Annotated in this window: 48 protein-coding genes and 1 pseudogene (2 of these 49 running past the window's edge); 26 read left to right on the top strand and 23 right to left on the bottom strand. The window is 72.5% G+C overall.

Annotated features, from left to right (window positions below):
• On the top strand, positions 1-114 hold the 3' portion of the coding sequence (locus tag EV385_RS14210; RefSeq protein ID WP_130509905.1) for a type II toxin-antitoxin system HicB family antitoxin. The gene continues 99 nt to the left of window position 1, outside the view; the window shows 114 of its 213 coding nt (coding positions 100-213); its start codon lies beyond the left edge, outside the window; the stop codon is at positions 112-114.
• A 91-nt stretch (positions 115-205) separates the two neighbouring features.
• Positions 206-340 (top strand): type II toxin-antitoxin system HicA family toxin, encoded by a 135-nt coding sequence (locus EV385_RS34305; protein ID WP_207229828.1) that lies wholly within the window; start codon positions 206-208, stop codon positions 338-340.
• On the opposite strand, the gene ddaH is transcribed toward EV385_RS34305, so the two are convergent.
• The gene (gene ddaH, locus EV385_RS14200) at positions 341-1,168 is read right to left on the bottom strand and encodes a dimethylargininase (RefSeq protein WP_130509904.1); all 828 of its coding nucleotides are present in this window, start codon (positions 1,166-1,168) and stop codon (positions 341-343) included.
• A 67-nt stretch (positions 1,169-1,235) separates the two neighbouring features.
• Between ddaH and EV385_RS14195 the strand changes: the two genes are divergently transcribed.
• Both EV385_RS14195 and EV385_RS14190 read left to right on the top strand, forming a co-directional pair.
• Positions 1,236-1,694, top strand: a complete 459-nt coding sequence (locus EV385_RS14195) for an Lrp/AsnC family transcriptional regulator (protein ID WP_130513300.1) — start codon at positions 1,236-1,238, stop codon at positions 1,692-1,694.
• A 52-nt stretch (positions 1,695-1,746) separates the two neighbouring features.
• Positions 1,747-3,630: a beta-propeller domain-containing protein gene (locus EV385_RS14190; protein WP_130509903.1), complete on the top strand. Its 1,884-nt coding sequence runs from the start codon at positions 1,747-1,749 to the stop codon at positions 3,628-3,630.
• 18 nt (positions 3,631-3,648) lie between these two features.
• Here EV385_RS14190 and EV385_RS14185 read toward each other — a convergent pair whose 3' ends face one another.
• On the bottom strand, positions 3,649-4,293 hold the full coding sequence (locus tag EV385_RS14185; RefSeq protein ID WP_130509902.1) for a hypothetical protein: 645 nt from the start codon (positions 4,291-4,293) through the stop codon (positions 3,649-3,651).
• Positions 4,294-4,570: 277 nt separating this feature from the next.
• Here EV385_RS14185 and EV385_RS14180 point away from each other — a divergent pair, with 277 nt between their 5' ends.
• Positions 4,571-7,906, top strand: a complete 3,336-nt coding sequence (locus tag EV385_RS14180; protein ID WP_165449474.1) for a polymorphic toxin type 44 domain-containing protein — start codon at positions 4,571-4,573, stop codon at positions 7,904-7,906.
• 54 nt (positions 7,907-7,960) lie between these two features.
• Positions 7,961-8,437: a hypothetical protein gene (locus EV385_RS14175; RefSeq protein ID WP_130509900.1), complete on the top strand. Its 477-nt coding sequence runs from the start codon at positions 7,961-7,963 to the stop codon at positions 8,435-8,437.
• Between the two features lie 56 nt (positions 8,438-8,493).
• Here the strand turns inward: EV385_RS14175 and EV385_RS14170 are convergent, their stop codons facing one another.
• The 3 genes from EV385_RS14170 to mobA form a co-directional block, all read right to left on the bottom strand.
• Positions 8,494-9,570, bottom strand: a complete 1,077-nt coding sequence (locus tag EV385_RS14170) for a T3SS (YopN, CesT) and YbjN peptide-binding chaperone 1 (RefSeq protein WP_130509899.1) — start codon at positions 9,568-9,570, stop codon at positions 8,494-8,496.
• Between the two features lie 49 nt (positions 9,571-9,619).
• Positions 9,620-9,892 (bottom strand): DUF6457 domain-containing protein, encoded by a 273-nt coding sequence (locus EV385_RS14165; protein ID WP_130509898.1) that lies wholly within the window; start codon positions 9,890-9,892, stop codon positions 9,620-9,622.
• Between the two features lie 77 nt (positions 9,893-9,969).
• Positions 9,970-10,551 carry a molybdenum cofactor guanylyltransferase gene (gene mobA / locus EV385_RS14160; RefSeq protein ID WP_130513299.1) on the bottom strand — a complete coding sequence of 194 codons (582 nt, stop codon included), beginning with the start codon at positions 10,549-10,551 and terminating at the stop codon, positions 9,970-9,972.
• A 95-nt stretch (positions 10,552-10,646) separates the two neighbouring features.
• On the opposite strand from mobA, the gene fdhD reads away from it, so the two are divergent.
• The gene (fdhD, locus tag EV385_RS14155; protein WP_130509897.1) at positions 10,647-11,474 is read left to right on the top strand and encodes a formate dehydrogenase accessory sulfurtransferase FdhD; all 828 of its coding nucleotides are present in this window, start codon (positions 10,647-10,649) and stop codon (positions 11,472-11,474) included.
• On the opposite strand, the pseudogene EV385_RS14150 reads toward fdhD, so the two are convergent.
• Both EV385_RS14150 and EV385_RS14145 read right to left on the bottom strand, forming a co-directional pair.
• Positions 11,444-12,504, bottom strand: a pseudogene (locus EV385_RS14150) (DUF4192 domain-containing protein). The gene fdhD and the pseudogene EV385_RS14150 overlap by 31 nt on opposite strands.
• Positions 12,505-12,749: 245 nt before the next feature.
• On the bottom strand, positions 12,750-13,262 hold the full coding sequence (locus EV385_RS14145; protein WP_130509895.1) for a GNAT family N-acetyltransferase: 513 nt from the start codon (positions 13,260-13,262) through the stop codon (positions 12,750-12,752).
• 56 nt (positions 13,263-13,318) lie between these two features.
• Between EV385_RS14145 and EV385_RS14140 the strand changes: the two genes are divergently transcribed.
• From EV385_RS14140 to EV385_RS14120, 5 genes are all read left to right on the top strand, one after another.
• On the top strand, positions 13,319-14,200 hold the full coding sequence (locus EV385_RS14140; RefSeq protein ID WP_130509894.1) for a fructosamine kinase family protein: 882 nt from the start codon (positions 13,319-13,321) through the stop codon (positions 14,198-14,200).
• Between the two features lie 330 nt (positions 14,201-14,530).
• Positions 14,531-15,556 carry a GTP 3',8-cyclase MoaA gene (moaA, locus tag EV385_RS14135; protein WP_130513298.1) on the top strand — a complete coding sequence of 342 codons (1,026 nt, stop codon included), beginning with the start codon at positions 14,531-14,533 and terminating at the stop codon, positions 15,554-15,556.
• A gap of 3 nt (positions 15,557-15,559) precedes the next feature.
• Positions 15,560-15,799 carry a MoaD/ThiS family protein gene (locus EV385_RS14130; RefSeq protein ID WP_130509893.1) on the top strand — a complete coding sequence of 80 codons (240 nt, stop codon included), beginning with the start codon at positions 15,560-15,562 and terminating at the stop codon, positions 15,797-15,799.
• Positions 15,796-17,145, top strand: coding sequence for a metallophosphoesterase (locus EV385_RS14125; protein ID WP_130509892.1), 1,350 nt, complete (start codon positions 15,796-15,798; stop codon positions 17,143-17,145). The genes EV385_RS14130 and EV385_RS14125 overlap by 4 nt, the downstream gene beginning before the upstream one ends.
• Positions 17,146-17,326: 181 nt before the next feature.
• On the top strand, positions 17,327-20,500 hold the full coding sequence (locus EV385_RS14120; protein WP_130509891.1) for a UvrD-helicase domain-containing protein: 3,174 nt from the start codon (positions 17,327-17,329) through the stop codon (positions 20,498-20,500).
• A gap of 70 nt (positions 20,501-20,570) precedes the next feature.
• Here EV385_RS14120 and EV385_RS14115 read toward each other — a convergent pair whose 3' ends face one another.
• Positions 20,571-21,311: a prepilin peptidase gene (locus tag EV385_RS14115; RefSeq protein WP_242624873.1), complete on the bottom strand. Its 741-nt coding sequence runs from the start codon at positions 21,309-21,311 to the stop codon at positions 20,571-20,573.
• Between the two features lie 172 nt (positions 21,312-21,483).
• Between EV385_RS14115 and EV385_RS14110 the strand changes: the two genes are divergently transcribed.
• The 4 genes from EV385_RS14110 to EV385_RS14095 all read left to right on the top strand — a co-directional run bounded on the left by EV385_RS14110 (position 21,484) and on the right by EV385_RS14095 (position 25,601).
• Positions 21,484-22,158, top strand: a complete 675-nt coding sequence (locus EV385_RS14110) for an LppU/SCO3897 family protein (RefSeq protein WP_130509890.1) — start codon at positions 21,484-21,486, stop codon at positions 22,156-22,158.
• Between the two features lie 100 nt (positions 22,159-22,258).
• A complete protein-coding gene (locus EV385_RS14105; RefSeq protein ID WP_130509889.1) occupies positions 22,259-23,464 on the top strand; it encodes an ATP-binding protein in 1,206 nt (401 codons plus the stop codon).
• A gap of 27 nt (positions 23,465-23,491) precedes the next feature.
• Positions 23,492-24,046, top strand: coding sequence for a DoxX family protein (locus tag EV385_RS14100; protein WP_130509888.1), 555 nt, complete (start codon positions 23,492-23,494; stop codon positions 24,044-24,046).
• A 154-nt stretch (positions 24,047-24,200) separates the two neighbouring features.
• Positions 24,201-25,601 carry a glycosyltransferase 87 family protein gene (locus EV385_RS14095; RefSeq protein WP_130509887.1) on the top strand — a complete coding sequence of 467 codons (1,401 nt, stop codon included), beginning with the start codon at positions 24,201-24,203 and terminating at the stop codon, positions 25,599-25,601.
• Between the two features lie 6 nt (positions 25,602-25,607).
• Here the strand turns inward: EV385_RS14095 and EV385_RS14090 are convergent, their stop codons facing one another.
• The 4 genes from EV385_RS14090 to moaC form a co-directional block, all read right to left on the bottom strand.
• The gene (locus EV385_RS14090) at positions 25,608-26,042 is read right to left on the bottom strand and encodes a molybdenum cofactor biosynthesis protein MoaE (RefSeq protein ID WP_130509886.1); all 435 of its coding nucleotides are present in this window, start codon (positions 26,040-26,042) and stop codon (positions 25,608-25,610) included.
• Positions 26,043-26,137: 95 nt separating this feature from the next.
• Entirely contained in the window at positions 26,138-27,364 is a 1,227-nt protein-coding gene (locus tag EV385_RS14085) for a molybdopterin molybdotransferase MoeA (RefSeq protein WP_130509885.1), read from the bottom strand.
• A gap of 26 nt (positions 27,365-27,390) precedes the next feature.
• Complete coding sequence (locus tag EV385_RS14080; RefSeq protein WP_130509884.1) at positions 27,391-27,909, bottom strand: MogA/MoaB family molybdenum cofactor biosynthesis protein; 519 nt, start codon at positions 27,907-27,909, stop codon at positions 27,391-27,393.
• Positions 27,882-28,373 (bottom strand): cyclic pyranopterin monophosphate synthase MoaC, encoded by a 492-nt coding sequence (gene moaC, locus EV385_RS14075; protein ID WP_130509883.1) that lies wholly within the window; start codon positions 28,371-28,373, stop codon positions 27,882-27,884. The genes EV385_RS14080 and moaC overlap by 28 nt, the downstream gene beginning before the upstream one ends.
• Positions 28,374-28,899: 526 nt before the next feature.
• On the opposite strand from moaC, the gene EV385_RS14070 reads away from it, so the two are divergent.
• The 3 genes from EV385_RS14070 to EV385_RS14060 are packed head-to-tail and all read left to right on the top strand — an operon-like array spanning position 28,900 to position 33,135.
• The gene (locus EV385_RS14070; protein ID WP_130509882.1) at positions 28,900-31,425 is read left to right on the top strand and encodes a putative bifunctional diguanylate cyclase/phosphodiesterase; all 2,526 of its coding nucleotides are present in this window, start codon (positions 28,900-28,902) and stop codon (positions 31,423-31,425) included.
• Entirely contained in the window at positions 31,422-32,693 is a 1,272-nt protein-coding gene (locus EV385_RS14065; protein ID WP_130509881.1) for a glycosyltransferase 87 family protein, read from the top strand. The genes EV385_RS14070 and EV385_RS14065 overlap by 4 nt, the downstream gene beginning before the upstream one ends.
• A gap of 1 nt (position 32,694) precedes the next feature.
• Positions 32,695-33,135, top strand: coding sequence for a TFIIB-type zinc ribbon-containing protein (locus EV385_RS14060; protein ID WP_130509880.1), 441 nt, complete (start codon positions 32,695-32,697; stop codon positions 33,133-33,135).
• A gap of 145 nt (positions 33,136-33,280) precedes the next feature.
• On the opposite strand, the gene EV385_RS14055 is transcribed toward EV385_RS14060, so the two are convergent.
• Positions 33,281-36,010 (bottom strand): replicative DNA helicase, encoded by a 2,730-nt coding sequence (locus tag EV385_RS14055; RefSeq protein WP_207229826.1) that lies wholly within the window; start codon positions 36,008-36,010, stop codon positions 33,281-33,283.
• A gap of 625 nt (positions 36,011-36,635) precedes the next feature.
• Here EV385_RS14055 and EV385_RS14050 point away from each other — a divergent pair.
• Positions 36,636-39,581, top strand: a complete 2,946-nt coding sequence (locus EV385_RS14050; RefSeq protein ID WP_130509879.1) for a hypothetical protein — start codon at positions 36,636-36,638, stop codon at positions 39,579-39,581.
• Between the two features lie 68 nt (positions 39,582-39,649).
• Here EV385_RS14050 and rplI read toward each other — a convergent pair whose 3' ends face one another.
• The 5 genes from rplI to EV385_RS14025 form a co-directional block, all read right to left on the bottom strand.
• Positions 39,650-40,099, bottom strand: coding sequence for a 50S ribosomal protein L9 (gene rplI, locus EV385_RS14045; RefSeq protein WP_130509878.1), 450 nt, complete (start codon positions 40,097-40,099; stop codon positions 39,650-39,652).
• A 14-nt stretch (positions 40,100-40,113) separates the two neighbouring features.
• Positions 40,114-40,353, bottom strand: coding sequence for a 30S ribosomal protein S18 (gene rpsR, locus EV385_RS14040; RefSeq protein ID WP_130509877.1), 240 nt, complete (start codon positions 40,351-40,353; stop codon positions 40,114-40,116).
• Between the two features lie 54 nt (positions 40,354-40,407).
• Positions 40,408-40,953 (bottom strand): single-stranded DNA-binding protein, encoded by a 546-nt coding sequence (locus EV385_RS14035; protein WP_130509876.1) that lies wholly within the window; start codon positions 40,951-40,953, stop codon positions 40,408-40,410.
• 77 nt (positions 40,954-41,030) lie between these two features.
• Positions 41,031-41,321: a 30S ribosomal protein S6 gene (gene rpsF, locus EV385_RS14030; RefSeq protein ID WP_106128737.1), complete on the bottom strand. Its 291-nt coding sequence runs from the start codon at positions 41,319-41,321 to the stop codon at positions 41,031-41,033.
• Between the two features lie 338 nt (positions 41,322-41,659).
• Positions 41,660-42,625, bottom strand: a complete 966-nt coding sequence (locus tag EV385_RS14025) for a hypothetical protein (RefSeq protein ID WP_130509875.1) — start codon at positions 42,623-42,625, stop codon at positions 41,660-41,662.
• A gap of 149 nt (positions 42,626-42,774) precedes the next feature.
• Here EV385_RS14025 and EV385_RS14020 point away from each other — a divergent pair, with 149 nt between their 5' ends.
• The gene (locus tag EV385_RS14020) at positions 42,775-43,551 is read left to right on the top strand and encodes a deoxyribonuclease IV (RefSeq protein ID WP_130509874.1); all 777 of its coding nucleotides are present in this window, start codon (positions 42,775-42,777) and stop codon (positions 43,549-43,551) included.
• 22 nt (positions 43,552-43,573) lie between these two features.
• Positions 43,574-45,829 carry a hypothetical protein gene (locus EV385_RS14015; protein WP_242624871.1) on the top strand — a complete coding sequence of 752 codons (2,256 nt, stop codon included), beginning with the start codon at positions 43,574-43,576 and terminating at the stop codon, positions 45,827-45,829.
• Positions 45,830-45,920: 91 nt separating this feature from the next.
• Here the strand turns inward: EV385_RS14015 and EV385_RS14010 are convergent, their stop codons facing one another.
• The 3 genes from EV385_RS14010 to EV385_RS14000 all read right to left on the bottom strand — a co-directional run bounded on the left by EV385_RS14010 (position 45,921) and on the right by EV385_RS14000 (position 50,912).
• Entirely contained in the window at positions 45,921-47,423 is a 1,503-nt protein-coding gene (locus tag EV385_RS14010; protein ID WP_130509873.1) for a glycosyltransferase family 87 protein, read from the bottom strand.
• A gap of 97 nt (positions 47,424-47,520) precedes the next feature.
• Entirely contained in the window at positions 47,521-50,256 is a 2,736-nt protein-coding gene (locus EV385_RS14005; RefSeq protein ID WP_130509872.1) for a transglycosylase domain-containing protein, read from the bottom strand.
• A gap of 188 nt (positions 50,257-50,444) precedes the next feature.
• Entirely contained in the window at positions 50,445-50,912 is a 468-nt protein-coding gene (locus tag EV385_RS14000) for a DUF5318 domain-containing protein (RefSeq protein ID WP_130509871.1), read from the bottom strand.
• Positions 50,913-51,089: 177 nt separating this feature from the next.
• Here EV385_RS14000 and EV385_RS13995 point away from each other — a divergent pair, with 177 nt between their 5' ends.
• Together EV385_RS13995 and EV385_RS13990 are read left to right on the top strand one after the other, a co-directional pair.
• Positions 51,090-51,692, top strand: coding sequence for a PadR family transcriptional regulator (locus EV385_RS13995; protein ID WP_130509870.1), 603 nt, complete (start codon positions 51,090-51,092; stop codon positions 51,690-51,692).
• A gap of 20 nt (positions 51,693-51,712) precedes the next feature.
• The gene (locus EV385_RS13990) at positions 51,713-52,792 is read left to right on the top strand and encodes an inositol-3-phosphate synthase (protein ID WP_130513294.1); all 1,080 of its coding nucleotides are present in this window, start codon (positions 51,713-51,715) and stop codon (positions 52,790-52,792) included.
• Positions 52,793-52,931: 139 nt separating this feature from the next.
• On the opposite strand, the gene EV385_RS13985 is transcribed toward EV385_RS13990, so the two are convergent.
• The gene (locus tag EV385_RS13985; RefSeq protein ID WP_130509869.1) at positions 52,932-53,390 is read right to left on the bottom strand and encodes a methylated-DNA--[protein]-cysteine S-methyltransferase; all 459 of its coding nucleotides are present in this window, start codon (positions 53,388-53,390) and stop codon (positions 52,932-52,934) included.
• A gap of 32 nt (positions 53,391-53,422) precedes the next feature.
• Positions 53,423-54,862: a CCA tRNA nucleotidyltransferase gene (locus tag EV385_RS13980; RefSeq protein ID WP_130509868.1), complete on the bottom strand. Its 1,440-nt coding sequence runs from the start codon at positions 54,860-54,862 to the stop codon at positions 53,423-53,425.
• A gap of 49 nt (positions 54,863-54,911) precedes the next feature.
• Here EV385_RS13980 and EV385_RS13975 point away from each other — a divergent pair, with 49 nt between their 5' ends.
• Both EV385_RS13975 and murJ read left to right on the top strand, forming a co-directional pair.
• Positions 54,912-55,886 carry a hypothetical protein gene (locus EV385_RS13975; RefSeq protein ID WP_130509867.1) on the top strand — a complete coding sequence of 325 codons (975 nt, stop codon included), beginning with the start codon at positions 54,912-54,914 and terminating at the stop codon, positions 55,884-55,886.
• Between the two features lie 9 nt (positions 55,887-55,895).
• A protein-coding gene (murJ, locus tag EV385_RS13970) for a murein biosynthesis integral membrane protein MurJ (RefSeq protein ID WP_130509866.1) crosses the window boundary here: on the top strand, positions 55,896-57,393 show its 5' portion. Its footprint extends 278 nt past the window's final position; the window shows 1,498 of its 1,776 coding nt (coding positions 1-1,498); it begins with the start codon at positions 55,896-55,898; its stop codon lies beyond the right edge, outside the window.

Genomic DNA, 57,393 nt, shown 5'->3' with positions numbered 1-57,393 from the left:
GCGGCGCTCGCCAACCTGCGGGAGGCCGTCGAGGTCTTCCTCGACGAGGTGGCAGCCCCCGCCATCGAGGCCACGCCGCTGGTGACCTCGTTTCAGGTGGAGCGGGCTGCGTGAGTCCTGCGCTGGCAGACCTCCCGCTCCGTAAGGTCATCCAAGCGCTCACCAAAGCGGCTTCGTTCACGTACGGACCAAAGGCAGCCACAGCGTGTATCGCCACGCCCAGGGCAACGTTGTGGTCGTACCTCAGCACGCGACGATCAAGCGCGGAACCCTCGCCTCGATCCTGCGGCAGGCTGGATTAACCGCCGCCGAGTTCCTGGCCCTGCTCGACGGGAAGTGATCAGGGGCGGAGTTCGGCGACGGCGCACTTGACGCTGCCACCGCCGCGCTTGAGTTCGGAGAGGTCGACCGTCACCGGGGTGTATCCGGCCGCCCGCACCTTGTCGGCCATGCCGGCCGCCTCGGTATTCAGCACGACGTTGCGGCCGTCGCTGACCAGGTTGAGGCCGAACGCCTCCGCGTCGGCCCGGTCGGCGAGCACCGCGTCCGGGAACAGCTGGCTGAGGACCCGCTGGGAGGCGGGGGAGAAGGCGTCCGGGAAGTACGTGACGTTCCGGTCGTCGAGCGCCGCCAGCGCGGTGTCCAGGTGGTAGTAGGCCGGGTCGACCAGCTTGAGCGAGACCACCGGGCGGCCCAGGATCTCCTGCGCCTCGGCGTGCGCGGCCGGGTCGGTGCGGAAGCCGTACCCGGCGAGGATCAGCCCGCCGTAGGCGTTCGGCAGGTACGCGAAGTCGCCCTCGCCCTCGTTGACGAACGCCGGGTCGGCGAACCGCCACGCGCCCTGGGCGTAGAAGAGCTGGTGGAAGGCGGCCTCGGCGGCGCGCTGCGGGTGCTTGAAGCGGGCGCCGTACACGGTGCCGTCGACGGAGAAGGCACCGTTGGCGGCGAACACCATGTCGGGCAGGCCGGGCTGCGGGTCGAGCACGTGCACCTGGTGCCCGAGTTCGGCCAGCGTGTCGTGCAGCATCTGCCACTGCTTGAGGGCGAGCACCGGGTCGACCGGAGCGGTGGTGTCCATCCAGGGATTGATGGCGTACTCGACCGTGAAGTGCTCCGGCGGGCACATCAGATATGTCCGGGTACGCGGCATCCGCTCCGTGTGACTCATGAGGTAAAGGGTAGGTACGCTGGGAGGAACGAAACAGGTCGAAGCCTTGCTCGTCGGAGACGAATCGTTGCAGATGGACGCCGTAGACCAGCGAATCATTGCGTTGCTCGTGAATGACGCGCGCGCGTCCTACGCCGAGATCGGGGCCAAGGTGTCCCTGTCGGCGCCGGCCGTGAAGCGACGCGTCGACCGCCTGCGCTCCAGCGGGGTCATCAAGGGATTCACCACCGTCATCGAACCGGCCGCCGTGGGCTGGACCACCGAGGCGTTCGTGGAGCTGTTCTGCACCGGCCGGACCACCCCCGCGCAGATCACGGTCGCGACCCGGCGCCACCCCGAGGTGGTCGGGGCGTACACCGTGTCCGGGCAGGCCGACGCGCTCGTGCACCTGCGCGCCGCCGACATCGGCCACCTGGAACAGGCCCTGGAACGGCTGCGCGCCGAGCCGTTCGTCACCTCGACCCGCAGCATGGTGGTGCTGTCCCGGCTCGTCGAGACCCCCACCCCGGTGCCCGCGCCGAGCTGAGCCCGCTGAAATCGAGGTGGAACCGGCAGGCGCCGCCCGGCGTCCCACCGACATGCCTGCCCCACGCTGGACCCGCCCCCTGCTCTGCGGCGCCCTCGCCGCCGCCCTGCCGCTGACCGGCTGCACCGCGCGCCCCGCGCCGCCCCGGCCGATCAGCACGATTTCGGCGGGAGCCCTGCGGCTCGTCGCCTTCGACTCGTGCCAGCAGCTGCTCGACGACCTTCGTTCGCACACCAAGAAGGTGGTCGGGCCGTGGGGGCTGCCCGGCGACCGGGTGATGCCGGCGGCGGCGGCAGACAGCGCCCGGGCGGCTGAGAAGGGGGCCGCGGACGCCCCCGCGCCCACCGCACCGCACTCGGGCACCAACAATCACGAGCAGGACGCCGACGAACCGGACATCGTGAAGACCGACGGCCGGCGCATCGTCACCGTGACCGGCAACCGGCTGCGGGTCGTCGACGCGGCCAGCCGGCGGACCACCGGCCGTCTGCACCTCGGCGTCGCGGGCGACGCGCAGGTACTGCTGGCCGGGGACGCCGCCCTGGTGCTGGTCCGCTCCGCCGACCTGGGGGCCGCGATCGACCGCGTCGGGCCGCCGCTGCCGAACCAGGCGCAACTGATCCTCGTCGACCTGCGCGGCACTCCACGGGTCGTCAGCCGGTACACCGGCGACGGCACCATGGTCGACGCCCGGCAGACCGGGACCGTCGCCCGGGTGGTGCTGCGCGCGACGCCGGAGATCGCGCTGCCCGATCGGCCCAACGCCACCGAGGACGACCGGCTGACAGCCAATCGCGCCGCCGTCGGCCGCGCGCCGCTGGAGTCGTGGCTGCCGGACTGGTCCGTCACGACCGGCACCGCCACCACCTCCGGCAAGGTGGGCTGCGACCGGGTCAGCCGGCCCGCCGACTTCTCCGGCACGTCGCTGCTCACCGTCCTGACGTTCGACCTGACGGCACCCGCGCTCACCGACGGCGACCCGGTCACGGTGGTGGCCGACGCCGACACCGTGTACGGCACGGGCACCAGCCTGTACCTGGCCGGCGACCAGCGGTGGCGCTTCGACGCCTGGCCGGAACCGGCCGGCAGCCCGAAGGCCGGGAACACCGAGATCTACCGCCTGGATCTCCACGGCGCCGACCGCCCCCGGTACGCGGCCGCCGGATCGGTGCCGGGCCGGCTCGTCAACCAGTACGCGCTGTCGGAATGGAACGGGCACCTGCGCGTAGCGACGACCGACGACCGAAGCTCCGCCTCGGCCGTCCGGGTGCTGGAACAGCGCGGGGACACGCTCGCGCCGGTCGGGGTCGTGGACGGGCTGGGCCACGGCGAACGGATCTACTCGGTGCGGTTCATCGGCCCCCGTGGCTACGTGGTCACCTTCCGGCAGACCGACCCGCTGTACGCGGTCGATCTCGCCGACCCGAAGCACCCGACCGTCACCGGCGAGCTGAAGATCACCGGATATTCGGCGCACCTGCAGCCGGTCGGTGAGGGGCGGCTCATCGGCGTCGGCCAGGAGGCCGACACCAAGGGGCGGATCTCCGGCATGCAGGTGTCGTTGTTCGACACCACCGATCCGGCCCAGCCCCGGCGGCTGGCCCAGCACCACATCGCGGACGGGCAGTCCGACGCCGAATGGGACCCGCACGCCCTGCTGTGGTGGCCCGCCAGCCGGCTGCTCGTGGTGCCGGTCACGACGTACGATCCGCGCGGCCGCAGCATTCCCGCGGCGTCGGCGCTGGCCCTGCGGGTGACCGACGGTGGGCTGACCGAGGTCGGGAAGATCGCGCAGCCGCAGGTGGTGGACGGCATGGCACCGACCGTGCGGCGGACCCTCGTGGTCGGTGACGTCCTGTGGACCGTTTCGGACTTCGGACTGCAGGCGTCCAACCTGTCCACGATGGACCGCCTGGCCTGGCTGCCGAACGCCTGACCGGCCCGTTCCGGGTCGCTACGGGTTCGTCGGTGGCGTGGCGACCCATTCGATCCAGGACCAGCCGTCGCCCAACGACCAGCAACGCAGGTACGCCCCGCTGCGGCAGTCCAGGCCCAGATCGGCTGGTTCGTCCTCCCCCGCGTAGGCGTAGCCGGTCGCGCCGCCGGCCCTCCCGGTCCAGGACGGCAGCCACACGGCGCGGGCGCCCACCATGGTCGGATCCCCGTTGACCGCCAGATACCGCAGGTTCGCGGGGAGACCGCGGGCCTCTGCGAGCTCGCCCGTGCGGGCAAGTCCGCCTACGGTGGCGAAGTCCGCGCGGTGCAGCCGGTAGTAGCCGTGCACGAAAGCGGAAGTCCAGTCGACCGTCACGATCGCCGTCGCGCCCAGCGCGCCGACCACGACCGCCGTCGCGGCCGCGGCGAACCGACCCGTGCGACGGAGCATCACCGCGGCGAGCACGGTGACGGCGACGGCAACCAGCCATGCCAGCCCGTACACCCCACGGGCCGAGGAGCCGAGCTGGCTCCACAGCCGGATGCCGAACAGGTGCGCGACCGCCACGATCCCCCAGGACAGGACCACAGCCGAGATCAGCACCGGCACTCGGGGCCCTCGCCGGGGCGAGGACTGGCCGACACCGCTTTCCTTCGATTGCATCGGGCCATTGTCAACGCCGCCGACGGCGGGCGCGACCGCCGGTGCGCCACGACACAGAAGCGGTCACCGCCATCCCGAGGACGACCCGTGACCAGCACCAACCGGCGATATCGCGGCCGGTGAGGTTCAACACGAACCGGTTCACGGATCCGAATATTCAAGAATTCAATGATCTACACTCCTCGCCGCAAGGCCGCCGTCGATCCCGATGGCGGCCTTCCCGATCTATGGAGGACGAGTGTTTGGTTCCCGACGAGCCGGAGCGGCGGGGTCGTTGATGCACCGCGCCGCGGTCCTGGTCGCGGCGCCGGTCGTGATGACGATCCTGGCGTGGGACGCGGCACCGGCCACGGCGGCCGAGCCGCTGCCGGGGGCCGACCGGGACGCGGTCGTGCAGGTGGCGCTGGAGGGCGGCCCGGTGGAGGCGCGGGCGGCCCGGGACGCGCTGCTGGGTTCGGACGCGGATGTGCAGCGGTTCCTGGCCGAGGGCCGGACCCTGGCGCAGCTTGAGGACGACAAGGTACGCCTTGCCGAGTTGGTCTCCAGCAGCGGCCCGGCGATGACTCAGGCCGCGCAGACGGTCCTGGCCGGCTCGCCGGACGATGTCAAGAACTTCCTCAGCACCGGCTTCCGGGCCCCCTGGGAGCAGGATCTGCGGGTGCGGGCCGAGGACCTCAAGGTGACCGGCGGGCCGGCCACCGAGGTGGCGGCGCAGAAGGCGCTGTCCGGCGGCACGTCCGAGGTGCTCGACTTCCTGGTGACCGGCCAGTACGCCGCGCGTGAGCGGGACGACCGCGCTGAGGTGGCCGAGTTGATGGTCGCCGGGGGTCCGGTATTCGACGAGGCGGCGCAGGAAGCGCTGAACGGTTCCGCGGAGGACGTGCGGGAGTTCCTGGAGCGGGGGCAGGAACTGGCCCGCGCCCGCGACGACGAACTCATGTCGGTCAAGCAGCTGGTCGAGGTGGCCCGGCAGGCACAGGAAACCGCGACGGAACAGACCCAGGCCGCCAAGGAGGCCACGGCGCGCGCGGCGGTCCAGGCCCGGGAGGCCAAGCAGGCCGCGGAGAAGGCCGCCAGCGAAACCGCGGCGGCCAAGGGCTCGTCCGCCCAGGCTTCCGCGGCGGCCGCCCGCGCTGCGGGCGCGGCCAACCGCGCGGCGAACGCGGCGAGCGAGGCCATCGGTGCGGCCAAGGCGGCCAACAAGGCCGCCCGGAACGCGGCGAACGCGGCCTCCCGTTCCGCCACCGCCGCCTCGCGGGCCGGCCGCGCCGCCGCCAAGGCGCAACGCCTGGCGGCGGAGGCCAGGAAGGACGCCAAGAAGGCCCGCGCGGCGCGCGACGCGGCCATCGAGGTAAAGGAGTACGCCGATTCGGTGTCGCACTCGTTGGCCATCCCGAGGCTGGCCGGGGAGGCCGCCGACGCCGCGGCCGACGCCAACCGGAACGCGCGCAACGCCATGACCGACGCCCGCAAGGCTGCGGGCGCGGCCGATGAGGCCAGCAGGCAGTCCAACGTCTCCGGCAAGGAGGCGAAGCGGGCCCGGCGCGAGGCGGGTCGGGCTGACCGGCTGGCCCAGCAGGCGGACCGGGCGACCAGCAAGTCGGAGAACCTGGCCCGGCAGGCGGGCGCGGCCAGCCGGAACGCCGCGAAACTCGCCACGGACGCCGCCGCACACGCCGCGGCGGCAGCCGACGCCGCGAACGACGCGGCCGACCACGCCGGCCAGTCCCAGGACGCCGCGACGGAGGCCAAGGTCGCCGCGGCCGCCGCACAACGGGCCGCCGACACCGCGAGCGCGGCGGCCGAACAGGCCGATCTGGTCGAGAAGACCGCCCGGGAGGCCGACGCCCAGCGGCTCGCCATGCAGACCGAGGAGGACCTCGAAGAGGCCCGCCGGCTGCGCGAGGACGAGCAGGACGAGGAGGTGCCGCCGGCCTGGGACGCACCCGAGCAGGAGCGCGTCGACGCGGAGACGGCCCGGCTGCTGGCCGAGGCCACGGCGGCCGACGCCTCGGCGGAGGTCGTGCTGCGCAGCGGCCGAGCGGCGGCGCTGCGACTGATGGATTCCGCCGGGCCGTGGACGCAGGGCGCGGCGCAGGAGGCGCTGGCGGGTGACGAGGCGGACCTTCGGGAGTTCCTGACCAGTGGTCGGTCACGCGCGGCCGAGCAGGACGACCGTTCCCGGGTGGAAGACCTGGCCGAGGACGCCGAGAAGCCGGCTCTCAAGACCGCCGCCGAGGACGTACTCAAGAACGGTACGCACGAGCAGATCGTGCAGTTCCTCCGCTTTCCGAACTATCCGGGACGGGCCCGCGACGACCGCATCGCCATCTCCGACGTCATGGCTGCCGGCGGCGCCGCCACCAACGCGGCGGCGCAGAAGGCCCTCAAGGGGACTCCGGCCGAGGCGTACGCCTTCCTCCGAACTGGACAGTACGTGGCCGCGGAACGCGACAACCGGGACGCGATCGCCAGCATCATGGCCACCGGTGGACCGGAGGTGAACGCCTCCGCGCAGATCGCCCTCGCGGGCACTCGCGACATGGCTCGCCGTTTCATCGAGGTCGAGCAGTTCAAGGCGGCCGCCCGCGACGACGAGGCGACAACCCACGCGGAGACCGTGCGCCGCTACGTCGACGAGGCGCGCGGCTACGCGTCGCAGGCCGAGACCGACGCGGCCAACGCCGCCCTGATGGCGGCCCGGGCACAGGGCTTCGCCGACGAGGCCAAGCGTCAGGAGGACCGGGCGAAGCGCGCGAGCCAGAGCGCGCAGAACTACGCGGACAGCGCCGCCCGTTCGGCGGCGAGCGCCAAGAAGTCGGCCGGTGCGGCCCAGGCGTCGGTGAAGAAGGCCCGCAAGGCCGCGGACGACGCCAAGATCTCCGCGAAGAAGGCGGACCGGTCGGCCGACCGTGCCGAGGCGTCCGCGGCGAAGGCCAGGTACTACGCGAAGAAGGCGCGCGGGTCGGCGCGGGACGCCCGGGCCGCGGCCAGGCGGGCCGGCAAGGACGCCAAGGCCGCGGCGAAGGCCGCCGCCGACGTGTACTACCTGGAGGCGCGGAACGCGGGGAAGACCGGCGATCCCTACTACGTCGCGCTCAACTACATCTACGACGAGATGGTCACCAACAGCTCCAGCTCGCTGGTGCGGAACATCGCCGACCTCAACCGGAGAATGATTTCGGAGGGCTGCCTCAGCTGCAAGAAGGACGCCCTCATGGACTGGGCTCTGAAGGTCGGGGTCAACAAGGACTGGGACCACAAACCCAAGATTTTGAAGATGCTCCGCATGAATCCGGACGAGAAGTACTTCGACACCTGGTACACCCCGGTCCCGGACACCGACAAGAAGCTGCTCATCGATGTGTGGTCGAACATCCACTACGGGTACGTCGGCAAGTTCGCCGGCTTCACCGACCTGGAACTGATGGTGGGCCAGAAACTCCCGGGCACCGGCAACAGGGATCCCGGAGACGACCGGTCGGTGCGGCTCGGTTTCGGCCTCTACCGCGACATGGGTGTCGGAATCACCACGACCGCTCTGGACACCCGCGTCCGGAACAGCATGGACGGTTGGGCCCACGACACCACTTATCACGTCAAGCCGCGCTGAGTGAGAGCTCCACATGTCCGTTGGTACGAAGATAGACAGGATGGAAGGTAAGTAATGCGTTCACGTCTGCTGACGTTCGGTCTGGTAACGGCCGCCGTGGCCGGGGTCGCCGCGGTTCCCGCATTCCAGATGGCGGCTTCCGCGAGGGCCGCGGCGGAACCCACGTCGCTGGTTGAGGACTACTCGTACCCGGGGGCGGCGGAGATCGAGGCCAAGGGCGGTCCCAAGCTGCTCGCCGGTGACGGTCGGATCACCTACGTGGACACGTGCGACGAAAACGACCTGACCCAGATCAAGCTGGAAACGCTGTCGAACGACGTCTGCTTCGCGGTCAAGGGCGACACGGGATGGCTGAGCCTCCGCGTCGACGCCGTGTTCCTGCTCGGCGCGGGCGACCAGCATGTCTCGGCGAAGGTCGAGGGAATGCCGGAGGCCATCGAGGTGGCGGAGGGTACGTCGCAGCCGGTCCGCGCGGCCGACCCGACGCGGCGCGGCATCGTCGTGGAGTTGCGGGCAACGCCCACCAAGTAATGCGTATGCGGTGGCCCACCGTTCGGCGGTGGGCCACCGCACCGTTTCACGGTCCGTTACAGATACATGCCGGTGCGGTGTTCGCCGTCGGTGCGACCCGCGGGCTTGTCGCCCTCGCCGAAGAAGCGCTTGCCGCCGAACTCGCCGTGCAGCCGGTCGTCCAGTTCGTCCGCGAGGCCGGTCATCACCTGCACCGCCAGCATGAGGTGGGTGGCCTGGAAGTTGCGGCCGAACACCGGGATGGACGCCCACACGGTGTCCTGGGCGCAGTACAGGCGGCCGATCGGCATGCGGTTGGTCAGCTCGGAGAGCTTGACGTACAGCTGCTCGGTCGGCTCGACCTCGGTGAGGATCGGGGAGAACACGTCCACCAGCGGCGGATTGTCGCGGACCCGCACGAACACCATCGCCGACCCGGCCCGGATTCCGATGTCGCCGTCGGTGTCGACCTGCAACTGGTCCACTGTGGTCTTCGACATCGTGGCGACGACCGTGCGGACCCGTTCCTCCAGCGGGACGACCTCGTCGGCCGCGTTGGCCAGCGCCTCGGTCAGCACGCCGTCGTCGTCGAGGTCGGCGAGATCGAGGGCGTGGCCGATGCTCGGCTCGTGCCGGGCCGTGCCCAGCGGCGCGGTGTCGAGGGGCTCGTCCTCCTCGTCGTGCACCAGGTAGACCAGGAACGCGGGGTGCGGCGCGCCGTACACGTCGCGCAGCGTGCGGGTGACGATCGTGGCGAGCCGGTTCGCGCCCGACACCTCGGTGCGCAGCCCGAACGAGTCGCCGGAGCCGGGCAGCACGCCCGGCGGCGACCAGCCGAGCGCGACCAGGTCGGCCACCGCGGAGCGGTCCATCCGGAAACCCTCGGGCAGCGCGGCGTTGCCGACCGCGAGCGCCTCCACGACGCCGCCCTCCAGCAGCCGCAGGCTCACCGAGTAGATGGCGGCCCCGGTGCCGGAGGCGGTGGGGTCGAGGGTGAGGTCGACGTGCGCGCCGGGGGAGAGGGTCGGCAGCAGCGCACCGAGCGCGCCGGCGAACTCGCGCCAGGCCTCGGTCACCTTGGCCCGCAGGTCCGCCGTCGTCGGCTCGTCGAGCAGGGCCCCTTCGGCCTGCTCGTGCCCGTCATCCACGGTCATGATCCGCCACCTCCGTCCCCGCCACCCTACCGAGCGGCGGGCCGGGCGATCAGGGGGTCGGTGGGTCGGCGACGCTGGGCTGCGCCCCGGCGCGATGCGGCCAGGCCAGGGCCAGCGCCCGGATCCGCGCGGCCACGTCGGCCGGGTCGGCGCCGCGCCCCACGGCCAGGCCCATCAGGTACGCCGTGACCGGCGCACCCGGTCGCAGCACCTGGTGTGCGACGTCGCGGGCGACATCGAGCACCGCCGAGGTGTCGACCTCGGTGGGTGGCACACCGATCTCGGCGCCCGCCGCGGTCACCCAGGCCTCCAGGTCATTCATCGTTCTCGCTCCCCTGCCGCCCGGTCGACCGGTTGGCGCTGGTCATCGGGTCGGTCCGCCGGGCGGGGTGCCCGCACTCATCGGGCCCACTGCTCGGCCGCGCGCAGGTCGTCGTCGGTGTCGCAGTCGAACCAGGGCGGCGGGCCGGGTCGCCGCCAGGACACGTCCATGAAGCTCAGCTCGTCGAGCAGCTCGCGCATGGCGGCGCCGTGCAGGTCGCCCCGTTTGCTGGCCAACCGGTCGACGGCCGCGCGCAGCGGGGCCGTACGCCACACACCGCACAGCGACTGACGGCGGCCCTCGGCGTCGCGGTACAGCGCACCCTGCATGGGCGCGGACTCGACCGTCAGACGCAACACATCGATCGCCTCGCCGGTCAGCAGCGGAAGGTCCGCGGCCAGCAGCGCGGTCAGCGACACGTCCGCCGGGACGAGGGCCAGCCCCGCCGCCGTGGCCGCCACCGGGCCACCGCCGGGCGGGTCCTCGCGGGTCGAGTCGACGTGTACGGGCAGGTCCGGGGGCACGGGGCCGACCACCACGCGCGGGTCGGCGTCGTGCACCGCGGCGAGCACCCGGGTCAGCATGGACTGCCCAGCGACCGTCAATGCCGGCTTGTCCGCACCACCCATCCGACTCGCCGCACCACCGGCCAGAACCACCGCAGCAAATCCCCCCACGTACGTACCGTATCCCGGCGGGGACAGGAGCGTGACCGCACTCCGAACCCGGCCGCGGCCCGGCATAGGGTCGGACCATGGCGCGCACGATGAACCGGCGACCGGTGCTCCGCATCGATCTCGACGCGGCGGGCGCGCCCCGGCACCGGCCGGACGACCTGGCAGCCGAGGAGCCGCTGGAGATCCGGGTCGGTCGGGCACCGCTGGCGGTCACCATGCGCACCCCCGGCCAGGACATCGATCTCGCGCTGGGCTTCCTGTTCACCGAGGGCGTCATCCGGGAGGCCACGGATGTGGTCACCGCGCAGCTCTGCGCCGGTACCGACGAACCGAACACGTACAACGTGATCGACGTGGTGCTCGGCGCGGACGTGCCCCCGCCGGTGACCGATCCGAGCCGGAACTTCACCACCACGAGCGGGTGTGGTGTGTGCGGGAAGGCCAGCATCGACGCCATCCGGACCCGGTCCCGGTTCGCGCTCGCCGAGGACCCGGTCGCGATCCCGGCGCGGGTGTTCGCCGAACTGCCCGGCCGCCTGCGCGCGGCACAGCGCACGTTCGCGCGCACCGGCGGGCTCCACGCGGCCGGGCTGTTCGACGCCGACGGCACGCTGGTCGTGTTGCGTGAGGATGTGGGGCGGCACAACGCCGTCGACAAGGTGGTCGGGTGGGCGCTGCGGGAGGGCCGGCTGCCGCTGCGCGGGCACGCGCTGCTGGTGTCCGGCCGCGCTAGCTTCGAGCTGACCCAGAAGGCGTGGATGGCCGGGCTCCCCGTGCTGGCCGCCGTGTCGGCGCCCAGCACACTGGCCGCGGAGCTGGCCGAGGAGGCCGGGATGACGCTGGTGGGATTCCTGCGTGGTCGCTCCATGAACGTCTACACCGCCCCCCACCGCGTCACGCTCTGACCTTTCGCGGATCGCCGCCGGGATCGTCCGGGTCGGTGACGCGCGGCCAGCCCCGTACGGCGGCCGGGTCGAGCGCGTAGTCGAGCACGTCCTCCAGCAGGCGCGCCATCGGATAGCGCGGGTCCCGCAGCAACGCCCGGTCCACCGCGACGCGTGCGAGCGCGCCCATCCCCGCCCGCCACGCCGCGAAACCGAGCAGGCAGGCGGGCGCCAGCAGGTACTGCGGCTCGACCCGGCGCAGCACGTCCGTCCACATCGCCACGCGCCACGGCTCCGTGCCGATGCGTTCCCACGCGTAGTCACGCACCGGCAGGTGTATCAGCAGCACCCCGAGCCACGCGACGTCGTCGTCACCCGGCCGCCGGCCCGATCGGTAGCACCGCTCCGCCGCCCGGACCGCCGTACGGCCGGAGTGGCGGACCAGGCGGGCGAAGCCGGCGTCGTGCAGGTCCCGGGCCATGAGGTCGGCCAGGCGCCCCTGGGCCCGGGCGGTGGCGGCGGTCATCGCCACGCGTTCGGCGCCCGCCACGGAGCCGACCTGGTCGACGAGGGCGGCCCGGTCCGGCAACGCCACCTGGCCCGCGTACGTGGCGGCGGCCGCGACCGCGCTGTTCTGGGGTGGGCACGGGAGTCCCTCGGGCGGGCAGCACTCGGGCTCGGCGCACCGGTACGACCAGTACCGCCCGTCGGTGACGCGCAGCTCGTCGTGCACCACCAGCCCCTGGCGGCGCAACGCCTCGGCGGTGCGTGTCACGGCGGGGGTGACCCGTGCGGCCGGGCCGTACCCGATGACCGTGGCACCGTCGACGCCCTGGCGGGCCACGACCTCGGCCACGTGGTCGGCGTCAGCGCGCAGCTCGTCGGCCGGCTGGTCCGGGCCGGGGAGGTCGTGGCGGGCGGCGAAGCGCACGCGCGGCCCACGGAAGGCGACCACCGTGACGCTGTCGGCCGGGTGGAAGCCGAGCAGGTACGGCACCGCCGCGATGAGCTCGGCCGGACTGCTGACCTTGAGGGTGCACTCGGGTGTCATGCGGGGCAGCGTGGCGCGGCCGCGACCACCCGGGTGTGCCGATCGCCGGGCCTGTGGACGACACGCCCGTCATCCACAGGCACGGAGCGTGACCGCCCAGGTCAGGCGCGATCGCGGGTGGGCTGGCGGCCGGGCATCGCCAGTCGCAGTCGCGGTCGCGGTCGCGGTCGCGGTCGACCAGCATCGGGGTCAGCGTCCGGCGCGACGGCCGAGCCGCTCACGCGGTCGCCGTCACCCCGCGCCGGTCAGGACCGGAACGACAGCTCGTGCAGTTCGACGCTGTCGGGCTGCCACGCGTGGGTGTCGCGGCCCAGGTCGAGGGTCAGCTCGATCGCGGACACGACGTTGTACCCGGCCGCGTGCAGGCTGCGGATGGCCTCGACGTTGCGCGACTCAGGCGAGATCGTCAGCGACTTCATGTTGCGCCGCCGGGCCTCGTCGGCCACATGCCGCAGCAGTTTGCGACCCACCCCCTTGTGCCGGTGGGTCGAGGTGACCACGATCGGCTCGACCTCGCCCGCCCGGCCCCGGATGACCAGCCCGACCAGGCCGATCACGCCGTCGTCCGCGTGGTCGGCGACCCAGACGCCGCCCAGGTCGAGCCGGGTGAGGTACTCCTCGAACTCGGCTCCGCCGTCGTCACCCTTGCCGTTCGCGGTGCCGTACATGCTCGTGTGCTGGCGGGTCAGCTCAGACCACAGGCGGCGTGCCGCACTGTGATCGGTCGGCCGGTACGAACGCACTGTGACAGGGTCCATGCCGACATTTTGGCTCCGAATCGGGCAGCTCGTAACCCGAAGTGGAAGATGAGGGCGTGGATCTGGCGTACCTGCGCGCGCACCCGCAGCACCTCCCGACATTTCTCACCCATCAGCGCATCCGGGAGACCCCGGTGGGCGGCGGCGACGTGTGCCACGCCGCCCGCCTGACCTTGGACGACGGCACGTCACTGTTCGCGAAGACGTGGCCGCGTGGCGCCCCGCCGGAGGGCTTCTTCGCGGCCGAGGCGAACGGGCTGCGCTGGCTGGCCGAGGCGGGCGCCGTGCCGGTGCCGGAGGTGCTGGCGGCGTTGCCGGATCTGCTGGCGCTGGAGTGGGTAGAGCCGGGGACGGCCACCCCGGCGGCGGCCGAGCGGTTCGGGCGGGAGCTGGCCGAGCTGCACCGCGCGGGGGCGCCCTGGTTCGGCGCGGGGTGGGCCGGGTTCATCGGCCCGCTCGCGCAGGACAATTCGGCCTCGGGCGGGCCCTGGTCGAGCTGGTTCGGCGAGCACCGGCTGCGCCCGTACCTGAAGATCTCGGCCGATCGCGGCGCCCTGCCGGCGGCGGACGTCGCGGCCGTGGAGCGCGTCATCGCCGACCTGCCGGGGTACGGCCCGGACGAGCCGCCGTCCCGGCTGCACGGCGACCTGTGGCCGGGCAACGTGCTGTGGGCCGCCGACGGCCGCGCGTGGCTGGTCGATCCGGCGGCACACGGCGGGCACCGGGAGACCGACCTCGCGCAGCTCGCGCTGTTCGGCGGGGCGCCGCACCTGGATCGGATCCTGGATGCGTACGCGGAGACCTGGCCGCTGGCCGACGGCTGGCGGGCGCGGGTGCCCGTGCACCAGCTCCACCTGCTTCTCGTTCACACTGCCGTGTTCGGGGAGTCCTACCGCGCGGCGGTGCGCGATGCCGCTGACCTGGCCCGTCGCGCCTGAGCGCTGTGGTACTGGTCGCCGGGCTGCGGAATTGTCGGTGCGACGGGCTAGATTCGACCGGTGAGCGAGGGTGGGTCGGTGATCCGCACCGCCGGGCAGGTCGAGACCGCCGAGCGGATCAAGACCGCTGGGCAGGTCGACACCGCGGAGCGGGTCGGTGGGGCTGGGTTTCTCGGCGCGGTCGGAACCGCCGAGTCCCTCAGCGCGGCCGCCACCACCGGGCGGATCGACACGGCTGAGCTTGCCGGCGCACCGGGGCCGGTTGAGCCGGCGGGGTCGGCTGAGCACACCCCGGCGCACGAGCACAGCGGATCGGCTGAGCACCCCCCGGTGGCCGAGCGGGCCACTGCCGGGGCGCTGGCGGATCGGTTCGGGCGGGTGGCGACCGATCTGCGGGTCTCGCTGACGGATCGCTGCAATCTGCGCTGTTCGTACTGCATGCCCGAGGAGGGCCTGGCCTGGCTGCCCCGGCAGCAGCAGCTCACCGACGACGAGGTGCACCGGCTGGTGCGGATCGCGGTGGAGCGCCTCGGGGTGACCGAGGTGCGGTTCACCGGCGGCGAGCCGCTGATCCGGCCCGGGCTGGTCGGCATCGTGGCCGCGGCCGCGCGGTTGTCCCCACGGCCCCGGCTGTCCGTCACCACGAACGGCATCGGGCTCGACCGGCTGGCACCGGCGCTGCGCGACGCCGGCCTGGAGCGGGTCAACGTCTCCCTCGACACCCTGTCCCCGGAGCGCTTCCAGCGGCTGACGCACCGGGACCGGCACGCCGATGTGCTGGCGGGGCTGCGGGGCGCGGCTGCCGCCGGGCTCACCCCCGTGAAGATCAACACCGTGCTCATGCGCGGCGTCAACGACGACGAGGCGCCCGCGCTGCTGCGATTCGCGCTGGAGCACGGGTACGAACTGCGCTTCATCGAGCAGATGCCGCTGGACGCGCAGCACGGGTGGGACCGGCACACCATGGTCACCGCTGCGGAGATCCTCGACGCGCTGGCACCGTTCGGCCTGAAACCCGACTCGGTTTCACGTGGAACCGCCCCGGCCGAGACCTGGTTCGTGCCGGGCTGGTCGGCGGCGGACGGCGGCCCGGCCCGGGTCGGCGTGATCGGCAGCGTGACCCGGCCCTTCTGCGGCGACTGCGACCGCACCCGGCTGACCGCGGACGGCCAGGTTCGCAACTGCCTCTTCGCCCGCGAGGAGTCCGACCTGCGGGCGCTCCTGCGCGGCGGCGCGGACGACACGACGATCGCCCGGGCCTGGCAGACCGCGATGTACGGCAAGCGGGCGGGGCACGGCATCGACGATCCGACCTTCCTGCAACCAGCGCGGCCGATGTCGGCGATCGGAGGCTGACCGGTGTTGACCGTCCGCTACTTCGCCGGGGCGCGCGCCGCGTCCGGGGTCAGCACCGAGAGCGTCGGCGCGAGCTCGCTCGACGACCTCGTGGACCAGCTCACCGCCCGGCACGGTGAACGCCTCGCGGTGGTGCTCAAGGCGGCCAGCTACCTGGTCGACGGCCTGCAGTGCCACGACCGTGCGGCGGCGCTGCCGGCCGCGGCGACCGTGGACGTCCTGCCGCCGTTCGCGGGCGGATGACCGTGATCGCATTCCTCGCCGTGGTCCTCGCCGTCCTCGGGCTGATCCACCTGTACCTGTGGAAGCGCCTCGTCCGTGACCCGCTGCGCCCGGGTCGGTCCCGGCGGATCGGCGCGGCCGTGGCGGTCCTGCTGGCGGTGCTCGCCCCGGCCACCCTCTTCCTGACCCGGGGCGGCAACGCCGAGTGGATCGGCTGGGTGGGGTATCTGTGGATCGCGCTGATGTTCTACCTGCTCGTGGTGCTGGCGGTGCTGGAGGTGCCGCGACTGCTGATCGGCCTGTGGCTGCGCCGCCGGGCCGTGTCCGGGCGCCCGGCAGGTGAGCCGGTCACGGTCGCCGCGTCGATTGCGCTGCCCGCCCGCGATCCCGGCCGGTTGGAAACGACCCCGGACACCGGGACGATCCACGACACAAGCGGACCGGCCGAGGACACCGGCAGACCGCCCCATGACGCCAGCGGACCGGCCGAGGACGCCGGCAGACCGCCCCATGACGCCAGCGGACCGGCCGAGGACGCCGGGATCGACCGGCGGCTGCTGCTGGCGCGCGGCGCGGCGATCTTCGCCGGGCTTACGGCGGCCGGCATCACCGGGTACGGCGTCCACACCGCGCTCGGGCCGCCGCAACTGGACCGGGTCCGGATTCCCCTGGCCAAGCTGCCCCGCGGACTGGACGGCACCCGGTTGGCGGTGGTGTCCGACATCCACCTCGGCCCGCTGAGCGCCTCCCACCACGTCGGCCGCATCGTCGACATCATCAACTCGCTGGACGCGGACGTGGTCTGCATCGTCGGCGACCTCGTCGACGGCAGCGTGGCGGAGCTGGGCCGGTACGCCGAGCCCCTGGCGCGGATCACGTCCAGGCAGGGCGCCTACTTCGTGACCGGCAACCACGAGTACTACCGGCCGGACTACCAGGAATGGGTGGCGGAGGTCGCGCGGTTGGGCGTACGCCCGCTGCAGAACGAGCGTGTCGCGCTCGGCGGGCTGGACCTGGCCGGGGTCAACGACCTGGCCGGGGTGGAGTACGGGGAGGGTCCGGACTTCCGCAAGGCGCTCGGTGACCGGGACCCCGCCCGCCCCGTGGTGCTGCTGGCACACCAGCCGGTGCAGGTCCACGAGGCCGCCGGCTACGGCGTGGACCTCCAGTTGTCCGGCCACACCCACGGCGGCCAGCTGGCGCCGTTCAACCTGGTCGTCAAGGCCGCGGGCCAGCCGGTGGTCAGCGGCTACGGCGAGGTCGACGGCGTGCCGCTGTACGTGACCAACGGCGCGGGCTTCTGGGGGCCGCCGGTGCGCGTCGGCGCCCCGCCGCAGGTGACGCTCGTCGAGTTGCGTACCCCGTGACAGTGAATTCGCGGCGTTGCCCGGTGCCGGGCACGGCCACGGTCGAGGATGCGTAGTTGACCGGCCTGCCCGCGCGGCCCCGGCTGCGCCACGGTGCAGCCGGTCATCCGCGCGTGGATCGAATGGGTCACTCCGCGCGTGGCGGCGCGCGCGTACAGGTGTGCCCGTGACAGGATGCGGCGTGCCCTCGTTCAGCGCAGGGTCCTCGGTCACCGCGGACACGTACGTCGCGGACCTGCACATTCACTCGAAGTATTCGCGCGCCTGCAGCCGTGACCTCACGCTGCCCAACCTCGCCTGGTGGGCCCGCCGCAAGGGCATCGCGGTGCTCGGCACGGGCGACTTCACGCATCCGGCGTGGTTCGAGCACCTCCGGCAGAGCCTGGTGCCCGCCGGGGCGGGCCTGTTCCGGCTCACCGACGACCTGCGGGCGGGCGTCGAGCAGCGCCTGCCGGGTTCGTTGCGGGACACCCCCGAGGCGACCTTCATGCTCAGCGTCGAGATCTCGACGATCTACAAGCGGGACGACCGCACCCGTAAGGTGCACCACCTGATCTACATGCCCGATCTGGACGCGGCGGCGCGGTTCAACACCGCGCTCGGCCGGGTCGGCAACCTGACCGCCGACGGCCGCCCGATCCTGGGCCTGGACTCCCGCGACCTGCTGGAGATCACGCTGGAGGCCAGCCCGGACGCCTACCTGGTGCCCGCACACATCTGGACCCCGTGGTTCTCCGCGCTCGGCTCGAAGTCCGGCTTCGACGCGATCGCGGACTGCTACGCCGACCTGGCCGAACACATCACCGCCGTGGAGACCGGCCTGTCGTCGGACCCGGAGATGAACTGGCGGGTGTCCAGCCTGGACCGCTACCGCCTGGTGTCCAACTCGGACGCGCACTCCCCGGCCGCGCTGGCCCGCGAGGCGACCCTGTTCACCGGCACCCCGGACTACTTCGCGATCAAGGACGGGCACACCCTCGCGGGCACGATCGAGTTCTTCCCGGAGGAGGGCAAGTACCACGCGGACGGCCACCGCGCCTGCGCGGTGAACTGGGAGCCCGCCCGTACCCGGGAGGCCGGCGGCCGGTGCCCGGAGTGCGGCAAGCCGCTGACGGTCGGGGTGCTGAGCCGGGTCGAGGACCTGGCCGACCGCCCGCCGGGCGCGGGACGGCGCCCGCAGCGGGTCGAACACCTCATCCAGCTGCACGAGATCCTCGGCGAGATCAGCGGCGTCGGCCCGAAGTCCAAGACGGTCGAGGCGCAGCTCAACCACCTCGTCGCCACGCTCGGCACCGAGCTGGGCATGCTGCGTACGGTGCCGCTGGACGCGATCGGGCAGGCGGGTGGTGAGCACCTGCGCGAGGCGATCGACCGGCTGCGCCGGGGCGCGGTCCGCCGGATCCCGGGCTACGACGGCGAGTACGGCGTGATCACCCTGTTCGAGCCGGGGGAGCTGCGCAACCGGGCGAGCGCCCCGCAGGTGGAGACGCTGTTCGACGTGCCCGCCGCGGCGACCGTCCCGCATCAGCGGCGCTCCGAGCCGCAGCTCGGCAAGGTGCCCACGCCGAAGGTCCGGGAACCGCGCAAGACCGTACCGGCCCCGGCACCACCGCTGCCCCCGCCGCCGAGCCCGCACGAGCCGTTCGAGCCGATGCTGGCCGGGATGGAAGAGGTCGGCACGGGGCTGCTCGACCGGCTGGACGCGATGCAGCGGGTGGCCGCCTCCGCGCCGGGCGGGCCGCTGCTGATCGTGGCCGGTCCAGGTACGGGCAAGACGCGCACGCTGACGCACCGCATCGCGTACCTCTGCGCGGAGCTGGGGATCTTCCCCGAGCGCTGCCTCGCGATCACGTTCACCCGGCGGGCCGCCGAGGAACTGCGGGTACGGCTGTCCGGGCTGCTCGGTGACGCCGCCGAGGACATCACGGTCGGCACGTTCCACGCGGTCGGGCTGACCATCCTCGCGGAGAACGCCAAGGCGGCCGGGCTGAGTCCGGGGTGGCGGATCGCGGACGACGCCGAACGGGACGCCGTCCGGGAACAGGCCGGTGACGACGCGACCGCGTACGGGAAGCTGCTGCGCCAACGCAACCTGGTCGACCTGGACGACCTGCTCACCCTCCCGGTCGCCGTGCTGCGCGAGGATCCCGCGCTGGTGCAGCAGTACCGGGACCGGTGGCGCTGGATCTTCGTGGACGAGTACCAGGACGTCGACGAGGTGCAGTACGAGCTGCTGCGCCTGCTCAGCCCGGCCGACGGCAACCTGTGCGCGATCGGCGACCCGGACCAGGCGATCTACTCGTTCCGCGGCGCCGACGTGGGGTACTTCCTGCGCTTCTCGCAGGACTTCACGGATGCCCGGCTGGTCCGGCTGACCCGCAACTACCGCTCGTCGGCGCCGATCCTGGCGGCGGCGGTGCAGGCGATCGCGCCGAGCTCGCTGGTGCGCGGGCGGCGGCTCGACCCGGCCCGGCTCGACCCCGAGGCGCCGCTGGTGGGGCGCTACCGCGCCGGCTCGGCGGCCGACGAGGCCGACTTCGTGGTCCGTACGGTCGACGAGCTGGTGGGCGGGCTGTCGCACCGTTCGCTCGACTCCGGACGCGTCGACGGGCGCGCGGTCGTCCCGGGCGCGGTGTCCTTCTCGGACATCGCGGTGCTGTACCGCACGGACGCCCAGTCGGGGCCGATCGTGGCGGCGCTCTCGCGCGCCGGGGTGCCCGTACAGAAACGGTCCCACAACCGGCTGCGCGACCACGCCGGCGTGCAGGTGCTGGCCCGCGAGCTGCGCCACGCGGACGGCCTGGGCGGCTCGCTGGCGGCCCGGGTGAAGCTGACCGCGCAGGTCCTCGCCCAGCGGTACGCGGCACCCACGCTGGACGCCGAACAACTCGCCCCGGAGGACATCTGGGCCGCCGCGGACCTGCTCACGCCGCTGGCGCAGCGGATCGGCGACGACCTGCCCCGCCTGCTGCAGGAGATCGCGACGGGCGCCGAGGTGGACGCGCTGGATCCGCGCGCGGAGGCGGTGAACCTGCTGACCCTGCACGCGGCGAAGGGCCTGGAGTTCCCGGTCGTGTTCCTGGTGGGCTGCGAGGACGGGCTCCTTCCGCTGCGCTGGCCGGGGGCGGCGGCCGACGCCGAACAGACCGCGGAGGAGCGGCGGCTGTTCTTCGTGGGCCTGACCCGGGCCCAGGACCGGCTGTACGTGACGCACGCGGCGCGCCGGTTCCGGCACGGCAGCGAACGGGAGCAGGCGCCGACGCCGTTCCTCGACGCGATCGACGCGGGACTGTTCGAGCGGATGGGGGACACGGTCCCGTCCCGGCCACGCGACCGCCAGCTCCGGCTGCTGTAGCCCGACCGGCGGGCCGGTGCGTCAGGCCGCCACCACGCCAAGGAGGGCACCGGCCAGCAGAGCCGGTGCGTCAGGCCGCCACCACGCCAAGGAGGGCACCGGCCAGTAGGGCCGGGCCGAGTGGCAGGGCCGTACCCCGGCGGGCCCGGGCGGTGACCAGCAGAAACACGGCCACCGGGCCGTTGACCAGGTGCGGTGCGATCATCCCGGCGGCGACGGCCGGCCAGCCGAGAAAGCCGAGCGGGAAGGCGAGGAGCGCGGCCAGCTTCACGTCGCCGAAACCCAGTCCCTGCCGGGGCAGCAGCGCCACCATCAGGTACGCCGCACCGGCCAGTCCCGCCGCGGCGGCGGCCCGCGCCAGCCGCCCGGGCTCCCCGCCGACGAGCGCCAGCAGCACGAGTGGCGGCACGACGACGGCGGCCAGCGCGCCGACGAGCGGGTCGGGCAGCCGCAGGCAGCGCAGATCCACCGCGGCCAGCAGCACGCCGAGCGGCACGGCCGGCAGCAGCGCGGGCAGCACCGCAACGGTCCCCAGCGCGAGCGCCAGTAACGCGGCGGCGAGCCCACCAGCGGCCACCATGGCCAGCGGGCCGGTCGGCACCGGCGAGGCCCGGTGGAACGCCCGTCCCGGGCACGAGCTGCCGACGCGCACCCACCCGCGAAGCCCGGCGGGAAAGGGCCGACCGCACCCGGCGCAGGCCGACCGCGGCGCAACCCCGAACGGGACGGCCAGCCGGTACGCCACCCGGGGCAGAAAGGCGCTCGCGGCGGCGCCGTATCCGGACGCGAGAATGACGATGGGTAACGACATGACCGTGGACCGTATCGGCGGTGGGACCGACCGGCGGGTCGGGTTGCCGACAGCGGCATTCGTTCGTGCGTTTGTCGCCGGAATGATCCCTGGTCGGCGCGATTCCGGGACGGAACGCGGAGCCGCCGCACGCTACGGTGGCGTACAGCGAACGTGCGCCAGGAGGACCCCGATGACGCAGAACGGCCCGTACTCCGGGCGGCCGTGGCCCGCCGGTGGATCGCCGGGGTCCGACGAGCCGTACACGGAACCGGCCGACCCCTGGGGCGAGCACCCCACGGCTGCGGCACCGGAGGGTGGCTGGGGTGCCCATCCGGTCTCGACGCCGACCGACACCGGTTCCTCGACCGGATATCCCCAGCCGTACACGCCTGCGCCGACCGGCGCGCCCACGGCGTGGCCGCCGCCGGGCGGGCCGCAGCCGCGCCGCCGCAACGCCCCGATCATCGCCCTGGTGGTGGTGCTGGGTCTGTTGATCTGCGGCGGTCTCGCGACGACCGCGTGGCTGATCAGCCGGGACACGGGGCGCAAGTCGCAGTCCGGCGCGCTGGCGACCCCGAGTGCCGCCGCCACGGGCGTGGGGGTGGAGCCTCGCAGCAGCGAGGATGCCCGCTTCGTGGCGAAGGGGCAGTGTGTCCGCAACGAGGGGAGTGGCGACTCTCCCATCATGAAGATCACCCCGTGCGCCTCCGGCACGTACGAGGTGCTCAAGCGGGTCGACGGGCGCACCACCGGGGAAGACGACGCCAAGGTCAAGTGCAGCAAGGTCCCCCGGTACACCAAGTGGTACTTCTACGACAGCGAGCTGGACAGCCTCGACTTCGTCCTGTGCCTGCGCGAACGGTAGGTCGATCTAGCGGTTTCTAGCTCATGCGCTAGAGAACGTTAGAAGGGTGTCGAGTCCCGTCTCTAGCAATTCGGCTAGACAGCCCGATACGGTGCTATCCGTGGATCCGGTACGGAACCCGTACGCTCCCGGCGCCGGGCAGCGACCCCCCGAGCTGGCCGGTCGCGGCCGGGAACTCGACGCGTTCGAGGTCGTCCTCGAACGGGTCGCCCGCGCCCGCCCCGAACGCAGCCTCGTCCTGACGGGACTGCGCGGCGTCGGCAAGACCGTCCTGCTCAACACGCTGCGCTCGGCCGCGATCGGCCGCCTGTGGGGCACCGGCAAGATCGAGGCACGCCCGGACCAGTCGCTGCGCCGCCCCCTGTCCGGCGCGCTGCACATGGCGATCCGGGAGCTGACCCCGCACCATCGCAACCCCGACCGGGTGGACGAGGTGCTCGGCGTGCTGAAGGCGTTCGCGTTGCGGGCCAGCGACTCCGGCGCCAAGCTGCGCGACCGGTGGGCGCCCGGCATCGACGTGCCGCCCGCCCGAGGCCGCGCCGACTCCGGCGACATCGAGATCGACCTCGTGGAACTGTTCACCGACGCCGCGTCGCTGGCCACCGACGTGGGCACCGGCATCGCGCTGTTCATCGACGAGATGCAGGACCTGGGGCCCGCCGACGTCTCCGCGCTCTGCGCCGCCTGCCACGAACTGTCCCAGCTCGGCGCCCCGCTGATCGTGGTCGGTGCCGGGCTGCCGCACCTGCCCGCCGTGCTCTCCGCCGCCAAGTCGTACTCGGAGCGGCTCTTCCGGTACCAGCGCATCGACCGGCTGGACCGGATCGCCGCCGACCACGCCCTGTGCGCCCCGGCCGCCCGCGAGGAGGTCGCCTACGAGCCCAAGGCGCTGGACCTGCTCTACGAGAAGTCCGGCGGGTACCCGTACTTCGTGCAGGCGTACGGAAAGGCGACCTGGGATCACGCGCCCACCTCGCCGATCACCGCCGCGGACGTCCGGGTGGCCGCCCCGGAGGCGGAGGCCGAACTCGCGGTCGGGTTCTTCGGCTCGCGGTTCGAGCGGGCCACGCCGGCCGAGCGGGAGTACATGCGCACCATGGCCGCGCTCTCCGGCGAGGCGGCCGACGACATGGACGCCGCGGTCCCCACCGCCGACATCGCGGGCGCCCTGGGCCGCCGCCCGGCCAGCCTGTCACCCGCCCGCGACGCGCTCATCAAGAAGGGGCTGATCTACTCGGGCGGGCGCGGCACGGTCGCGTTCACCGTCCCGCACTTCGGCCGCTACCTCAGGACACAACCGGCATGATCCGCCCGGTCCGGGTATAACCAGCGTATGAAGCCCGTACGCAGCGCAGCCCGCGCCATGCTCGGCGCCATCTTCATCACCAGCGGGGTCCGCATCGTCCTTGACCCCGGCTCCCGGGTCGACATGGCCAAGAAGGTCACCGACCACGTCAGCCCGCTGATCGAGCGGGTGGACCCGCGGCTGCCCAGCGACGCGACCAGCCTGGTCCGCCTCAAGGCCGCCAGCGACGTGGTCGCGGGCCTGCTGCTCGTCAGCGGCCGGCTCACCCGCCCGGCCGCGGCGGTGCTGGCCGCGGGGCTGATCCCCACGACCCTGGCCGGGCATCCCTTCTGGACGATGTCCGAGCCGGAGCGCGGGCAGCAGCGGATCCACTTCCTCAAGAACCTCGGCCTGCTCGGCGGGCTGCTGCTGGCCGCGTCGGACACCGAGGGCAGGCCCGGCCTGCGGTACCGCACCTCGCACGCGGTCGACCGCTCGCAGCGTACGGTGCAGCGCTCGGTGCGCCGCGCGGTGCGCACCGCGAAGCGGGAGGCGAAGATCGCGGCGGCGTCGGCCACCGTCGCCCGGCGGCTGCCGCACTGAACAACCTCCCCGCCGCCCCGGCGTTAAGCCATCGGAGGCCATCGGCGTCGCACCGGGCCTGCCAAGCTCGCGCCGCGGGCCGTGCCGGACCGCGTCCGTGCCGCCTCTCGAGGTCCGAGCGGACCGGAGAGCGAGAGCGACGGGGGGTCGCGCCATGCCGGCGATTGTGGAGCGTGCGCGCCGAACCGCGCGTACCCACCGGAGAGCGGCGCGGCTCGCGGTGGCCGGGCTGGCCTGCGCCGGTGTCGGCATCGCGGTCGCCGCCCTCACCCATCGGTACGGCCTGACCGGCCTCGCGCTGGACCGCGCCGCCGTACGCAGCTGGCTGTCCGGCGACGGCCTGTACGCCTACCGCGCACCGGACAGCGACCTGGGCACCGCGGTCCCCCCGGCCGCCGCGTTCCTGCTGCTGCCCGCCGCGTGGCTGCCCATCGCGATCGCGGGCCGGCTGCTGGCGCTCGCCGGGATCGCCGCCCTCGCGCTGACGCTGTACGCGCTGGCCGGCCCGGTCGCCCGCCGGTACGGGCGGCCGCGCTGGCGGGCCGTGCTGGCGGCGGGGGCCCTGGCCCTGCTGCTGGAGCCCGTCCGGTCGGCACTCGGCCTCGGCCACCTGGACGTGCTCATCTTCGGCCTGATCGTGGCGGACGTGGTGGCGTTGCGCCGCAACGCCTGGACCCGCAGCCGCGCCGCGTGGTGGCCGGGCCGCCCCCGCCCGCCCGCACCCCACCTCGGCGGCCCGGCCCGGCCGGGGCGGCGCTGGTCGCAACGCGGAACGTGGGCCGGGGTCGGCATCGGCGCCGCGACCGCGCTCAACCTGAGCCCGGTCCTGTTCATCGTGTATCTCGCCGGCACCCGGCAGTGGCGGGCGGCGGTCACCGCCGTGGTCACCGCGCTGACCCTCGGCGTCGGGGCCGTGCTGGCCGCTCCACAACAGAGCGCCGCCTACCTCGGTGAGGTGCTGGGCCGCCTCGATCGCCGGGGCGGGATGGACTCGCCCGGCAACCAGTCCCTGGCCGGCGTGCTGGCGCGGCTGTACGACTCGGCCACCACACCGGTGCTGCTGTGGCTGTCCGTCGCGCTGCTGCTGGCGGCGGTGGGCCTGCTGCGGGCGCGGTCCGCGCACGCCGACGGCGACGAGGTCGCGGCGTTCACGCTGGTGGGCCTCACCACGGCGATCGTGAGCCCGGTCACCGGCACGTACGAGCTGATCTGGGTGGTGCCTGCGGTGCTGATCCTGGTGGACGCGGCCTTCCGGCAGCGGGTCGGCGCCCGGCGGCCGTGGCCGGGGCGCCCGCCCGGATTCGCGGGCGGCGGGTACGCGGTCGCGGCGGTGCTCACGTACCTGCTGTTCGTCACGACTCCGATGGGGACACTGGCAGAGGCGGGCGGGGTGGTGGGGATGCTCGGCGGCAACGCGTACGCGCTGGCGGTGATCCTGCTGATCAACGGGCTGCCGGCGCGGGCCGGGGCGGCGCCCGCGTTCCCGGCCGACCGCTGGAGCGCGCGGGCGGCCGTGGCCCGGCGACGGCTGGCGACGACCGTGCTGCCGCACTGACCGGGGTCAGGGGCAGTTCACCCACTCCTCGGTGCCGTCGGTGAAGACCTGCCGCTTCCAGATCGGCAGCCGGGCCTTGGCCTCGTCGACCAGTCGGGCGCAGGCCGCGAAGGCCGCCGCGCGGTGCGCCGTGCTGACCGCCGCCACCAGGGCCACGTCGCCGATCTTCAGGGTGCCGACGCGGTGGGACACGGCGACCGCGTACACGGCCGGGTCGGCGGCCACCTCGGCGGCCACCTCCCGCAGGACCGCCTCGGCGCTGGGGTGGCCCTCGTACTCCAGCAGGGTGACGCCCCGGCCGTGGTCGTGGTCGCGGACCACACCCTGGAACGAGACGACCGCCCCGGCGCGGGGGTCGGCCACCGCGCGCTCATGCGCGGCCAGGTCCAGGTCGGTGTCGCTGACCGCGACATGAATCACCGACGGCTGCTCGACGGTCATGGCCGTGTCTCCTTCGCCGTGCCGTCCCGGCCCTCGCTGCGCTCGGTCATGGTCGTGCCCCCTTGCCATGCCCTCCTGGCCCTCGCTGCAGTCGGTCATGGCCGTTCTCCGGGATGTAGGGGCAGGGGCAGGAACGGGACCCGGTCCCCGGCCGTGGCCCGGGTGCCCGGGCGGACCACCACGAATCCGTGCGACCGGGCCAGCCCGCGCAGCATCGCGGAGCCGACGTGGCCGACCGGGGTGGCCGTGCCCCGGTGCGGGTCGAGGGCGGCCAGGGCCAGGTGAGTGAAGCCGCCCCGGCCCGGCACGTCGGCACCGGCGGTGACCTGGGGCAGCTCGGGCAGTTCCCGGCCGTGCAGCCCGGCCAGCAGCGGGGCCGCCAGCGACACCAGGGCGATCACCGCGGACTGGGGGTTGCCGGGGAGCCCGGCGACGAAGCGGGCCCGCCCGTCCGGGTCGGTGACGCGGGCCAGCAGCATCGGGAAGCCGGGGCGGACCGCGACCGTGTTCACCACGTACTCGGCGCCGAGTGCGGCCAGGGCCGGATGCAGGTGGTCGACCGGGCCGTGCATCGTGCCGCCGGTGGTGCAGACGAGGTCGGCGTCGGCGAGCGCGTGGCGTAACGCGTCGACGTGCGCGTCGAGAGTGTCGCGGACCGGTCCGGTCACGTCGGCCGGGCCGAGGGTGGCGCCGTAGCGGCGCAGCCAGCCGGGCACCTGCGGGCCGAGGGAGTCGCGGACCCGGCCCGCGCCGGGCACGCCGCCGGTGAGCAGCTCATCACCGAAGATCAGTACGGCCGCGCGCGGCGCCCGGCGCACCGCGAGGGTTTCGTAGCCGCAGGTGGCGGCGAGCCCCACCACGGCCGGGTCCACCGCGGTCCCGGCGCTCAACAGCTGTTCGCCGCGGGTGGCCTCCTCGCCGGGCAGCCGCCACTCGGGCGCGCTGCGCGGGGTGCCGGTGACCAGGCCCTCGGCGTCGCGGACGGATTCCTCGACGCGCACCAGGGCGGCCGCGCCGGGCGGGACCATGGCGCCGGTGGCGATCTCGACGCAGGTGCCGTCGTCGGTCAGTGGCGCCGCCGTGTGCCCGGCCAGTACCCGGCCGACCGGGCGCCAGGGGCCGGGGCCGCGCACCGCCCAACCGTCGATGCTGGAGGTCGGAAACGCGGGCAGATCCGTCAGCGCGCACAGCGGCTCGGCGAGGGTACGACCGTCGGCCTCGGCCAGCGACACCCGCTCGCCGGGCCCGGCCGCCGCCCGGCCCGCCTCGTACGCGCTGGCGCGCGCCTTGTCCCAGTCGACCGGAATGCCCTCAGCGCTCACCCGATCAGCCTAGCCACGGGGACGGGTCACTCGCGGCCGTGGTCGCCGCCGCGCAACTGCTGCACGGTGTGCGCCAGCAGCGGGCCGAGCACGGCCAGTCCGTCGCGGGCCCCGCCGGTGGAGCCGGGCAGGTTGACGATGAGCGTCCGGCCGGCGACCCCGGCCAGCCCACGGGACAGCGCGGCGGCGGGCACCCTGTCCCGGGCGTACGCGCGCAGCGCCTCCGCGATGCCGGGGATCTCGAAGTCGAGAAGTACCCGGGTCGCCTCGGGCGTCCGGTCGGTGGGGGTCACCCCGGTGCCGCCGCTGGTCAGCACGACGTCGACGCCGTCGGTGACGGCGGCGCGCAGCGCGGCGGTGACGGGTTCGCCGTCCGGGACCACCACGGGGATCGGTTCGACGTCGCAGCCGAGGTCGCGCAGCCCGGCGACCAGTAGCGGACCGCTGGTGTCGGCGTAGACGCCGGCCGCGGCGCGGTTGGAGGCGACCACGACCCGGGCACGGATGGCGGCGGAGGTCACGGGCGGTCCTGTGGGCGTACCCATTCGCCGGTCTTGCCGCCCTCCTTGCGCAGGACGCGGACGGCCTGCAGGCTCGCGGCCGGGTCCACGGCCTTGACCATGTCGATCAGGGTGAGTCCGGCGGTGGCGACCGCGGTCAGCGCCTCCATCTCGACGCCGGTGCGCTCGGCGGTCTTCGTGGTCGCGACGATCTCGACGCCCGCGTCGGTCACCCGCAGGTCGACCGTCACCCCGTGCAGCCCGATCGGGTGACACAGCGGGATGAGGTCGGGGGTGCGCTTGGCCCCCATGATCCCGGCGAGGCGGGCCACGGCCAGGGCGTCCCCTTTGGGCATGCCGTCGCCGCGGAGCAGCGCGACCACCTCGGCGGTGGTGTCGACCCGGCCGGCGGCCACGGCGCGGCGGGCGGTGACCGCCTTGGCCGAGACGTCGACCATGCGCGCCGCCCCGGTGTGGTCGACGTGGGTGAGCAGGGATTCGTCGGGCATACCGGGAGTTTATAGAACGGCGTCCGAGAAGGGGTTAGCGCGATCGCCACCGAGCACAGCACAATTTCTCCACGACAGATTTCGAAGATTTCCCGCTGCTCAGCAGCGCTTCGTTCGTTGATAACCAGAGCCATATTTGTCAATCGTTTCGGGTAGACAAACGTTATGTCCGGTAATCGGATTCCTCCGATTTTGACCCGTTTCCAGGATTGCGGTCAGTTCGCGTCCGAATGCGAGCGGTGACGACCCTTACTCACGATTCTCGTGTTCTGCGCATACCGGCACGAATCACTACCAAAACCACGCGGGCCCGCATAACGTTCCCTGCGTCGCGACACGAACCGGTACGTAGGGGGTTCAGGGGCCTGCGAAGCCCCTGACGGACGGCGAGGGAGACGGCCATGCGTGGCAGCAATGAATGGGGCTGACCGACCGTGCGCCTGCAGGCACACGCAGATACGCTGAGGTCTAGCCACGAGTGCCCACAGTGCCCGGTATCCGATGTGCTCGGTTATCAGGAAGTCGGATGCGATCCGCGAAGAGGCTTGACGACGACGTGACCGATCGACAGCTCCGGCTGTTCGTCGGTCTCGTCGTCGTGTTGGCGATGTTCGCCTCGGTCATCGACGCGACCCTGCCGATCCGGCGGCCTCCAGATTGGACCTGCGCCCTCATCCTCGTCGCGATCTGCGCCGCCACCGTGCTGGCCCACCGGCTGAGGGTGCACGTCCGGGTGCGCTCCAACACCGAGGGCGTCGCGTGGGCCGAGGTGCCGGTGCTCATCGGCCTCGTCCTGGCCCCCCTGCCATGGGTCGCCCTCGCGGCCGTTACGGGAGCCCTCATCGACAAGATGCTGCTCCGGCTGCCGCCGCGAAAGATCGCCTTTGGCGCGGCCAAGGAACTGCTGACCGCCACCGCCGCCGGCCTCGTCCTGCTGGCCTTCGGCGCCGGTCCCGACGCGACCGGCCCGCACTTCAACCCGGTGGCCATCACCCTCGCGTTCTGCGCCATGGTGCTCGTCGACGACCTGGTGTTCCTGCCGCTCATGGCGATCGTGCAGCGATCGTCGATCATCCGGGTCGCCCGGGTGAATCTCGACGTCAAGCTCGTCGGGCACGTCTTCCGGCTCGCCGCGGTCCTGTGGGTCGTGGCCGTCCTGGCCTACCGCGGCGATCCGCTGCTCCTGCTGCTCGTCCCGCTCGTGATCAGCTGCGTGCACCTGTGGCACTCGCGGCGCGTCCGCACCCGCGTCGAACGCGAGTCCTGGCAGCGGCTGTCCCGCGCCATCGACGCCCTCAACGTCCCCGACCTCACCGAGGTGCTGCACCTGGCCTCGACCCGGGCGGCCCAGATCTTCTCCGCCGACGACGTGGAGATCGACCTGGCGGACCGCGGCGGCGACCGGGTAGTGCGCGGGGTCGAGCGCGGCGTCACCTTCGACGGCCCCGCCACCGGGTCCACCTCGGACGGCAACCTCATCACGGCCGAGTTGAAGACCGCCGACGGCAGCTACCAGGCGGGCGAGCTGCGGCTGCGCTTCCGCGACCGGGTCAAGTTCACCGAGTTCGAGCAGTACAAGCTGCGCACCTTCGCCTCGGCCCTGTGCACCGCGATCCGCAACGCGCAGGCGTACGCCGAACTCGCCCGGATCTCCGCCGAGAACGCCCACGCCGCCACCCACGACCCGCTCACCGGCCTACCCAACCGCCGCAAACTGTACGAACGCGCGAGCGCGAGCATCGCGGACGGCGCGGGCGACGGCATCCTGGCTCTCCTGCTCATCGACCTGAACCACTTCAAAGAGGTCAACGACACCCTCGGGCACGCGGCCGGCGACGCGGTCCTGCGCGAGGTGGGGCACCGGCTGCAGGACGCCGCCCACCCCGGTGACCTCGTGGCCCGGCTCGGCGGCGACGAGTTCGCGATCCTGCTGACCGGGCTGCCCGCCCCGGCCATGGCGGCACACCGCGCCGAGTCGATGCTCGCCCAACTCGACCGCACCATCGAGGTCGACGGCATGCAGCTCACCGTCGAGGCGGCCGGCGGCATCGCCCTCGCCCCCGGCACCGGCGGGGTCGAGGAGCTGATGCGCCGCGCCGACGTGGCCATGTACCAGGCGAAACGCTCCGGGCGGCGCACCGCCACGTACGCGCACGCCCGCGACACCGCCGACCTCGGCCGGCTGATGCTCGGCGGCGAACTACGCCGCGCCGTCGCCGAGCAGCAGTTCGTGGTCGACTTCCAGCCAATCGTCGACCTGGGCACCGGCGAAGTGATCTCCGCCGAGGCGCTGGCCCGGTGGCACCACCCGCAGCACGGCCACCTCACCCCCCTGGACTTCCTGGAGACCGTCGAACGCTCCGGCCAGCTCGCCGCCTTCGCGGACGCCGTACTCGACCAGTCACTCACCGCGTTCGGTGCCTGGCGGGAGGCGGGCTTCGACCTGCCCGTGGCGGTCAACGTGTCCCCGCGCAGCCTGCTCGACCCGCAGTTCCCGGCGGCCGTCCTGGCCCGCCTGCACAACCGCGCGGTCCCCGCCGACCGGCTCGTCCTCGAACTCGCCGAAACCCTCACCCTCAGCCAGCTCGAAGTCGTCGAACGCGCCCTGGGCGAGCTGCGCGACGCGGGCGTACGGCTGGCCCTCGACGACTTCGGCAGCGGGGTCTCGTCGCTGTCGGTGTTGTCACGCATACCGGTGCACGAACTGAAGATCGATCGAGAGTTCGTGCTAGCCGTGGAGACCTCCCCGGAGGCCGCGGCGGTCATCCGGTCCACCGTGGACCTCGCCCGCAGCCTCCAGCTCACGGTCGTCGCCGAAGGCGTGGAGAGCGAACCGCAGCGGCACGCCCTGTTCCGGCTGGGCTGCGTCGCCGGGCAAGGACACCTGTTCGCCCGGCCCATGGGCGCCGGGCGCCTGCTGGCGGCGCTGCGGCGCGGCTCCGGGGGCCGCCCCGGGGTACTGGCGGAGGCCCTGCACGAGACCGGCGCCGTGGTGCGCCTGCCCCGCCGCAGGGCCCACGGCAGATCGTCTCTGCCACACTTGCCCGCGTGATCATCGCCGCCCGCCGACTGCTGACGCGCGTCGACCGGGCCGCCGACGGCCTCGCCGGCGACCTCGCCCTGTACGCGGTGTCCGCCGTATTCGCCCTGGTCACCGCGCTGACCTCCACCCTGCTGCCGCATCGCGGCTGGGGCGCGATCGCGGTCTGGGCGTACCTGGCCGCCGCCGTTGTGGTGACCGCCCAGCTCGTCGCCCGGCGCCGGCCCGGTTTCGTGGCCCAGGGCGGGCGCGCCCCGCTGACGTGGCTGGCCTGGGCCGGGGTGGCGCTGCTGCCGCTGATCGTCGAGGCGGTGCAGCGGGCGGGTGGGCGGACCGACCGGGCGCAGGAGGAGGTGCTGGTCGTCGAGGAGATGGGGCGGCGGCTCCTGGGGAGCGGCACACCGTACCTGGGGCGGGACGCCATCGCGGCGCTGCCGGAGGGGGAGCGGCTGCTCGGGTACGCGCCGTACCAGCCGGGCATGGCCGTGTTCGGGCTGCCCCGGGCCGCCGTGGGGGCCGCCTGGTGGACCGATGCCCGGGTGTGGTTCGCGGTGGTCACCGCGGCCGCCCTGATCACCGCCGTCGCGCTGCTGCGGCACGCGGACCCGGCCGCACGGGTACGCGCCACCCAGTTCGCGACCGTGCTCCCGATCTGCGCCCTCACGCTGGCCACCGGCGGCGACGACCTGCCCGTACTCGCCCTGTGCCTGCTGGCCCTGGCCTGCTGCGCGACCGGCCGGTTCGGCGCGGCGGGCCTGGCGGTCGGGGCCGCCGCGGCGACCAAGCTGTTCGCGCTGCCCGTGGCCGCCGTACTCGTGGTGTTCGCGCTGGTCACCCGGAACGGCCGGCGCCTGCTGCCCGGGGCGGTCGGGCTGCCGCTGCTGGCGTTGCTGCCCGCGCTGCTGGTCGACGGGGACGCGCTGGCGGAGAACGTGCTGCGCTTCCCGCTCGGACACGGCCTGGTGCACAGCCCCGCCCAGTCGCCCTTCCCCGGCCAGCTCATCGCCGCGGGGCTGCCCGGCGGCCGCTACCTCGCGGCGGCGCTGCTCGGCGCGGCCGGTCTCACGATCGCGGTGCTGCTGCTGCGCCGTCCGCCGCGCACGGCCGCGACCGCGGCACTGTTCTGCGGGTACGGCCTGCTGGCCGCGATCCTGCTCATGCCGACCACCCGGTTCGGCTACCTGCTGTACCCGCTGGCGCTGCTGGCCTGGGCGCCGGCACTCAGGAAGTACTCAGCCACAACGGCGCCCCGCGATGACGCGGCCTTGTACCGTGTGTGAGATGCAGATGACCTGTCCGAAGTGTCACGGTGAGATGCGGCAGTACGAGCGCAGCGGGGTCACGATCGACCAGTGCACCGAATGCCGCGGCATCTTCCTCGACCGGGGCGAGCTGGAGAAGCTGTTCGAGGCCGAGGCCAACTGGAACAGCCGTCAGGCGGGCGCCCGGCCCCAGCAGCCGGGGCCGGGCCAGCACGGGGCCCCGCAGCCCGGTGCGTACGCCCCGCCTCCACCCCCGCCGGCCCACGGTGGCTACGCTCCGCCGCCCGCGCCCGGTCACCACGGTGGCGGCTACGCCCCACCGCCCCCGCCGGCTCCGTACGGTGCTCCGGCGGCGCACGGGTACCCGCCGGCCGCCCCCGTCTACGGCCACCACGGCCACTACCGGCATCACGGGCACTACCGGCGGCGCAAGAGCTTCCTGAACGAACTGTTCGACTGAGTCCCCGCTGGCTCACGCCCCGCTGATCGGCCGGGAATCAACCGGGGCCGCCTGTTCGGCAGGTGGCCCCGGTGAGGCGTGCTCCGCCGGGGCGCCTTCCTGGGCGCTACGCGGCCGCTTGGACGGCGCAGGCATGAGACCACCGTCAGACGATTGCCATGTCGACGAAGCGGGACAGGTGGAGCTGCGCGGCCACGGTCACCGTGTCGGTGGGCCCGTTCCGGTGCTTCGCGACAATGAAGTCGGCCTCCCCGGCGCGTGGCGACTCCTTGTCGTAGTAGTCGTCACGGTGCAGCAGAATGACAACGTCGGCATCCTGCTCGATCGAGTTGTGGGTCGCGATCCCGTTCGCGATGAAGTTGTGGGTACCGGCCACGGTCGCGTCGTACACGGGCTGGTCGCCGATGTATTCGATCGTCTTGATCTCGTCCCAGAAGACGTCGTTGGTGGCGTGCAGCTCCAGTTCCGCGCTGTCAAGAACCTCGGCGACACGCGCCAGGCGCCGGCGGCCGGGAGCGTGCCTCCACAACGTGCTGCCGCAGAACTGCGTGCCGATCGCTGCTGCAGACTCCCGATGGGACATGCCCTGGTCCAGGAGGATTCGCCGGACGTCGTCCCAGACGGCCTTCGGCACCGTGTCGACGTTGGTGTTGCTGCGGGAAGCTTCCAGCACGGCTCGCAGTTCTTCAGCCTGGCCGCCGCGGCGACCGAACACCCCGATCTCGCGAAGGAACCGAAGCTGATCGTCTCGTCCTGAGACATCCAGCGTGTACTGCGGCCGATGTCCGCTGACGGAAATCATCCGCACCCGCCCCACGATGCCGAAGCGCAGGAGGAGGCGGGAGATACCATCCAGCATCGGACGGCTGGTCGACGTGAAGTAGACCCGCCCCCCACGGCCCGCCGTGGTCACCGAGCCGCCCGTGGCCCACAGATGCCTCAGGAACAGCCTGACCTGCTCCTTCGGCAGCGCGAACAAGACCTCGGGTAGGAATTTCTCGTACGACCTCAGCCCGAACAGCCCCAGGCCATCGAGCCATTCGGCGATGGGGTTGCGGCGGCCTCGCGCCAGCGGGTACGGCGCCGGCAGACGCAGTGTGGTGACGCGGGCGGCAGCATGCTCGTCGCGAACTGCGGCGATACCGAAGTGCTTGGCCGCCGCGGTGACGGCGTTCAGATTCTCCTCGTCGACGCTCGCGTACCGGATCGGCTGCCGCTTAACGAATGAGCCGTCGCCGAGCAGGTGCGCCAGCATGACGAGCCGATCTTCCTCCCACGGTCGGAGCACCAACGGTGGGGAAACGTGACGGGGGATGGCGAGGCGTTCGCCCGGTGTCAGCTCACCGAGCGGCCGCCACCCGGAGTAGGTGAGGAACGGATGATTGGGCGTTGCCTCGATCTCCCGCCCCGACGTCGTGGTGAGCTTGAAGACGGGCTTGTGACCGCTCGGAAAGACGTGCGTCATGGTCTGAGCGACATACTGCAACCGCTCGTTGAGCGCCCAGACCGGGACGTTTGTACTGCCCGACTCCAGCAACTCGCCGAGTGTGACCTCACTGTTGTCGTCGGCGCGCATGATCCTGGTGCCAGCGGTCAAGCAGCCACTTTCTCGCAGATCGGACAATTGGGGCCGCTTGTCGGTACGTTGCTCCGGGCCACGGTTCAGCTGGCTCACCGCGATCACCGGGCATTCGACCTCCTTGGCCAGCAGCTTGAGGCCACGCGACAGGTCCGCGACCTCCTGCTGTCGGCTCTCGGTGCGCTTCGGTGAGGTCATGAGCTGCAGATAGTCGACGACGATCAGCTTGAGGTCGTGACGCTGCTTGAGCCGACGGGCCTTGGCCCGGATCTCCATCAGATTCATGCTCGGCGTGTCGTCGACGAAGATCGGAGCCTCACTGATCTCGCCCATGCGCCGGGCCAGCTTCGTCCAGTCGTCGTCGGAGAGCTGGCCGGAACGCAGGACGTGCAGCGGCACCCGCGCCTCGGCGGACAGCAGCCGCATCACGATCTCGATCTTGCTCATTTCCAGCGAGAAGATGGCGCTGGCGCAGTTCGCGCGGATCGCGGCGTTACGGGCGAAGTCCATCGAAGCAGTTGACTTGCCCAAGCCCGGCCGGCCCGCGACGATGATCAGCTGGCCGGGGTGCAGGCCGTTGAGCAGCCGGTCCAGGTCGGAGAACCCGGTCGGCACGCCGGTCATCATCCCGTTGGTGGCGCCGACCGCCTCGATCTCGTCCAGGGTCGGCTGGAGCATGTCGGCGAGTACCGCGAAGTCCTCGCTGACCCGGCGCTCGGTGACGTCGTACACCGCCTGCTGGGCCAGGTCGACGATGTCGTCGACGTCGCGCCCGCCCGTACCGCCGGTGCCGTACCCGAGCTGGACGATCTTCGTACCGGCCTCGACGAGGCGGCGCAGGACGGCGCGCTCGGAGACGATCCGGGCGTAGTAGGACGCGTTGGCGGCCGTCGGCACGCTCTCGATCAGGGTGTGCAGGTAGGGCACCCCGCCGACGCGCTGCAGGTCGCCGGAGTCGGCCAGGGCCGCGGCGACCGTGATGCCGTCGGCCGGCTCGCCCCGGCCGTACAGATCGAGAATGGTGTCGAAGACCGTGGCGTGTACGGGCCGGTAGAAGTCGTGGGCCTTGAGGATCTCGACGACGTCGGCGATCGCGTCCTTGGACAGCAGCATGCCGCCGAGGACGCTCTGTTCGGCCGCGATGTCCTGGGGCGGTGACTTGTCGAAGCCGCCGCTCGGGGCGCCGTCGCGCGGCGGACCGCCGCCACCCGGAGGGCCCGCACCCGCGCCCGCGGGGGAGCGGCCGCCGGGTGGGGACGGGCGGGAGTCCGGTCGCGCGTCGTCGGTGACCGACACTACGGACCTCCCCCAGCTCGCCGTTCGCGCCGTCGTGATCGAACACCCGGGGTCTGACATTTTCCGGCTGCCCGGCCCGGTCGTTCCGGGGAATTCTCCACGGGGCGCCGGGCGCGGCGCGGTAACCATACGGACCCGCGCGCCGCCCGCCCAAGCCGTGCGGTGGACGGCCCTCGGGACAACCTGTGGACAGGCCGACCCTGCCTGTGCGCGGGCCTGTGCACAGCCTGTGTACAACGGCTGGGGACGCTCGCCGGAAGGGTTCCTGACGTGCGATTTCGCCGTCCCCATGGTGTGGAGGGGAAAAAGGTGGGTGGGACTTGCCCGGCTCGCCGAGCCAGGCGGCCGGCCTCCGGAACACGCTGTTAGCTGCGGCACGGGGTCCGCTTTCGGAGGCCCCGGACAGCGATGACTGCCTTGCGTGACCAAGCCGTCGCGTCAGGGCGTTGCGGTTCGGCCGCGCGGACGGCACCCTTTTGACGTGGACCAACGGGAGTGGGACTACGGCGCCCGCCTGCCGCGAGACAGGCACGCGCCGGAGTCGTGGTCCCCCACAACCGGTCCGGAAAATCCCGAATCAGATGATACGTCCCCGAAATGGGGTTCTGTCACTGACACCGGCAGCATGGAGCCCATCCCCGAGGCCGTCGCCTGGTCACGCCGCGCGGACCAGTGGGCGCAGCAGGCGAACCTGCCCGCGACCACGGCCGACCAGAACGGGCAATGGCAGTCGGTGAGCCGCTGGTCCGAGGTGGTGCCGACGACCCGCTCCGGATATCCCGCCGACGGCGTCGGCTGGCGTACGGAAACCGCCGAGTGGCAGGCCACGACCGAGACCGCGCGCTGGCGGCAGACGACCGAGTGGCGCTCCACGTCCGGCACCCACGGCTGGCGATCCACCACCGAGGCCTGGCAGACCGGCAGCGCGGGGGCGGCCGGTCTGCCGCCGCAGGTCGCGCCGCCGGCCACCGGCCAGCGCGCGATTTCGAGTACGGCATGGCAGTCCCCGGGCGCGGACGACCCCACCGGCGGCCCGGACATCCGGCAGGCCCCGGCCGACAACGGCAACGGCGCGCCGGACGCATCGGCGTCGCCGAACGCGCCATGGCAGCAGAGCGCCGACACCCGCCCGGCGTGGCAGCAGTTCGCGACGCCGTCGCCGCCGTGGCAGCCCGGCGCCAGCGCGCCATGGCAGCAGCCGACCACCACCCCCCGCTGGGAGCAGGGCTCCCCGGCCACCCCGCCGTGGGAACAGGCTGCCCCGGCCGGTCCGCCGTGGGACCAGGGCGCCGCGAGCACACCACCGTGGCAGCAAGGCTCGGACCGGCCGGCGCCGAGCACCCCGGCGTGGCAGCAACTCGTCGAGCCGGGGCCCTCGTGGCAACAGCCACGCGAGGACCCGCCCGGCCGGCGGGAACCGCACTCCGGTGGCTGGTCCCGGGCCGATGGCACCCCCGTGCGCGACCCGGACAGTACGGCGAGCTGGCAGCGCGCTGACGCGACGCCGAGCTGGCAGGAGCCCGGATCCGCCCCCGGCCGGCAGTCTGCCGGGGCGGCTCCGGGCTGGACCGCGCCCGCCGAGCCGACGGCGTCCCCGGGTTCCTGGTCGCGGCCCGCGCCCTACGACTCCGGTCGCCACCTGGTACGCGACGACGACCGGGAGCGCTGGCGGCGGGAGTCCGCCGCCGGCGCCACCGGCCTGGCCGACCAGTCGGGCCGCCGCCGCACCCCGGAAGGCGGTACGGGCTGGTCGACCCGTTCGGAGGCGGACAACTGGGCCGGGCATACCGACACGGGCACCATGCCCGCGTTCACCGATCCCGGACAGTCGACGTCCCGTGGCTGGCGCACGGACCCGGAACAGTCCACCTCGCGCGGCTGGAGCACGAACCAGGAGCCGTGGAGCGGCGCGGACCCGGAACAGTCCAGTTCACGGCTGCGCCGCGCCGAGCCGGAACGGCCGCCGTCGCGCAGCCGACGGGCCGAGCCGGAGCCGGAGGCGCCGAGCTGGCGTGCCGACCTGGCCACCCCGGACCGGCGCTTCGAGGACGACGACTGGCGTCGCGACCCCGACACGGGCCAGTGGAGCCGGTTCGAGGACGACGACTCCGTGGGGGGGCGCGACCGGGAGCCACGGGAACGGCGCCCACGCCGTGACCCCGGACCGCCCTCGGATCCGTGGGCGGACGGCGCCGCCGAAACCAGCGTCATACCGCTGCCGTGGCAGCCGCAGGAGTCACGCGCCGACGGCCGCCGCCCGGCTCCGGACGCCACTCGCCGTGGGTACGAGTACGAACCCGACCCTTCGAACGACCAGCGCGGGTACGCCACCGAACTCCCGAGCCGCCGACGCGGGTACGGGCCGGCAGCCCCCGCGGAGGGGCGTGGCTACGAGCCGGAGCCGGACGATCGTCCCGGCTGGCGCGACGAGCCGCGCCGGGGCACCCGGGCGGGCGAATGGCGCGACGAGTCCCTGCGCGCCAGCCGCACCGGGGAGTGGCGCGACGAGCCGCGCCGGGAGGCACGTACCGGCGAATGGCGCGACGAGCCACGCGGCGGGCGGCGCCGAGCCGGTGACGACGACGACGATGACGACCGCCGGGCGGCCGACAGCGGCGGAACCGACACACCACTGGACCCTGAGGCCTGGCGGCGCGATGCCGAGCCGAACCCGGAGCGCGACAACTGGCGGATGACCCGCCTGGAGGACGCACCGACCCAGGCGTGGCGGCAGGAACTGCAGGCGGAACTCCGCGCGGAACAGCGCCCCTCGCCCGGCGACGCCGCCACCGAGATCCGGGGCATGAACCCGGGCCCGGCCAGCACCGGCGGCTGGGAGCAGCCGGGGCGCGGCGCCGCGAGCTACCGCGACGGCAGCACGGGCGACTGGCGGCGCGAACTGGCGGCGCAGGGCGGCGCGGACGTCACCCAGCCCCGCCGCTCGTCCCAGAACCCGCCCGGCCCCACGGCCGGCAAGGCGTCCGTGCCGGTGGCGCGTCCGGGTGCCGCCCGGCTGACGGACAACGGCGGCGGAGGGCAGGCGGGAACGCCCGCGCGCGCCGAGTCCCGTGAGCCGATGCTCGTCGGCGCCCGGTCGGGTGGCCGTTGGCAGGATCCGCCGGACACCCAGTGGCCGCCGCGCCCGGCGACCGGGTACGAGAGCGCGGCGACCGGCTCGTACGAGCGCCGTGCTGTCGGCGGCCTCGCGGCCGTGTCGGAGCGGCGGCAGACGAACCTGCTGGAGCCCGACGAGGACGAGATCGAGGAGGACACCGGCGGCCCGCTGGCGGCGGTGGGCTACACCGTCGTCTGGTACGGCGTCCCCGTCGTGCTGTTCGTCCTCGCCATGCTGGTGCTCAACGGCAGCCAGCAGGCGCACGCCTTCGGCACGCTCCTCAACGCCGCTCCCCAGTTCGCGCTGTCGCTGGTGCTCAGCATGGGCGTGGCGGTGGGTCTGCGCCGGGCCAGCGGCTCGTGGAAGGCGGCCAGCGTCGGCCTGGCCGCGGCGGTGGTGGGCGGCGGCGTCGCCACGGTGCTGACCTCCGCAATCACCGGCAATTCCCTGAGCTGACGCGCGGGCGCCCGGGAAACACGGAAAGGCGCACCGGATGCACCGGTGCGCCTTTCGCGGTGTGCCTGCTACTTGGCGGCGACCACGTTCACGGGGAACGTGGCGGTCACCTCGGGGTGGAGCTTGACCTGGACCTTGTAGGAGCCCGTGGTCTTGATGTGGCCGGGCAGCTCGAGGCGGCGCCGGTCCAGGGCCGGACCACCGGCGGCCTTGACCGCGTCGGCGATCTCGGCCGGGGTGATCGAGCCGAACAGGCGGCCGCCGTTGCCGGAGCGCGCCGACAGCGTGACCTTGAGGCCCTCCAGCTGGCCCTTGACCTCGTTGGCCTGGCCGAGGTCACGGATCTCGCGGGCCTCACGGGCCCGGCGGATGACCGCGACCTGCTTCTCGGCGCCCTTGGTCCAGGCGATCGCGAAGCCCTGCGGGAGCAGGTAGTTGCGGCCGTAGCCGTTCTTGACCTCGACGATGTCGCCCGGAGTGCCGAGACCCGACACCTCGTGAGTAAGGATGATCTTCATCTGGGTGCCTCCTCTCAGCGCGCCGAGGCCGTGTACGGCAGAAGCGCCATCTCGCGGGCGTTCTTGACCGCGCGGGCGATCTGCCGCTGCTGCTGCGAGGTCACACCGGTGACTCGCCGAGCACGGATCTTGCCCCGGTCCGAGATGAACTTCCGCAGTAGCTGGGTGTCCTTGTAGTCGATGTAGGTGATCCCCTCCTTGTCGAGCGGGTTCACCTTCTTCTTCGGCTTGCGCAGTGCCGCAGCCTTCGCCATTGCTCTTGCTCCTGATGTCATGTCGCGTGCCGGGCGGCCGGGCCGCCCCACCCGCTAGAAAGGTGGCTCGTCGTCGAAGTTGTTGCCGCCGCCGGAGCGGCCGCCGGAGGCCTGGGCAGGAGCAGGGGCAGCCGTGGCCCAGGGGTCGTCGAAGCCGCCGCCCCCACCGCCGTTGGACTGCTGCCGGTTGCCACCACCGCCGGAAGCGCCGAAGCCGCCCCCTCCGCCGCCGGAGCGCGCCATCTTCTGCACCTTCGCCGTGGCGTAGCGCAGCGACGGGCCGATCTCGTCGACCTCGAGCTCGATGACGGTGCGCTTCTCACCCTCGCGCGTCTCGTACGAGCGCTGGCGCAGCCGGCCCGTGACGATGACCCGGGCGCCGCGCTGGAGCGACTCGGCCACGTGCTCCGCGGCGTCGCGCCAGATGTTGCACGCCAGGAAGAGCGGCTCGCCGTCCTTCCATTCGCCGGAGGCACGGTCCAGGAACCGCGGCGTCGAGGCGACGCGGAACTTGGCGACCGCCGCACCGGACGGGGTGAAGCGCAGCTCAGGGTCGTCGGTCAGGTTCCCGATGACCGTGATGGTGGTGTCTCCTGCCATGACCTTCTCCTCGCGTCCTCGCGTTTGCTGGGATGAGACTCGCAGAGCCCTACGACAGAAACGACGAGGACGGTAAGTCAGCGCGTCTCGGGCCGGATGACCTTGGTACGCAGGATGGACTCGTTGAGGCGCAGCTGACGGTCCAGCTCGGCCACGGCCTCCGGCGTCGCCTGCAGGTCCACGACGGCGTAGATGCCCTCTGACTTCTTGTTGATCTCGAACGAGAGCCGGCGCCGGCCCCACACATCGAGCTTCTCCACCGAGCCACCCGCGGTACGGATCACGTTCAGGTACGTGTCGAGCGACGGGGCGACGGTGCGCTCCTCGAGACTGGGGTCGAGGATCACCATGAGTTCGTAATGACGCAAGACGTTCTCACCTCCTGTGGGCTTAAACGGCCACGGTCTCTCCGTGGCAGGAGGTCTTGCTGTCCGCCGCCGCATGACGTCGTGGTCGACCCACGACAACGCCGTGGAGCGCTGAGCTCACGGCGGTCACCCGGCGGACCGGGCCAGCATACCGGCGCGGACACCCGGCGCAAAAGCGGCCGGAAGAACCGGAACGGCCCCGTCCGGGTAGGGACGGGGCCGTTCGGGTGGGGAGCCGCGGGGCGTCCGGTCCGCTTTCGCTGGGTGGGACCTGGGGAGGAACGACCACACCGATGAGGTTGGACACAGCCGCCCCGCGGAGCTTTCTGACCGGGAGTCTACGCCATCATTGCCCGAGATGCACGTTGCGCCACGATTGCCCGAATCGCGCCGAAACCGACTCCACACACGCAGACCAGGGCGGTCAGCGCCAAGAGGCCGATCGGTGCCTCCTCCGGCACGGGCGGCAGCGCCGCCGCCTCGGCGTTCACCACCGCGGCCGGTCCCGCGGACGTCGTGACCGGGGCGGCGTCGGAGGTCGGCGGCGCCTCGACCGCGGTGACGGCGGTGGCCAGCGACCGGGTGCCGCCCGGCGGAAGCCCGGCGATCACGGGAGCGGCGGCGACCGTGTCCCTGCGGGTGGGGTTGCCCTGCGCCTGCGCACCGCCGCCACCGGCCGGCGCGATCACCGCCGTGGTCGGTGCCGTCGTGACCGGAACCGGTCGCGGCGCGGGCGGTCGCGGGGGGCGCGGCGGCACGGTCGGGGGCCGCTGCGGGCGGGTGGTCTGCGTCGAGGTGGGTGGCACGGACGAACCGGCGGAACTCGACGGCACACCCTGGCCGGGCGAGGTCTCGGTCACGGTCGGCGAGCCGGAGGGCAGCGGGGTCGGACCCGGCACGGTCGACGGCGGCGCCGACTGCGGCGTGGTCGGAGCGACGACCGGCGTCGACTCGTCGGTCAACGCGCACGTCGGGTCCTCCGCCGGCGACCGCATGGTCCGCGCGAACACCGCCTCGGTGGCGCGGTGCGCGGTGACGATCGGCGCACGATGCGTGCCACGCCCGGCGCCCGGGTGGGCGGTGCGCAACTCCTTGGCCCGGACCCGTTCGGCCCGGACCGTGACGACCTCCAGGTCCGGTGTGGACCTGCAGGCCAGTTCGAGGGTGTGTTCCCCGAGGGCGAAACCCTGGTGGCCGTCGGCGGACTGCCCCGCGCTGGCGTTCTCGCTCGTCAGCAGCGGGGCGCCGAGTAGCAGGCCACCCAGCGCCATCGCCGCCACCAGGTGTCGGAACTGACGCGACATGCACCCATCTCCCCGGCTCAGCCGGCCCGTACCGGCACATTGACCTGCGCAATCCCTCGGTTAACGAGACGTGCAGGAGCCCGGTGACGCACGGCGTCGCCGACCGGTGACATCCGGTTACGTCGTACCCCCGTCGTAGGCTTCGACCCATGCGCATCGGAGCCCATGTCGATCCCGGCGATCCCCTCGCCGAAGCGGCCGCCCGCAACGCGGACGCGGTGCAGTTCTTCCTCTCCGACCCACAGGGCTGGAAGGCGCCGGCCCCGCGCCCCGACGCCGAGGCCCTGCGCGCCGCGGACGTGGCGGTCTACATTCACGCGCCGTACATCGTGAATGTGGCCACCCTCAACAACCGGATCCGCATCCCCAGCCGCAAGTTGCTGCTGACCCATGCCCGCGCGGCGGCCGCGATCGGTGCGCGCGGCCTGATCGTGCACGGCGGCCACGTCGGCGACGGCGACGACCTCGCGGTCGGCGTCGACAACTGGCGCAAGACATTCGCGTACGCGGAAAAGGAGGGCGGCCTGCCGCTGCCCGTCCTGATCGAGAACACCGCGGGTGGCGAGCGCGCGATGGCCCGCCGCTTCGACAACCTCGCCCGCCTCTGGGATGCGATCGGCGAGTTCGGTGCGGGTTTCTGCCTGGACACGTGCCACGCCCACGCGGGCGGCGAGGAGCTGCTCGGCATCGTCGACCGGGTGAAGGCCATCACCGGTCGCATCGACCTGATCCACGCCAACGACTCGAAGGACCCGTTCGACTCGGGCCGCGACCGGCATGACAACCTCGGCAATGGCAGGATCGATCCGGACCTGGTGGTGGCCGTGATCCAGGCGGCCGGGGCACCCGTCATCGTCGAGACGCCCGGCGGCGCGGAGGGCCAGTCCGCCGACATCGCCCTTCTGCGCGAGCGGGCGGGCAGCTGACGCAGCGGCAGGAGGTGGTGGCGTGACAACCGACCGACCGCAGCTCAGCCCCGACTCACCGGCCAAGGCCGACGAGCCCGCCACCGTGCGAAAGCCCGAGACCGACACCAACGACACCGGATCGAACACTCTCGCGACCGGGCCCGACACCAGGGACGACGAAGCGACCACCACGGCGACCCAGCCGACCACCGGGGCTGCGGAGCCCGGGAAGGCCGGGCGCGGGGCGGCTGGTGCGGAGCCCACCGCCCGGTCACGGTCGTGGCGTGGCTGGCGGCGCAGGGGAAAGCCGGGGGCGACCCCGGAACCCGCCGCCCCCACGGACCTGCCGGTGACACCCGAGGCAGCGGCAACCACGACCGACAAGTCCGCGACCGGCACGTCCGCGACCGAGAAAGCCGCGACCGAGAAAGCCGCGACCGAAAAATCGGCCGCGGCGACGCAGCCGACGGACACCCCCGGCGAGGACCGCCGGGGATTGCCGGCTACCCGGCCCCCCGGCGCGCCCCCCGATCCGTGGACGGCGTTCGCCACCACCCCGGAGCGCGCCCCCGGCCGCCTCCGCCGCGCCGTCCGCGTCGTGGGCCGCGGCCTGATCCACGAGTACGCCCTGGCCGCTTACGCGTCCCTGCTCCTCGCGGTGGCGATGACCTGGCCGGCCCTGCGCTATCCACTACACACCCTCCCGCAGGACCTCTACGACCCGTCCCGCCAGGCGTGGCAGGTGTCCTGGGCGGGACACATCCTGCTGATCGACCCGGCCCGGCTCTGGCACGCGAACGCGTTCTTCCCGCTGCCGTACACCTTCGCGTTCGGCGACAGCCTGCTCGGCTATGCCCCCGCCGGCATGTTGGGCACCGGTCCCGAGGCCGCGGTGCTGCGCTACAACATCCTCTTCGTCCTGGCCCACGCGCTGCTGACGCTGGGCGGCTACGCGCTGGTCCGGCAGCTCGGCGCCCGGCGCACCGGCGCGGCGGTGGCGGCGGTCGCGTTCGCGTACGCGCCGTGGCGGCTCGGTCAGGAAGGCCACCTCGACGTCGTGTCGGTCGGCGCGATCCCGTTGGCGCTCGCGATGCTCGCCCGCGGCCACGGCTGGTCCCTGCGCTACGGTTTCCGCCCCGCCCGGCGGCGGGCCCGCTGGGCCGTCGCGGGCTGGTTGCTGGCCGCGTGGCAGATCAGTCTCGGTTTCGCGCAGGGCCTGCCGTTCGCGTACGTGCTCGCCCTGCTGGTGCTCGTCGTGCTGCTCGCGGTGCCGGTCCGTCGGCTGCGCCGCCGCGGCCAGGGTCCGGTGCTGGGGTGGCGGCTGCTCGTCACCGACCTGCTGGGGATGCTCGTCGTGGTCGGCGTGGGCCTGCTCATCGCGCTGCCCTACCTGCGCGTCGGCCAGACGGGGCCGGCTCTGACCGAGGTGCGGTTCTTTTCGCCGCCGGTACACAGCCTGCTGATCGGCCCGGCCGAGTCCCGGATCTGGGGTGCCGCGCACGCGGTCCCGCGCGCGGCGCTGCGCTGGCCCGCCGAGATGAGCCTGCTGCCCGGCTTCGTGCTGTACACCCTCGCCCTGGTCGGCCTGGTCTTCTCGATCTGGACGTGGCGTCAGCGCTTCGTCATGCTCGTCGCCCTCGCGGCCGCGGTGGTGCTGACGCTCGGCACCACTGTCTTCGACGGCCGCTGGACGTATCTGCCGCTGTTCGGGCACCTGCCCGGCTCGTTCGGGGTGCGGATCCCGGGCCGCCTCATGCTCTGGGTGACGCTGCTGCTGGCCGTGCTCGCGGCGGGCGCGGTCGACGAGTTCGTCCGGCGCGCGGAGCACCTGTCCGCGCAGCGGATGCCCCCGTGGCCGAGCCCGTGGCTGCGCGCGGCCACGCTCGTACCGCTGGCTCTGGTGCTGGTGGAGGGCTGGGGAGTCACCGCGCATCCGGTCGTTCCCACCCAACCCCGGGCGATGCGTACGGTCACCTCGTCAACCCTCGTGCTGCCCACCTCCACACTGGGCGATCAGACCGTCATGCTCTGGTCGACGTCGCGGTTCCAGCCGCTGGCCAACGGGGGCGGCGCGTTCGCCCCGGCGCACCAGGCGGAGCTGCGGCGCAACGCGGCCACGTTCCCGGATACGGCCAGCATCGCGTACCTGCGCGGGCTCGGCGTGCAGACCGTGCTGCTGCTGCGCTCGCAGGCGGCGGGTACCCCGTGGGAACGCGCGGGAGACGTGCCGGTCGATCCACTCGGGATCACCCGGGAGGACCTGGACGACAACACCGTCCTGTTCCGCATCCCCTGATCCGGGAGGCACCTAGTGCGGCGATCGGCTGGCCGGGCCCCCGCGGACGGCTCAGCCGAACGGTGGTCCGGTCAGTCCGGGACGGGTCCGGTCAGGCCGGGACGGGCATTTCGGGCGGCGTCGCGGGCCGCTCCGACTTCGGCCGCCGTAGCTGGGCCACCCACGGCGCGTCCGGGGCCCCGTCCAGCGGTCCGCCGTCCGGATCGTCCGCGTACGTGCTGCGGACGGCATCCCGCTCCGGCCGCCACATCTCCCGCACCACAAACCCGCACAGCACCGCCACGGTGATCAGGCGCAGCGCCGCCGCCAGCACGAACGTCCCCTCTGGAATGACCGGTTTGCCGCCCGCGCCGAGCAGTTCCGCATAGAACGCCGTGAAGTACCCGATCTCGGCGACGGTCCACGCGATCACGGCACCCCAGCGGGGGCGGGCCAGCACGACCAGCGGCAGCAGCCACAGCACGTACTGCTGGGACCAGACCTTGCTGAAGATGAGGAACGCCGCGACGACGAGGAACGCGACCTGCGCGACGCGCGGGCGCCGCGGCGCCAGCATGCACACCACGGTGATGGCCAGGCAGCTGAGCCCGAACAGGGCGTACGTCACCCAGTTCAGGGCGGGTACGTGATCGCTGAGCCACTGGAACGGGCCCTGGTCCCCGGGAGTGCCGGTGTTCCATTTGCCGTCGAGGTACCGCCCGACGTACCAGAGCGTGCCCCAGTCGACGGGGCGCTCGGTGTTGAGTTCGAAGAACCGGTTCCAGCTCTCCCGATAGGCCAGGAACACCGGGAGGTTGGCGATCGCCCAGGCGGCGGCGGCCGTACCGATGGCGGTGAACGCGGCTCGCAGCCGGGCGGAGCGCAGCCCCAGGACGAGGATCGGGCCGAGGATGAACAGCGGCCACAGTTTCGCGGCGCCGCCGAGGCCGAGCAGGATCCCGGCGAGCGCGGGCCGGCGCCGCGCCCACGCGTACAGGCCGAACATGGCCAGGCCGATGGCGAGGAAGTCCCAGTTGACCGTGGCGGTCACGAACAGGATCGGCGACAGCGCGAAGATCGCGGCGTCCCAGGGTCTGCGGCGCCGCAGGGCGAGGAGCACCGCGGCCGTGGCGACGGCCAGTGCGCAGAGTACGACCGCGTTGACGTTGTAGAACCACTTGCCCTGGTTGATGCCGGGGTACTCCTGGCCGAGCGCGTGCACCGGCAGCCCCAGCACCCCCATGAAGTAGCCCGTGACCACCGGGTACTCGACCGCATGGTCCCGGTACGGCACCTTGCCCTGGTTGAGTCCCTCGGCGTAGTAGAGCGCCAGCACGTCGGTGTAGCAGAACCGGGTGTACTGGATGTTCTTCTGCCAGTCGCCGTCCTGGCACGGCGACTTCTGCACCCAGTGCAGTGCCAGGGTGAGGCAGGTCAGGGCGAGGACGATCCGCGCCGCCGTCCAGAATCGGTTCGGCCGATCCTCGGGCGGTACGGCGTGCCCGCCGAGTGGCCCGCCGATCGCCTCGGAGAGCCCACGCACGAAGCCGTCCGAGGAGGCGGGGTGGTCCTGCGACTCAGGCCGTTCGATGTCGCGGGCCGACTGGGTGCTCATGGCATGGAATCATGCCGCATCCGGCCGCCCTTTCCCCGAAGGGGACAGAGCGCGCCGGGCTCGGCGACGGTGCGTACCGAGCCCGGCGTCACCCGGTCTATCCGCCTGTTCCCGGCGTGCCGTCGGTCTCTCTCGGTGGGTTACCGGTGAGGAACTGGCCGGGGAACGTGGTGGTGGGGTCACCACCGTCGTTGTCTCCACCGTCGCCGTTGTTGTTCCCGCCGTTGTTGCCACCGGGCCCGTTGTTGCCGCCGTTGTTGCCGCCGCCGTTGTTCCCGTTGTTGTCGCCGCCGTTGTTGTTTCCACCGGGACACAGGAATCCGATGAGGCACTGCGGGTCGGCGGGCGGGGGCGGTGGCTGCTTGCCGTTCTGCAGCGGGCTGTTGGGGTCACCGGTGCGCTGCCGGTCCGGGAATCGCTCGATCTTCATGTCGAGCTTCGCCGTGACCTTGTCCATGAACGTCTTCCACACCGCACCCGGGGTGCTGGAGCCGAACATGTCCCGGCCGGTGCCGTTGGGTCCGGACTTCAATTCGACCCGCTTGTTGGCGCCGCCGATCCAGACGGTGGCGGCCAGTTGCGGAATGCCACCCACCATCCAGGCGTCGCCGCTGCCGCCCTTCTTGTTGAACTCCCAGGTTCCCGTCTTCACCGCGGCGGGCCGGCCGTTGCGCAGCACCTTGTTGGCGTGCGCCGGGATCTTCTGCAGGACACCCAGCAGGTCACTCATCTGGTCCGCGGGGAAGACCGGCTCGCCCCTCGTCTTCTCGCTCTTGTAGGTGACCATCTTGCCGGTGTTCTCGTCGCGGCGGCTCACCGAGGCGATGAAGTGGGCCTTGTGGTAGACGCCGCCGTTGATGATGGTCGCCACCCCGTTGGCGTGCTCCAGCGGCACGACCCGGTACTGGCCGAAGCCGATCTCCTCGGCGAAGTACTTGTTCCACGTCGAGGCGTCCGTGCGCTCCAGGTCGATCAGCTTGGAGGTGCCGTCCTTCTGGGCGTCGGTCCAGATGTGCCGGATGCCGGCGTCCTTCGCGGCCTTCAGGACGTTCGACGGCCCGACCTTGTTGGCGATCCAGTAGAACGGGAAGTTGTACGACTGGACCGTCGCCTTCTCCAGCTGGCAGAACTTGATCTGCCCGCCACAGACGCGTCCCGGGTCGGCTCCCGCGTTGCTGATCGTGCCGCCGCCGATGCGCTTCTCGGTGCCGTCCCAGTGGGTCTCGAAGGAGATGCCCTTCTGCAGGCCCGCCGTCAGCGTGTACGGCTTCCACGTCGAGCCGGGCGACTGTCCGCCCGCGTCCATGATCTGTCCGGTCTCGCCGTCCATGTAGCCGGCGTAATCCAGGCCGGTCGGGTTGTCGCCGCCGTAGTAGGCCTTCACCTGACCGTTGTTCGGGTCGATGGCGATCAGCGCCGCCTGGTACGACTTCGGCTTGTCGTGCATCGGCGAGTCCTCGCTGGACCTGCGCGCCGACTCCTCCGCCGCCTTCTGCATGTCGGGGTCGATGGTCGTCTTGATGTCGAGGCCGCCGCGGCGCTGCTCGTCGTCGTCGATGCCCATGTCGCGCAGTTCCTGCTTGACGTGCCGGATGATCATGCCGACCGGTTTGTCGGCGGCGTCACCGCTGGACTTGCCGCTGTCGATCGGACGCAGTGTCTTCTCCGGCCACACCGCGGCGGCACGCTCCTCCGGAGTGATCCACTTCATCTCCAGCATGTTGTTGAGCGTGTACTGCCACCGATCCTTCGCCGCATCGGGGTTGATGTTGGGGTCGAAGCCCTTGTGACCGCCCTTGACCGGTTCCGGCTGCTTGATGATCGAGGCGAGCACCGCCGCCTCGGACACCGTGAGCGCCCGCGGGCTGTTCGGCGCGGCCAGCACCGACTTGCCGAAGTACCCCTGCGCCGCGGCCTCGATCCCGTACCGGCCCTCGCCGAAGTAGACCGAGTTCAGGTACAGCCCCATGATGGTCTGCTTGTCGTACTTCGACTCCAGCTTGCGGGCGATCACCGCCTCGCGCAGCTTCCGGTTGTAGCTGATGTCCTTGAGCTCGGCCGCGTGCCGGGCGTACTGCTGGGTGATCGTCGAGGCGCCCTGCTTGTCGCCGCCGGTGAAGTTGTTCCACGCGGCCCGGGCAATGCCGAGGAAATCGATCCCGTGGTGGTCGTAGAAGTTCTTGTCCTCGGCGGCCGCCACGGCGCGCTGAACCATGACGGGGATGCTCTTGTCGGGAACGACGGTCCGGTTCTGGCTGCCGAGCTTGGCCAGCACCTTGTTGTTCGCGTCCCGGATCGTCGTCGCCTGGTCCTCGGACTTCGGCTGCGGCAGGTCCACGCCGTCGAAGAACCAGGTGCCGCCGACGACGCCGGCGCCCAGGAGGATGACCACGACGGCAGCCGCCGCGGTGAGGACGTTGGCGCGCCGCCGGCGCTTGGCGAGCTTCGTCAGGTCCTTACGGTTCGGGAGACCGTTGCCGCCGCCACCGAGGTCGCCGAAGCCGTCGGGACCGGCCGACGGCCGGACGGCGGCACGGGCCACGGCGGCACGGCCGCCGTACGAGCCGGTGCCCTGCCCGGGTCCGTAAGCCGCGCCGACGCGCGCCGAGCCGACGGAGGCCGCGCCGACCGCGGCGCGGCCGGCGGGTGCGCCGACGGAGGCAGAGCCGCGCGGCGCTCCGACGCTGGCCTGACCTGCGGCGCCGCGCCGGTATGCGTCCGGGGCGGGGCGTGCGGCGGCGTAGGACGGGTCGCCGTCCGGGCCGGTAGCAGCGGACGGCCCGGGCACTCGGGCCCGGGCGCGTGCTGACTGCGAGTCGCCGTTCGAATTCATTCAGTCACACCTACCGGTCGCGGTGGCGCGCCCGAGGAGCCCCGACGGGCTTCCGGAGGCAGCGCCACGAGCGGTCGTTGTGGGCTGCTTCCGCGCAGCCGCCCTGTCAGATGCCAAGAATGACCGATTGTGGCGCTGGATGCCCGTGTCGGTCGGGGTCGTGTCGGCGTTGCCGTTAGGGGGTCGAGTCACCATCGGCCCTCCCGGCGCTGAGACGACGACCCTGCCTCGTGGTGGCGGCCCGAGGAAGCCGAGGCGACGGCCTCGACCCTGTCCAGTTCGTCGGCGTTGAGCGCATCCCGCCCGAGCAGGTACTGCTCGGTGAGGTGGTTCCACGCGCAGGAGCGGCACACCTCCACGACGAACACCTGGAACTCACGCAGCGTCATGGCCAGCACGGGCAGCTCCGCGAGCTTGCGTGCCTGTCCAGCCGAGTTCTTGAGCTCATCGCCGTAGATGTAGTGCACCAGGGTGAGGTTGTCGTGACGGCAGATCGGGCAGCGCTCGTCCGTGGGCTCGCCGTGGAATCTGGCTGCATTCTTCAAGTACGGCGATGCATCGCAGACTTCGAGTGTTCCGACCTTGCCGTTGCGTACGTCACGCAGCAGCGCCCGCTTCTGAAGCGAGTAGTCGACGACCTGCCGCTGCGTGCGCATGGCGAAGAGAGTACGCGCTCATGTCCCGTACGGCGACAAGCGTCACGGAGCGTGGTGCGGTGACCGCGTAGCCGCGATCATGTTGCGGGCCGAGCCCTCACGTTCTACGGTGCGATGTATCGGGCCGATACATCGTCCCGCAACGTGCAGCCGGAAACCCGGCAAGGAGGTGGCGACGTGCTCGAGCTCGCCGTCCTCGGCCTTCTCCAGGAGGCCCCCATGCACGGGTACGAGCTGCGCAAGGAGCTCGCCACCAAGCTGGGGACCATCCGTGCCGCGATCAGCTACGGCACCCTTTACCCCACGCTGAAGCGCTTGAACGCCGCCGGCTGGATCAGCGAGACCGCGCCCGAGGACGCGATGGTGCCACCGCTGACCAGCAAGCGGGGCCGGATCGTGTACAAGATCACGGCCGAGGGCAAGGAGCGGTTCGCGGAGCTGCTGGCCCAGGCGGGCCCGGAGACCTACGACGACGCCGGCTTCGGCGTACATTTCGCGTTTTTTGCCCGGACTGACCGGGCCACCCGGCTGCGGATCCTCGAAGGTCGCCGCCGCCGGATCGAGGAGCGCCGCGAGGGCCTGCGTGAGGTCCTCTCCCGGGCCGCCGACCGGCTCGACGCGTACACCCTCGAACTGCAACGACACGGACTCGAAGCGTGCGAGCGCGAGGTCCGCTGGCTGGAGGAGCTCATCACCAACGAGCGCTCCGGCCGTTCCCCGGCCACACCGGCCGCGGAGACATCCCCCGAGAACCCGCGTCCGCACCAGGACCGGCCGTGATGAACAAGGAGGCAATCGCGATGGGCTCCGTCCGCGTCGCCATCGTGGGTGTGGGTAACTGCGCCTCGTCCCTCGTGCAGGGCGTCGAGTACTACCGCAACGCCGACCCGAACGACCGAGTTCCGGGTCTCATGCACGTGACCTTCGGCGACTACCACGTCTCCGACGTGAAGTTCGTCGCGGCGTTCGACGTGGATGCCAAGAAGGTCGGTATGGATCTGTCCGAGGCGATCGTCGCCAGCGAGAACAACACCATCAAGCTGTGCGACGTGCCGCCCACCGGCGTCACCGTGCAGCGCGGTCCGACCTTCGACGGTCTGGGCCAGTACTACCAGGAGATCATCGAGGAGTCGACGGCCGAGCCGGTCGACGTAGCGCAGGCGCTGCGCGAGGCCGAGGTCGACGTCGTCGTCTCGTACCTGCCGGTGGGCTCCGAGCAGGCCGACAAGTTCTACGCCCAGGCCGCGATCGACGCGGGCTGCGCCTTCGTCAACGCGCTGCCGGTCTTCATCGCCTCGGACCCGGAGTGGGCCAAGAAGTTCGAGGACGCGGGCCTGCCGATCGTCGGCGACGACATCAAGAGCCAGGTCGGCGCGACGATCGTGCACCGGGCGCTGGCCAAGCTGTTCGAGGACCGTGGGGTCGAACTGCTGCGCACGTACCAGCTGAACTTCGGCGGCAACATGGACTTCATGAACATGCTGGAGCGCAACCGGCTGGTCTCCAAGAAGATCTCCAAGACCCAGTCGGTGACCAGCCAGATCCCGCACGAGATGCTCAAGAGCGACGTGCACATCGGGCCGTCGGACCACGTGCCGTGGCTTGACGACCGCAAGTGGGCGTACATCCGGCTGGAGGGCCGCAGCTTCGGTGACACCCCGCTGAACGCGGAGCTGAAGCTCGAGGTGTGGGACTCGCCGAACTCGGCCGGCGTCATCATCGACGCGGTCCGCGCCGCGAAGATCGCCAAGGACCGTGGGATCGGCGGCCCGATCCTGTCGGCGTCGTCCTACTTCATGAAGTCCCCGCCGGTGCAGTACAACGACCACGACGCCAAGGAGTCCGTCGAGGCGTTCATCCGCGGCGACATCGAGCGCTGAGCCGGGCCGACAGGAACCAGCATCAGCCGGGCCGCTTGCCTGATGGCCACGCCATCCGGCAGGCGGCCCAGCCGCGTCAACGGCTGAAGCCTCACTCGTCACCGGATCGCCCGGGCCCTGGTCGTCCGGTGCCGGTCGTTCAGCCCCACGATCGGGCCATCGCGATGCGGGCCTCCAGCTCGAGCAGCTTGCGCTTGCGTTCGAGCCCACCGCCGAAGCCGACCATCTTGCCGCCCGCCCCCACCACGCGGTGACACGGCACGATCACCGGGACCGGGTTGTGGTTGCAGGCCGTCCCGACCGCCCGCGCCGCCCCCGGATCACCCAGCCCGGTCGCGATCGCCCCGTAGGTGATCGTCTCGCCATACGGGATCTTGGCGATCTCCGTCCACACCGCACGCTCGAACTCCGAGCCACCCACCAGCTCGTACGGCACGGTGAACGCCGTCAGCTCGCCGGCGAAGTACGCCGACAGCTGATCGAGCGCCGGATGCGCACCGCCGGGCCCGGCAGCGGCGCCGAACCGCACCCCCACCACGAGGTCGTCGCGGACGGCCACCCCGAGCGGGCCGATCGGCGAATCGATGACCAGTCGCATGCCGCCAGTCTGCCCCGGGGGTACGACACCTTCTATGTATGGCCGTGCTCTCGGGCCCAGCGCAGCAGTTCCGCCTCGGCCTCCTCGCGCGGCAGCGGCCCCTTGTCCAGCCGCAGCTCCTTCAGGTACTTCCAGGCCTGCCCCACGATCGGTCCGGGCGGCACGCCGAGGATCTCCATGATCGCGTTGCCGTCCAGGTCCGGCCGGACCCGGGCCAGGTCCTCCTCGGCGGCCAGCCGGGCGATCCGCTCCTCCAGCGCGTCGTAGTCCGCGGCCAGCGCCGCCGCCTTGCGCCGGTTACGGGTGGTGCAGTCCGACCGGGTCAGCTTGTGCAGACGGGGCAGCAGGGGACCGGCGTCGGCGACGTAGCGGCGCACCGCCGAATCGGTCCACTCGCCCCGGCCGTACCCGTAGAAGCGCAGGTGGAGCGAGACCAGCTCGACCACGCTCGAAATGACGTCCTTGGGGTACTTCAACGCCCGCATCCGGTGCTTGGTGAGCCGCGCCCCGACCACCTCGTGGTGGTGGAAGCTGACCCGGCCGTCGCGCCCGACCGCCTTGGTCGCGGGCTTGCCGACGTCGTGCATGAGCGCGGCCATCCGCAGGATGAAGTCCGGCCCCTCGTCACCCTCCAGCCGCACGGCGTTGTTCACCACGATGAGGGTGTGCTCGTACACGTCCTTGTGCTGGGCGTGCTCGTCGATCTCCAGCTTGAGCCCGGCCAGCTCCGGCAGGAAACGGTCCGCCAGGCCGGTGTCGACCAGCAGCCGCAGCCCACGCACCGGGTCGGCGCCGCTGAGCAGCTTGGTGAACTCGTCGCGGATACGCTCGGCGGTGATCCGGTCCAGGTCGGCGGCCATCGCCGTCATCGCGGCGACCACGTCCGGCTCCACCGTGAACCGCAGCTTCGCGGCGAAGCGGGCGGCCCGCAGCATCCGCAGCGGATCGTCGGAGAACGACGACTCCGGCGTGTCCGGCGTACGGACGACCTGCCGGGCGAGGTCGGCCAGCCCGCCGTACGGGTCGGTGAAGGCGTGCCCCGGCAGGCTCACCGCCATCGCGTTGATGGTGAAGTCGCGCCGCCGCAGATCGTCGAGCAGGTTCGTGCCGTACGCCACCACGGGGTTGCGGCTGACCCCGTCGTACGCCTCGGCCCGGAAGGTGGTGATCTCCAGCCGCAGGCCGTTCTTCTGCACCCCGATCGTGCCGAACTCGCGGCCGGTCTCCCAGATCGCGTCGGCCCACCCGTCGACCATCCGGAGCGTGTCCTCCGGGTGGGCGTCGGTGCAGAAGTCGAGGTCGTCGCCGAGGCGGCCGAGCAACGCGTCGCGGACGGAGCCCCCGACGAGGTGCAGTTCGTGGCCCCCGGCGGCGAAGCGCCGACCGAGCTCGTCGGCGACGGGGGAGACGCGCAGCAGTTCGGCGACCGCGTTGCGCTGGGCGGCGGAGAGGGAGGAGGCAGGCGTTGACATGGGACGACCAGCGTATCGGTCGTGGCGGTGACCGGCGGCAGCGGGCAGGATGGGCGCCGTGCCCGTTTCCGAGGCGCTGCGCCGCCTGAGCGAGGACCCAGGGTTCTGGACGGGCGCGACCAGCCCGCCACCCCACCCGGACGCCGCGACCGGTCCGTTGCCGCAGGAGAATCGCGCCCCCGCCGAGCTGCGCGTCTCGCTGCCGGTGACGGCCGGATACGGGCTGGTGCTGGAGATCGACCTGGTGGCGGGCGAGCGCACGCTCGGGCTGCGCGCCCCCGCCAGCAGCGAGCCGATCCAGCTGGGCTGGACCGGGACAGGCCGGCCCTACCCGGCCGCGCTGCGCTGGTGGGAGCTGGACCTGTGCGCCCGGGTGATCGCCCTGGAGGATCCCACCCTGCCGCATCCGGGCCTGGTCGTCGCGCTTCTGTCGCCGTTCGCCCCGGCCACCCCCGACGACGATCCGGCGGAGATCGCCGCGGTACGCGCGGCCGCCTACCGTGCGCTGCGCCGGGACGCGCCGCCGACCCCGCCCGCAGGGCCGGAAACCGCAGGGCCGGAAACAGCGGGGCCGGAGCAGGACCCGTTGCCGATTTTCGCCGACGACCGTTGGTGGCCGCGCCCGCAGCCGCAACACCCGCCTCGGGTGCTCGACGAGGCCACGGTGTCGGCGCTGGCCGCCCCGGCCGACGTCCACCTGGAGGTTCGCGGCGGCCGGCGCTTCCCTCGCGCGGAACTGGCCGACCTGGTCCGCCGGGCCGCCGAGCGGCTGTCCGGGCATGCCCGGGACGACTGCTACGCCGCCGCCCGCCCGCTGGCCCGGAACATCGCGGGCACCGGGGACCTGCGGCCCGTGCCGCGTCTGCTGGCCGCGCTGACCGAGGCGGGCTGCGACCACCCCACCGTGCTCGACGCCCTCAGCGAACCCCTGGTGGACCTCGAGGCGTGCTGGATGGTGGAGACCCTGGCGGGCGCTGAGCCCGGCAGCCTCCTGCGCCGACACCTGTGGGCGCGACCTGGCTAGATTGGCGGGGTGTCCGTACCTGACGAAGCCCGGCCGAGCGGCGGCCTGTACCGCAGCGCCCACGCGGCGGGCGACGACGCCGCGCCTCCCCCGGACGGCGTGACCCTGATCTCGGTGGACACCCCGAACCCGGGCGCGGCCGTCACGGGGGAGCAGGCCCTGCCGCCGGAGGAGCCGCCGGACGAGACGAGTACGGCGGGCAACAGCGCGATCATGGCAGCGGGCAGCCTGGTCAGCCGCGTGATCGGCTTCGCCCGGAACGCACTGATCGGCATGACGCTCGGCGCCACCGTCGGCAACGCCTACACCACGGCGCAGTTCCTGCCGGGACAGATCTACGAGCTGCTGCTCGGTGGCATCCTGTCCAGCGTCCTGGTGCCCCTGCTGGTCCGGCGGCGCAAGGCCGATCCCGACCGGGGCCAGGAGTACACCCAGAAGCTGCTGACCTTCGCCGGCACCTGCCTCGGCATCGCGACCGTGCTGGTGGTGATCGCGGCACCAGTGTTCACCGCGATCCAGGCCGGAAGGGGCACCCCGGCGTACCAGGATCTGGTCACCGCGTTCGCGTACCTGATGCTGCCGATCATCTTCTTCACCGGGTTGTCCGCGCTGATGGGCGCGGTGCTCAACGTACGCGGGCACTTCGCCGCGCCGATGTGGGCGCCGATCCTCAACAACCTGGTGGTGATCGCCGCTTGCGGCGCCTTCATCCTGTTCTTCGGCACCGACGAGGGGCTGGGGCCGGAAACCATCACCACCGCACAGATCGCGGTGATCGGCCTGGGCACGCTGCTCGGGATGGTCGCGCAGACGGCCGGCCTGCTGCCCGCGCTGCGCAAGGTCGGCTTCGCCTGGAAGTGGCGGTGGGATCCGCGGGGCCTGGGCCTGCGCGAGATCGGCCGGCTGGGCGGCTGGATGCTCTGCTACGTCGCCGCCAACCAGGTCGCCGTGTTCGTCGTGGTGAGCCTGCTGAACAGCACGTCGGACTCCGACGACGCGAGCGTGCTGGCGTTCAACAACGTCTTCCTGCTGACGATGATGGCGCACGGCATCATCGGCGTCTCGGTGATGACCGCCCTGCTGCCCCGGATGAGCGCGGCGGCCGCCGACGGCCGGTACGCCGACGTCAGCGCCGACCTGAGCCGGGGCATCCGCCTCACCGCCTCCGCGCTGGCCCCGATCGCGGTGGCGTACACGGTTCTCGCCGCGCCGCTGTGCGTGACGCTGTTCCAGGGCGGCAAGTACACCCCGGAGATGACCTTCGCGACCGCCGGGGTGCTGCGGGTGGCCGGGTTCGCGGTGCTGCCGCTGTCGATCAGCTACCTGTGCACCTACACCTTCTATTCTTTGCAGGGAAACAAGACCGCCGCGCTGATCAACATCCCGGTGGTGGCGATCCGCATCGCGGCGTACGTGCTGCTGTTCGCGCTGCTGTCCGCGTCGCTGGCGGCGGCGGGCATGACGGCCGCGAACGCGCTGTCGTACGTGGCCTCCGCGCTCATCTCGC

It is taken from the genome of Krasilnikovia cinnamomea, assembly GCF_004217545.1.
In the GTDB taxonomy this organism is placed as follows: domain Bacteria; phylum Actinomycetota; class Actinomycetes; order Mycobacteriales; family Micromonosporaceae; genus Actinoplanes; species Actinoplanes cinnamomeus.
This window is presented reverse-complemented; position numbering and strand designations above follow the sequence as displayed.

Excerpts from the sequence above, each read along its gene's own strand:
- ddaH (WP_130509904.1), bottom strand. The coding sequence starts at position 1,168 with ATGAGTCACACGGAGCGGATGCCGCGTACCCGGACATATCTGATGTGC.
- EV385_RS14190 (WP_130509903.1), top strand. The coding sequence starts at position 1,747 with ATGCCTGCCCCACGCTGGACCCGCCCCCTGCTCTGCGGCGCCCTCGCC.
- EV385_RS14185 (WP_130509902.1), bottom strand. The coding sequence starts at position 4,293 with ATGCAATCGAAGGAAAGCGGTGTCGGCCAGTCCTCGCCCCGGCGAGGG.
- EV385_RS14180 (WP_165449474.1), top strand. The coding sequence starts at position 4,571 with ATGCACCGCGCCGCGGTCCTGGTCGCGGCGCCGGTCGTGATGACGATC.
- EV385_RS14175 (WP_130509900.1), top strand. The coding sequence starts at position 7,961 with ATGCGTTCACGTCTGCTGACGTTCGGTCTGGTAACGGCCGCCGTGGCC.
- EV385_RS14170 (WP_130509899.1), bottom strand. The coding sequence starts at position 9,570 with ATGACCGTGGATGACGGGCACGAGCAGGCCGAAGGGGCCCTGCTCGAC.
- EV385_RS14165 (WP_130509898.1), bottom strand. The coding sequence starts at position 9,892 with ATGAATGACCTGGAGGCCTGGGTGACCGCGGCGGGCGCCGAGATCGGT.
- fdhD (WP_130509897.1), top strand. The coding sequence starts at position 10,647 with ATGGCGCGCACGATGAACCGGCGACCGGTGCTCCGCATCGATCTCGAC.
- EV385_RS14145 (WP_130509895.1), bottom strand. The coding sequence starts at position 13,262 with ATGGACCCTGTCACAGTGCGTTCGTACCGGCCGACCGATCACAGTGCG.
- EV385_RS14125 (WP_130509892.1), top strand. The coding sequence starts at position 15,796 with ATGACCGTGATCGCATTCCTCGCCGTGGTCCTCGCCGTCCTCGGGCTG.
- EV385_RS14115 (WP_242624873.1), bottom strand. The coding sequence starts at position 21,311 with ATGTCGTTACCCATCGTCATTCTCGCGTCCGGATACGGCGCCGCCGCG.
- EV385_RS14110 (WP_130509890.1), top strand. The coding sequence starts at position 21,484 with ATGACGCAGAACGGCCCGTACTCCGGGCGGCCGTGGCCCGCCGGTGGA.
- EV385_RS14100 (WP_130509888.1), top strand. The coding sequence starts at position 23,492 with ATGAAGCCCGTACGCAGCGCAGCCCGCGCCATGCTCGGCGCCATCTTC.
- EV385_RS14095 (WP_130509887.1), top strand. The coding sequence starts at position 24,201 with ATGCCGGCGATTGTGGAGCGTGCGCGCCGAACCGCGCGTACCCACCGG.
- EV385_RS14090 (WP_130509886.1), bottom strand. The coding sequence starts at position 26,042 with ATGACCGTCGAGCAGCCGTCGGTGATTCATGTCGCGGTCAGCGACACC.
- EV385_RS14080 (WP_130509884.1), bottom strand. The coding sequence starts at position 27,909 with ATGGGTACGCCCACAGGACCGCCCGTGACCTCCGCCGCCATCCGTGCC.
- moaC (WP_130509883.1), bottom strand. The coding sequence starts at position 28,373 with ATGCCCGACGAATCCCTGCTCACCCACGTCGACCACACCGGGGCGGCG.
- EV385_RS14070 (WP_130509882.1), top strand. The coding sequence starts at position 28,900 with ATGCGATCCGCGAAGAGGCTTGACGACGACGTGACCGATCGACAGCTC.
- EV385_RS14060 (WP_130509880.1), top strand. The coding sequence starts at position 32,695 with ATGCAGATGACCTGTCCGAAGTGTCACGGTGAGATGCGGCAGTACGAG.
- EV385_RS14050 (WP_130509879.1), top strand. The coding sequence starts at position 36,636 with ATGGAGCCCATCCCCGAGGCCGTCGCCTGGTCACGCCGCGCGGACCAG.
- rplI (WP_130509878.1), bottom strand. The coding sequence starts at position 40,099 with ATGAAGATCATCCTTACTCACGAGGTGTCGGGTCTCGGCACTCCGGGC.
- rpsR (WP_130509877.1), bottom strand. The coding sequence starts at position 40,353 with ATGGCGAAGGCTGCGGCACTGCGCAAGCCGAAGAAGAAGGTGAACCCG.
- EV385_RS14035 (WP_130509876.1), bottom strand. The coding sequence starts at position 40,953 with ATGGCAGGAGACACCACCATCACGGTCATCGGGAACCTGACCGACGAC.
- EV385_RS14025 (WP_130509875.1), bottom strand. The coding sequence starts at position 42,625 with ATGTCGCGTCAGTTCCGACACCTGGTGGCGGCGATGGCGCTGGGTGGC.
- EV385_RS14020 (WP_130509874.1), top strand. The coding sequence starts at position 42,775 with ATGCGCATCGGAGCCCATGTCGATCCCGGCGATCCCCTCGCCGAAGCG.
- EV385_RS14010 (WP_130509873.1), bottom strand. The coding sequence starts at position 47,423 with ATGAGCACCCAGTCGGCCCGCGACATCGAACGGCCTGAGTCGCAGGAC.
- EV385_RS14005 (WP_130509872.1), bottom strand. The coding sequence starts at position 50,256 with ATGAATTCGAACGGCGACTCGCAGTCAGCACGCGCCCGGGCCCGAGTG.
- EV385_RS14000 (WP_130509871.1), bottom strand. The coding sequence starts at position 50,912 with ATGCGCACGCAGCGGCAGGTCGTCGACTACTCGCTTCAGAAGCGGGCG.
- EV385_RS13990 (WP_130513294.1), top strand. The coding sequence starts at position 51,713 with ATGGGCTCCGTCCGCGTCGCCATCGTGGGTGTGGGTAACTGCGCCTCG.
- EV385_RS13985 (WP_130509869.1), bottom strand. The coding sequence starts at position 53,390 with ATGCGACTGGTCATCGATTCGCCGATCGGCCCGCTCGGGGTGGCCGTC.
- EV385_RS13980 (WP_130509868.1), bottom strand. The coding sequence starts at position 54,862 with ATGTCAACGCCTGCCTCCTCCCTCTCCGCCGCCCAGCGCAACGCGGTC.
- EV385_RS13975 (WP_130509867.1), top strand. The coding sequence starts at position 54,912 with ATGGGCGCCGTGCCCGTTTCCGAGGCGCTGCGCCGCCTGAGCGAGGAC.